Raw genomic sequence first — 57,671 nt, 5'->3', positions numbered from 1 at the left:
TCAGAGCAATATAAAGCAAATCCAGATGACAGAAGTGATAATGTAGAAAAATTGCAAGAGATGGTACAAAATACGATTGATAATTTTAATGAGGCAAAAGAAACTGCAGAAGTTTCAAATGAAAAAGACCGTGCTGCAATTGAAGCAAAAAACCAACGCCGTTTAGAAAGTATTGATTCATTGAAAAGTGAAATAAAAGATGAATCTGAAAATAATGGGTAAAAAGGCTGACAGTTGTCAGCCTTTCTTTATAATTGAGAAATTTTCAGTAAGTAAACGCCAGTTTTGCGGAAAAGGGAGTCCGATTTTCCAATAGCTAATTCCGCGAATGCCTTGTTCTTTTATTAAATTAAACTTGCTTTGAACAGACCTAGCATCTTCAAACCATACTTCGTGCTGCACGCCATTTTCATCAAAATAATTAAAGTGCGGTGCTTGTGCTGTGAAATCATAACGAATTGGAACATTATATTTACGAGCAAGTGCAACAGCTGCAACAGAACTAACAGCTTTTGCAGGAGGGTTTCCTGCCTTAAAGGGGAGCTTCCAGTCGAAACCATATAAATTCTGTCCCATCATAATTTTTCGCGGGGGCATTTGGGATTTTGCATATTGGATTACCTGTCTTACAGGGCCAATAGGAGAAACTGCCATAGGTGGTCCGCCTTGCCATCCCCAGTCATAAGTCATAATCACAACAAAGTCAACAATTTCCCCTTGTGCTTTATAATCATGTGCTTCAAAAAACTTTCCTTTTTGTTTTGAACTCGTTTTTGGTACAAGTGTCGTACTTAATGTATATCCCTCAGGTAATCTTGTTTTTACATTTCGTAAAAAGCGGTTGTATGCTTCGCGATCTTCTGGAGCGACATTTTCGAAGTCGAAATGAATATCACGCATACCGTATTTCTCAGCTGTTTGTAGAATGTTAGTAATAAACTTATTTTGAATGGTAGCGCTTCTTAAAAGAATAGATGCTAATGCGGTGCTAAAGTTTCCATTTTCGATATTAGTAATGACGAGCATTGGGATTGTTTGTCCTTGCTTAGCGAGCTCAGCAATTTTAGCGGTTTCAGTTGGTTCTTTTAAAGTACCATCTCTTTGTGCTTCAAAGCTGAAATAAGCTAAATATGTTAAAAAAGGATTAATAGCCCGTGTAGCACTTACTAAGCTTTCTTTAATAGGTATTGTGGAAGGTTGCAAATAGGCGATAGATTCTATCTCTCGTTTGGAGCCCTTTGGGACATATAATTGTTGACCAACATGGAGAATGGATTTTAATGATAGATTATTAACTTTTGCTAGGCTGGCGAGAGGAACGTTATATGTTTGAGAAATTCGATAAAGGCTGTCTCCAGGTTGTACGTAATAATTATTTCCTTTCGTATTTACAATTAGTGCCTGACCGACAACAAGTGTTTCAGCTGGATTAAGTCCGTTGTCTTTTACAATTTCTTCGGGCGTAGTACCAAATTTTGACGCTAAGCTATATACGCTATCACCGCTACGAACGGTTACAATTTGAATCATATACTCGCTCCTTTCAGTAAAAGATCCACCGTTTCTATTTTATTTTTGATTTCACTGTATTATGATTAAATGTATGCGAGGAAACAGAAGTGAGAAGGAGATTATGATATGTTTGTAGCAGAACACGAAATTGAAATCCGCTATGCGGAAACAGATCAAATGGGTGTGGTTTACCATTCAAACTATTTAGTATGGCTAGAATTAGGGCGTACAAAATTGATACAGGAATTAGGGTTTTCATATATTGAAATGGAGAAAGAAGGAGTTATTTCTCCAGTGTTAGATTTACAAATTTCATATCGGAAAGCAATGCGTTATGGAGAAAGAGCAATTGTGAAAACATGGATTGATTCAGTTAGTCCACTTCGTGTTACATATGGATATGAAATTTATAATGGTGATGGAGACCTTTGTATTACCGCTACAACAACAAATATTTGTGCGAAAAAAGATGGTTTTCGTCCCGTATCCTTTAAGAAATTATATCCTGAGTGGTATGCGAAGTATGAAGAGATTAAGAAAAAATAAAAAAGCGCGTGGATTTCGCCACGCGCTTTTTTATTTTTCATAATTAAATTGTGGAAAGTCATCCCCAGCATTAAAGGTAACGGCTAGGTCGTGTCCATCAAAGAACCATTCATCATCACCTTCAACAAAGAAAGTAATACCCTCTTCTTGAATTTGAACAGCAGGATGCGCAGGGTCATCTTTACGGATTCCTAAAGAAAGCCCTTTTTGAACAGTACTACAACCACCATATTGTACGAAAAAGCGAATTGTATCGCCAGATTGTAAGTTTAATTCATCTTTATACCAATTTACTGCTTCATTTGTTACAGAAAGGTTCATGTATAGTTCCTCCAAGTTATGTTGCTTTTTCTATAGTATAAAAAATAACGCAAAAAGACGCTATTAATATGCTTTGCGTTTTCTTTTTGCGTTATGTGGGTTGCAACCTTACTTTTGTTTCTTTGTTAAATTTGCTTTCGGTTCAGTTTTATTTATAATTCGTCCAATATTTGCACGGTGTCTATAAATAACCATACCAGCTAATAAACACATTGCAACAATAAAGATTTTATCCCCAGTAACAATTGATGCGATAACAGCAACAACAGCTGTTACCATAGAAGAAAGTGATACGTATCTCGTTGTAAATAGAAGGGTGAAAAAGATAACGGCTAATATCGCAAAGATGACTGGCGCATAACATAAGAGTACGCCAGCAGAAGTTGCAACTGCTTTTCCTCCGCGGAATTTTGCAAAGATTGGGTATACATGTCCAAGAACTGCAGCCAATCCAAACCAAAGGGGATGGATATCTAAGGCGAAAATTAACGGCAGAGCTGTCGCTAACGTTCCCTTTAAAATATCAGCAATTGTAACGATAAAGCCTGCTTTTTTCCCTAGTGTCCGAAATGTATTCGTTCCTCCTAAATTACCGCTACCATGCTCGCGAATGTCGATTCCGTAACCAATTTTTCCAACAACAAGTGCAAATGGAATCGAGCCAAGTAAATACGCAACGATAAATAAAAGATATGTAAGCATAAGTTCAGTCTCCTTTATTCAAATGTGTTGATAAAGGGTAAAAAGAGTTTTTCCCGTATATTGTACCATACATTTGTAAAGAGCACATTTCTTTTTTGTAAATGAAAAATTCAAAGTTTCTTAAAAAAACTTTCACAGGAATGTTACATTTCTCACAGATTGATCAAGACTATATGTTGTATCATTTTGTTAGTGAATGAACAAGATGTAGTTGGAGGTTTTAGAAATGATGAAACAAAGTGAGCGTGGAGAAGAATTAGTGAAGATGTTTGAAACAATTGTCCACGGGAATGAACAGGATTTAATGCAAGAAAATGCAAATGTTGATGGACGATCCCCTATGGGAATGATGGGAACATTTGCATCTGAGAGTGCAAAATATTATGCAGTGGAACATTTGCTTTCTGAACAAGTAAAAAAAGCAATCAATCAAAATATATTATATCCACATGATATGGATTTTTATGCGACAGGTACGACAACGTGTTCGCAAATTCCTTTAGCACAACTGCTTGAAAACGGATTTCATACAGGGCACGGACATATGAGGCAACCACAAGATATTAAAAGTGCGTTGGCACTTTCTTCGATTATTCTTCAAGCCAATCAAAACATGCAGCACGGTGGTCAATCCTTTGCCATGTTTGATATGGATTTAGCACCATATGTGAGAAAAACATTTGAAAGAAATAAGAAAAGATTAGGGGCGTATCCGTTAACAAAAGAGCAAGTAGAAGAGTTTGCATGGAAAGAAACAGAGAATGATACGTATCAAGCGTGTGAAGCTTTTATTCATAATTCAAATAGCATGCATAGCCGGGGCGGTGGGCAAGTTCCGTTTATTTCAATTAACTATGGAACAGATATATCAAAAGAAGGGCGGTTGTTAGTTAGACAATTATTACGGGCGACAAAAGCTGGCTTAGGAAAAGGTGAAACACCTATTTTCCCTATTCAAATTTTCAAACTAAAAAAAGGTGTCAATTTTGAAGAAAATGATCCGAACTATGATTTATTTGAATTGGCATTAGAAACGACAGCAGAACGCTTATTCCCGAACTTTTCATTTTTAGATGCACCATTTAATGCAGTGCATTATGATGGTCGTCCAGAAAGTGAAGTATGTTATATGGGGTGTCGAACTCGTGTTATGTCTAATATTCATGGAGAAGAGACTGCGATTGGTAGAGGGAATTTATCTTTTACATCTATTAATTTGGTGAAATTAGCATTAATTAGCGGTTCACAAGAAGCGTTTTTTGAAGCTTTAAATTATTATATAGATCTTGGTATTCATCAACTACTCGAACGGTTTGCTTATCAATGTACGAAGAAGGCAAGAGATTTTCACTTTTTATATTCACAAGGAATATGGAGAGGCGGAGAAAAGCTACACCCTGAAGATTCTGTTGCTGAAATTTTAAAACAAGGAACGTTAAGTATTGGTTTTATCGGTCTTGCAGAATGTTTAGTTGCTTTAACAGGAAAACATCATGGGGAAGATACAGAATCATGGAATCTTGGAAATGAAATTGTGGCATTAATGAGACAGAAGATGGATCAAGCCACGAAAGAACATCAGCTGAATTTCTCCTTAATTGCAACACCTGCAGAAGGGTTATCAGGAAAGTTTGTTAAAAAAGATCGAGAGGAATTTGGAACCATTAGTGGTGTGACAAATCATAATTATTATACAAATTCATTCCATATTCCGGTTTATTATAACATTCAAGCAATTGATAAAATACGTTTAGAAGGACCGTTTCACACACTTTGTAATGGTGGACATATCACGTATATTGAATTAGATGGAGCGGCGGTTCATAACCAAAAGGCATTGAAACAAATCGTACAGGCGATGGCAGAGTATGGGGTCGGATATGGATCCATAAATCACCCTGTGGATCGTTGTAAATGCTGTGGCTATCATGGTGTCATCAAAAATGAATGTCCAAGTTGTGGAACCGAGGATGAGAATGAAATAGAAAGAATTCGCCGTATAACAGGATATCTTGTAGGAGATATGTCCAAATGGAATAGTGCAAAGCGCAGTGAAGAAGCAGATCGGGTGAAACATAAATGAGAGTAATGAATATTATTCATGATAGTGTAGTAGATGGAGAAGGATTGCGGACAGTCATATTTTTTGCGGGCTGTCCGCATCGTTGTTTAGGATGTCATAATCCTAAGTCATGGAATATTTGTAATGGTACTGAAATGACCGTAGAAGAAATTGTAAAAGAGATTGCCAAAAATGTGCTTACTGATGTAACATTTTCAGGTGGAGATCCATTTTTTCAAGCTGCTGAAGTGAAGAAGGTAGCAAAAGCGGTGAAGGCTTTGAAAAAAAACTTATGGATTTACACAGGTTATACATTAGAAGAGATACAGAGTTCTCAAAATAATGATATGATAGAGTTGTTACATTATGGGGATGTTCTGGTCGATGGAAGGTTTGAAATTGAAAAAAGAGACTTGACACTTCCATTTCGCGGAAGCTCCAATCAACGTATTATTCGATTGAAAGAGTAAAAAGGCGGGATAGGTTAGATGAACAAAACGGTATTGCTTGTTGAAGATGAAAGAAGATTACGAGAAATTGTTAGTGATTATTTTCGCAATGAAGGTTTTGAAGTAATAGAAGCTGAAGACGGAAAACAAGCGTTAGAATTATTTGCGGAACATACAATTGATTTAATTATGCTAGATATCATGTTGCCAGAGATAGATGGCTGGTCTGTGTGTCGTCGTATTCGAAAAGAGTCGGCGGTACCAATTATTATGCTTACAGCACGTTCTGACGAAGATGACACATTGTTAGGTTTTGAACTTGGGGCTGATGAATATGTAACAAAGCCTTTTAGCCCCAAAGTACTAGTAGCTAGGGCGAAAACTTTATTAAAGCGTGCTGATGGGGCAGTAGGGATTGCCGAAGAGAATACACTCTCTATGGCTGGAATCGATGTGAATCGTCTTTCACGTACGGTATCGGTAAATGGAGAAGAAATTATATTAACGCATAAAGAATTCGAACTTCTTGTGTATTTAATGGAGAACAAAGGAATCGTATTATCACGCCAGCATTTATTAGATCAACTTTGGGGATATGATTATTATGGTGATGATCGTACTGTAGATACACATATAAAAAAATTACGTAATAAGTTAGGTGACAAAGCAAAACATATCGGGACTGTCATTCGAGTGGGATATAAGTTTGAGGAATAACTTTTAAATATTATGTAATTCAACTTAGAGATATTTATAAATACAAATGGAAAAACGGTAGAAAAGCATTCTTTTTGAGGGAAGTTTCCTTTTGGCTCTTCGTAATAGCAACTTATATGTTGAAAAAATATATAGGTTGGGAATATAGTACATTTACACCCTTTTTTGTAAGTGGAAATGTACAAATTATAGTTTTTTTGTCTACAATATTGAATAAGGGTATTATTTTAATTGGATTTCACGATGAGTTCACAAGAAGGACACAAAATGTGACTATACTGAAACTATGAATTCAGCAGAGAGGGGATATCAATTATGGGATATTATGACGGATCAAATATGAATGAAGAGCATAGTGAAACGAGAGAAAGCAAAAAATCAGGTAGTAAAAAAGGATACTTTTTTACAGGTCTAGTTGGAGCAGTTATCGGAGCTGTATCCATTAGTTTCGTAGCACCATATATGCCATGGACAAATGGGAACGGGACGGTTTTAACTTCTAATTCAAAAGTAGAGGGAACTGTGGTTCCTGTTGTAAATAAAGCAAAAAATGAAACAGATTTACCGGGTATGATTGAAGGAGCTAAAGAGGTTGTTGTAGGTGTAATTAACATGCAACAAAATATTGATCCATTTGCAATGCAGCCAGCAGAGCAAGAAGAAACGAAAGCTGGATCAGGATCGGGTGTAATTTACAAAAAAGCAGGGAATAAGGCTTTGATTGTAACGAATAATCACGTAGTAGAGGGAGCAAACAAGCTTGCAGTAAAACTAAGTAATGGTAAAACAGTGGAGGCAAAACTAGTTGGTAAAGATCCTTGGTTAGACTTAGCTGTTGTAGAGATTGATGGATCTAATGTTAATAAAGTGGCAACGCTTGGCGATTCAAGTAAAATTCGCGCTGGTGAATCGGCAATTGCAATTGGGAATCCACTAGGTTTTGATGGTAGTGTGACAGAAGGGATTATTAGTAGTAAAGAGCGTGAAATTCCAGTTGATATTAATGGTGACAAACGTGTGGATTGGGAAGCACAGGTTATTCAAACAGACGCAGCAATTAACCCTGGGAACAGCGGAGGCGCGCTATTTAATCAAAATGGTGAAGTCATCGGAATCAACTCTAGTAAGATTGCACAGCAAGAAGTAGAGGGAATTGGTTTTGCAATTCCAATCAATATAGCAAAACCAGTGATTGACTCTCTTGAAAAAGATGGTACAGTAAAACGTCCAGCAATGGGAGTTACAGTTGCATCCCTAGAAGAGATACAACCATATGCACTAGGTCAATTAAAGTTGCCAAAAGATGTAACAAGTGGTGTTCTCTTAAGTAAAGTTTATTCAGTTTCACCAGCTGAAAAAGCGGGACTTCAGCAATATGATATTGTTGTAGCACTAGATGGACAAAAGGTTGAAAATACGCTTCAATTCCGTAAGTATTTATATGAGAAGAAAAAAGTTGGCGATAAAGTTGAAGTTACATTCTACCGAAATGGTGAAAAAATGACGAAAACAGTTACTCTTGCGGATAACTCTGCTGCTACCAATTAATAAAGAAGTCTCTTTCGTATTGAAAGAGGCTTTCTTTATCGGCTATACTAAAAGAATAGGAGGGATTTAGTATGGTCATTGAAAACCCAACTCGTACGGAAATTGGTGAAATATTGAAAAATAGTAAAACAATTGCGGTTGTTGGATTATCCGATAAACCAGAACGTACATCATACATGGTTTCAAAAGCAATGCAGGATGCAGGGTATCGTATTATTCCAGTAAACCCGTCCGTAGATGAAGTACTAGGAGAAAAAGCTGTTCCGTCATTAAAAGATATTAAGGAACATGTTGATATTGTAAATGTATTCCGCCGTTCTGAATTTTTAATGGATGTTGCAAAAGAATTTGTCGAGATTGACGCGGATGTTTTTTGGGCACAATTAGGAGTACAAGATGAAGATACATATAGGTTTTTAAAGGAAAAGGGCTATACTGTTATTATGGATCGTTGCATTAAAGTAGAACATGCGATGACGAAGTAGTCTAGATATTGAAAATGAAAGGTCAATTCAGCTCAGAATAACATTTGAAAACTGGGCAGATGAACGAGGTGTTCATCATGAGATTTTTTAAAGGCTGTTTTTGGGGATTGCTACTGGTTATCCCATTTTGGATAATTGTCATTTGGTTAATTATCAAATGGTGGAGTATGTAATTTGGAATACATATCCATTTCTCGTTGACAAACGATTATTTTTCTGAAATAGTAGCCTAGAGGAATCCTTGTGAAAAAACAAGGATTTTTCTATTGAAAATGGTATATAAAAGACATAACATAACTTGCCAAAAGTATGGTTAAGGCGTTATTCTATAATAGAAACATATGTTCTGATTTGATTAGGAAAGGGGCAAGGAGTTTGGCGAAGCATCAATTTCAATATAACGAAGATGCCATTCAAGTGCTTGAAGGTCTTGAAGCCGTGCGAAAACGCCCGGGTATGTATATCGGGAGTACAGATAGCCGTGGATTGCATCATTTAGTATACGAAATAGTAGATAACTCCGTTGATGAAGCATTAGCGGGGTTTGGTGACGAAATTTCTGTCATAATACATAAAGATAATAGTATTAGTGTTATTGATAAAGGGCGTGGAATGCCTACGGGAATGCATAAGCTTGGAAAACCTACACCTGAAGTCATTTTAACTGTACTTCATGCAGGTGGTAAGTTTGGACAAGGCGGTTATAAAACGAGTGGTGGTTTACACGGTGTTGGTGCATCGGTTGTAAATGCTTTATCAGAATGGCTCGTTGTAACTATTAAACGTGATGGGAATATATACGAACAACGTTTTGAAAATGGTGGTGTTCCTGCAACAACACTAGAGAAAATCGGAAAAACGAAACAATCTGGAACAACGATGCATTTTAAACCAGATCCATCTATTTTCAGTACAACAAATTATAACTACGAAACGTTATGTGAGAGATTGCGTGAATCTGCATTTCTGTTAAAAGGCATGAAAATCACTTTAAAAGATGAACGAAATGATTTAGAAGATGTTTTTCATTATGAAACAGGAATTGAAGCTTTTGTTGCTTATTTAAACGAAGAAAAGGACTCAATCCATCCGGTTGTATACTTCGCTGGTGAACAAAATGGGATTGAAGCAGAACTTGCATTTCAATTTAATGATGGCTATTCAGAAAATATTCTTTCATTCGTAAACAATGTACGTACGAAAGATGGCGGGACACATGAAGCGGGATTTAAAACAGCGATGACACGTGTTTTTAATGAATACGCTCGTAAAGTCTCAATGTTAAAAGAGAAAGATAAAAATTTAGAAGGTACAGATATTCGCGAAGGGTTAGCAGCAATTGTTTCTGTACGTGTACCGGAGGATTTACTACAATTTGAAGGTCAAACAAAAGGGAAGCTTGGAACAAGTGAAGCCCGTTCATCTATAGATGCGATTGTGTCCGAACACTTAGCATACTTTTTAGAAGAAAATCCAGACGTAGCAACACTTCTTGTGAAAAAAGCAATTAAAGCAGCACAAGCCCGTGAAGCAGCACGAAAAGCAAGAGAAGAAGCAAGGACTGGTAAGAAGAAAAAGCGTTCAGAAGGAACATTGAGCGGGAAGTTAACACCTGCGCAATCACGAAATCCGCAGAAGAACGAACTATATTTAGTAGAGGGTGACTCTGCCGGTGGTTCTGCAAAGCAAGGACGTGATCGCCGTTTCCAAGCAGTTCTACCACTACGAGGTAAAGTAATTAACACGGAAAAAGCAAAGCTTGCTGATATTTTCAAGAATGAAGAGATTAATACCATCATTTATGCAATTGGCGGTGGTGTTGGAAACGAATTTTCTGTCGAGGATATTAACTATGATAAAGTTGTAATTATGACTGATGCCGATACAGACGGTGCCCATATTCAAGTGTTATTACTTACATTCTTCTACCGTTATATGAAGCCGTTAATTGAGGCAGGTAAAGTATTTATTGCTCTTCCACCTTTATATAAAGTAAGTAAAGGAAAAGGGAAAAGTGAAGTAATTGAATATGCATGGTCGGATGAAGAGTTAGATGGTGTGACGAAAAAAGTTGGTAAGGGATATATGTTGCAGCGCTATAAAGGTCTAGGTGAAATGAACGCGGATCAGTTATGGGAAACGACAATGAATCCAGAAACGCGGACATTAATTCGTGTGAAAATTGATGATGCGGCAAGAGCGGAACGACGCGTGACCACATTAATGGGTGATAAAGTAGAACCACGTCGTAAATGGATTGAACGCAATGTACAATTTGGTATGCAAGAAGAAGGAAATATTTTGGAAAATGAAATGATTATGGAGACGGAGGTGGAATAACATGCAAGCAGAGAAGTTTCATGACCTCCCGCTTGAAGACGTGTTAGGTGATCGTTTTGCACGTTACAGTAAATATATTATTCAAGACCGCGCGCTACCAGATGCGCGTGACGGTTTAAAGCCAGTACAACGTCGTATTTTATATTCCATGTATGTAGAAGGAAACGTACATGATAAGGCGTTTCGTAAATCGGCCAAAACAGTTGGTAATGTTATTGGTAATTACCATCCACATGGTGATTCCTCTGTATATGAGGCGATGGTCCGTCTAAGTCAAGATTGGAAAGTACGTAACGTCTTAGTTGAAATGCATGGGAATAATGGTAGTGTGGATGGTGACCCAGCGGCAGCGATGCGTTATACAGAAGCGCGGTTATCGCCGATTGCCTCTGAATTGCTTCGTGATATTGATAAAGAAACAGTAGAATTTGTAGCGAACTTTGATGATACAAGTGAAGAGCCAGTCGTACTGCCAGCGATGTTCCCAAACCTATTAGTAAATGGCTCAACAGGAATTTCTGCTGGTTACGCAACCGAGATTCCGCCGCATCATCTTGGTGAAGTAATCGATGCTACAATGATGCGTATTGACAAGCCAAATAGTTCCGTTGATGACTTATTAACAGTAATTAAAGGACCTGACTTTCCAACAGGTGGTATTATTCAAGGGATTGATGGAATTAAAAAAGCGTATGAAACAGGAAAAGGAAAAATCATCATTCGCGGAAAAGCAGAAGTTGAAACCATCCGTGGTGGTAAACAACAAATTGTTATTACAGAAATTCCATATGAAGTAAATAAGGCAAATCTAGTAAAGAAAATGGATGAATTACGTCTAGATAAAAAACTAGATGGAATTGCTGAAGTACGTGATGAGACGGATCGTACGGGTCTTCGTATTGTTGTAGAATTGAAAAAAGAAGCAAATGCAGAAGGTATTTTAAATTATTTATATAAAAATACGGATTTACAGGTGCCATATAACTTTAATATGGTAGCTATTAATAACCGTCGTCCGACGCTTATGACATTACCGAAAATTCTAGATGCGTATATTGGGCATCAAAAAGAGGTTGTTACACGTCGTTCAGAATATGAACTTAGAAAAGCAGAAACCCGCCAGCATATAGTGGCAGGCTTAATGAAAGCATTATCGATTTTAGATGAGGTAATTGAAACAATTCGAGCATCTAAAGATAAACGTAATGCAAAAGATAATTTAAGTGCAAAATTTGGATTTACAGAAGCACAAGCGGAAGCAATTGTATCACTGCAATTGTATCGTTTAACAAATACAGATATTACAGCACTAGAAAAAGAAGCGGAAGAACTAGAAAAGAAAATTACAGAATTACAAGCGATTTTACAAAGTGAGAAAAGGCTTCTTCAAGTAATAAAAACAGATTTGAAGAGAGTAAAGAAAACGTATAGTGATAATCGCCGTGCCGTTATTGAAGAGGAAATTGAAGAAATAAAAATCGATGTGGAAGTTATGATTCCACAAGAGGATGTCATCGTTACTGTAACGAAAGAAGGGTATGTGAAGCGAACGGGTTGGCGCTCACATAACGCATCGAACGGAAAAGACTTCGGTATGAAAGAGGGCGACATCTTACTTGAGCGTTTCGATACAAACACAACAGAAACGGTTCTTTTATTCACGAATAAAGGAAACTATATTTATCTTCCAGTGTACGAAATGCCAGATATTCGTTGGAAAGATTTAGGTCAGCACGTTGCAAATATTGTTTCGCTCGATAGGGATGAAACATTAATTTGGGCGACTGTTGTACCGAATTTCGAGGAAGAAAAGCGATTTATCGTATTCGTAACGCGAAATGGTATGATCAAAAAAACGGAACTAAATCAGTACAAGGTTCAGCGCTATTCAAGAGCGTTTGTTGCTGTGAACTTGAAAAAAGATGATGAAGTTGTAGATATATTCACAACAGATGGAACAAGTGATATTGTTCTTGCAACACATGGTGCATATGCACTTATTTTTGATGAAGAAGAAGTAAGTCCAGTTGGTGTAAGGGCGGCTGGTGTAAAAGCGATTAATTTAAAGGAAGATGACTATGTTGCTTCTGGTAAACCGTTAGATGGTGAAAAAGATCAACTTATTCTCATAACGCAGCGCGGTGCAGTGAAACGATTAAAAGCATCTGAAATTGAAAAATCAACAAGGGCAAAGCGAGGTCTTGTTATCTTTAAAGAGTTAAAACGTAATCCGTACCGTATTGTTGGTATTGAAATTGTTCGTGATGATGAACTTGTTTATATGAAAACAGAAAAACAGATTGTAGAAGAAATAGATCCAAAAGTATTTCGTAATAAAGACCGGTATAGCAACGGTAGTTTAGTGTTAGATGTTAGTGAGACCGGTGAAGTGGTTGAGACATGGACGAAGAAACGGATAGAATGAATAAACGATAGTAAATATTCCAATTAAATATACGCATTTTATTAATGAAAACCATGTTCTATATTATATAGAGCATGGTTTTTTTGAAATATTGGAAGCTTTAATTCTAATACATTTTAGGATTTATCCCGTATTAACGGACAGTATCACTCTTAAGTCAAATTTCAGTGAAAAGCAAAGAAGTGGGAGATGAATGCCCGATTGGTTCAACTCACCATAAGTAGGGGGAAGAAACCTGCCACTCATGGAAGTTTTACTTTATAAAATTCCTGTTGTACAAAATAAGTATCTTTACATAAATTTTCTCAATATAGAATTACATAAATTCTTGAATTGAATATTTAAAAATTCAAACTATTAATTTACAATAACTTAAGAACTATGGAACAGTAACAAATGTATGAACTATATTCTGTAATAAAGGAGTCCATAAATGAAAAAAGTATATTCCTTTTTAATGACTGTATCTACATGTATATTTATATCGGCTTGTTCCAATCAAACAAATTCTGAAAAAGAGGTAGAACCTGATACTAAAAAAGCGCCAATAGCTGAAACTAATGTGAAAACTAAGCCTTATACAGAGCCATTAACACACGTAGGACAAGAGGCAAAGCATCCACTTGGAACAGTGACTCTAAAGCAATTAAGTGAGCCTAATACAATGATAGAAGCAGGGCCTCTTCATATTCAAGTAGAAAGAATTAAGGTGATCCAGAGTACAGAAGTAAGTGAAATTGGGAAATACAACTTAAAAGAACGAGGACTAAGTACAGAGCAAATGAATGCAATACAATTTACAACCACTTTAGAAAATACTTCAGATCAAGTGGTTGATTTGGAACAAGGTCCTTTTAAAACACTTGTTTTAAGTAATGGTGAGGAAGTAGATGTATATAAAATGAATGCGGACCCAAAAAGTCGAAGTTTAAATGCGAAGGAGAAAATGAAGTTAACACTAATTTGTTTCTTACCTCAAGCTCCAAATGATGTTAAATCCGTAAAAGTAATTACTGATGTGATACGAGAGCAGCAAACAAAAAATGAGGTGAGTGGAGTAACCACTACTGATATTACTATGTAAAAAGAAAACAGCCTGATGAGGCTGTTTTCTTTTGTTTCCAATTAAAAAGCGCAGTATCCAACAACTGGTTTAGAAGAACCAGTTTTAATGAAATAGTCAGGAGCAAAGCCTTGATCTAACTCGCCACCATAGCCATTATCATCTACAAAATCCCAAACCTTACTTCCCATATAAGATTCGCCATTCACATAGCAAAACAACCAAAGATTAGTGCCATCTGGAATGTTTGATTCAGTCCTTGTACCATTTATTGTCGGAGTCGTACGAAGATCTAGCCCAGAACCTGTTTTTTGTACCGGATAAAAAGCAGCTTCCGTTACCGATTGACTTGCAAATAAAACTGAACCAGCTACTGCTACTGAAGCAATTGATAATGCAACTTTTTTAAACATACGTGTTACCTCCTAATAAATTATATTTTATTGCAGATGGGGAATCCCCCGCATACCTATCAAGTATCATCTTTTATTTAAGATTGATAAGCATGAGGGAGAGCCCCTTTCTCCCCATAAATGAATAGAATGTATGTTTAAAAATAAAGCTAATGTTTGTTTCTTTATCAATACTCTAGTTACTAGTTTGAAAAAATAGTGTTTTTGGTAAAACAAAAATTCTTATTTGTTGTTTTCAAACCATGTTTGAAACGTTTGTAAAGGTTGTTCTCCTAATATACGATTCATTTCCTTTCCATCTTTGTAAGAAATAATTGTAGGTGTTCCTTTTATCTGAAACATAGTCCAACCTTGTTTATACTCTTCTAGATTCAAAACTTGCATATCGATATTCATATTTTTTGCCATAGGAACTACAATTGGTGAAATCTTTTGGCAATGCGGACAGGTCGTTTTGTAAAAATAAACTACTTTTGTTTTGTGATTTGATAGATCTTGTTGCAATTGTTCGGGGGTAATTTGATTTTTATAATAATCTACCTTTTCAGTACTTGTGGTTTTTTTACTTTCTGTTCCTTTATTGGTTAGAATAAAAATAAGTGTAAATATTGATAAAATAGTAATCATGAAAAAAAGCATTTTTTTCATATACTGTTTCTCTCCTTGCTTACTTTAATAAGAATAAAGCCACAAATAATAATAATAAGAAAGGCTATTAGAGCGAGAAATGGGATTGTAATAAATCCGAACCAATTTAAATAATCACCTGTGCAAGGTATTCTCCCACATGATGTTCCGTTTTCAGATAAAAATGGGATTTTTTGAAGGGAATAGTGATAAGCAGCTATACATGCACCAATGATAGCGAGAACCAAACTGTAAATCCCAATCCTATAATCTTTCTGTATAATAGCCGTCCCTAGTAAAAGAACTAGTGGATACATGAGAATACGTTGGTACCAGCATAATGTACAGGGCTCATATTTCATTATTTCAGATAGATATAAACTCCCGATGGTTGCAATAAAAGAAATACACCAGCTACTAAACAATATGTATTCTAGTTTTTTTGTATTGCTCATAACTTCAACCTTCCTTGTTTAAGAGATGAAAATCATGTAATAAAGGCTTTTAGAAAATAGAACATGAGTAATTGCAAAATGATTAGCTCAAGAGTTATTATAAATTATGTTTTTGTTTTGTATATTGAGAAAATTTTGTGTTTATAAAATCTTATAGAAGAATAAAGTAAATAAGATGAGATAAATGTAAAGAGTTAGTGCTTAGGGCGGACAATAGTTTTCTTAGCTTGATGGCAATGAGGACAATTTTCCTTATCTTCTATATTTTTCTCCCGCTATGCGTGGGCAGTAAGATCACCACTTCAAAACTCAGTAAAAGCAAAGAAATTAGGTGAGACTCAACTGCTTATAAAATCCGGATCGGTAAGAGCTAATAATCAGCGGGTTATGAATAAAACCCTACTGAATAAAGTTTTCCTTCATTTGTATCAATCTAAGAATGAGCAAATGGTTATGTAAATAAAATAAAACTTGATATAATAACTATGAAATCGTTCTCAAATATGGAGGAATATATGAAAAAAATAGGAGTAGGGATTGTCGGATTTGGATTTTCTAGTACTACATTTCACATCCCTTTATTACAAACGATTGATGAATATGATATTCGTGCGATTGTATCTTCAAAAGAAGATATAGTGAAACAAGCGTTACCGAATGTGCAGGTTGTTAGTAATATTGATGAATTAGTGACAAGAGATGACATTGACCTTGTTGTTATTACGTCACCAAATACAACGCATTTTCCATTTGTAAAAGAAGCTATTGTGCATGGTAAACATGTCGTTGTAGAAAAACCGTTTGTTGTTTCAGTTGAAGAAGGAGAAGAGCTTATTAGATTGGCGAAAGAGCATGATGTAGTTGTTAGTGTGTATCATAATCGCCGCTTTGATAATGATTTCTTAACAATAAAGAAATTGATTGAGGAAAAACAAATTGGGAATGTGTATACATATGAAGCACATTTTGATCGTTTCCGTCCTCATGTACGTGATCGCTGGCGTGAAAAGAATTTACCAGGTTCAGGGATTTTATATGATTTAGGATCGCATTTAATTGACCAAGCATTACATTTGTTTGGAAAACCAGATGCCATTAGTGCAGATGTAGTAAAACAACGGCCTGGAGCAGAAACGGATGATTACTTCCATATTGCACTTCATTATGGAAACATGCGTGTCATTTTACACAGTAGTAGTTATGTGAAACATGCGGGACCTCATTTCAATGTTCATGGGGATAAAGGTTCGATTGTAAAATATGGTATGGATTCACAAGAAGACCAATTAAAAGCTGGTATGAAGCCAGGTGACAATGGATATGGAGAAGATAGTGAAAGTAATTTTACTGTTTTAGAAACAGAAGAGGAAGAAAAACGCATTCCAACAGAAGTGGGATGCTATGAAATGTATTATAAAGGAATTCGAGATAGTATAGTAAATGGTGTGCAACCTCCTGTAACAGCTGAAGACGGTTTACAAGTGATTCGATTAATCGAATATGCAATTGAAAGTAGTACAACAGGCAAGGTGATTTTACTATAAATAAAAAAAGACACGATTTCGTGTCTTTTTTATTTATAGTATGATGTGAACCGAGTCTTTGAATTGTATGCCTAATTTTTCTAAATATTATTTTCAGGATTAGAAAGCCCATAAAAAAACATCGTAACAATATCTTGAATATGTTTTTCGCGATCTCCTTCCAATAATTGAGGCCCATAGTCATCACCTAATTTACTGAACATTTGAATGTATAGTAACATCATTTCTTTTGAAAGGTTGGGATTAATTTCATTGTTACGTTGTGCATGTTCTAATATCTCTAAAAACCAAGGCAGGACGGTTTCATTTTGATAACGATATATAAATTCGCGAAGCTCTGAATCTCTTTGGATCACTTGCAACAACATGTCAGGATGAAATAATCCGCCGCTTTCCATTTTTCTAACAATCATTTTATGCAGTATTTCATGGAAAGGCCTGTTTTCGGATGCTAGCTCTTTATAGTATTGGAATTCAGTAGTCGCAAATTCTTGAATAAGTTCTCTAAAAAGAGCGTCTTTACTCCCAAAATGGTTATAAATCGTCACTTGGGATACTTTCGCTTTTTTTGCAATATCCTCTATTTTTACTTCGTTAAATCCACGTTCTGAAAATAATAACAATGCCGCGTCTTTAATGGCGCGTTTTTTCTTTTCTTTCACTTTTTCAAACCCGTTCAATACAATCACCTCACCTAAAATATACAAGAAAATAAAGATGAAGACAATAAATTTGAAATATAGGATTGTGAAAATTTCAAAAAGTTATTGCTAATATAATTGGAGAGGAGTACAATGATTTTGAAATATAAACAGTTAAATATTTCAAAAAATGAGGTGGGATAATGATTTCAGTCCAAAATATCACAAAGCAATTTTCAAATGGAAAAGGGTTATTTGATATTACTTTTCAAGTAAAAGAAGGTGAAGTTTTCGGTTACCTAGGACCGAATGGTGCAGGAAAATCAACGACGATTCGTAATTTAATGGGATTTATCAAACCAACAGCTGGTCATGCAGAAATTTTTGGATTAGATTGCTGGAATGAGGCTGCGAAAATCCAAAGAGAAGTTGGTTATTTGCCAGGAGAAATTTCTTTTACAGAAGGAATGAATGGATTAGAATTTTTAAAACTAATGCAAGGTATGCGAGGATTGAAAGAAACAAAACGACGTGATGAGCTTATTGAAAGATTACAATTTGATGTGAAAACACCGATTCGAAAAATGTCTAAAGGGATGAAACAAAAGGTAGGCATTGTTGCTGCATTTATGCATGATCCAGAGGTGTTAATTCTAGATGAACCAACATCGGGATTAGACCCACTTATGCAACAAACTTTTATTGATTTAATACTAGAAGAAAAACAAAAAGGAAAGACAATCCTTATGTCGTCACATATTTTCACAGAAATCGAGCGGACATGTGACCGAGTAGCGATTATTAAAGAAGGACGTCTTGTAACAGTGGAAAATATTCATGATTTACAGGGGATGAGAAGACAGGTAATGGATGTAACAGTGTCCTCTCAAGAGGAAATGCGGTCTTTACAAAAGAAAAATTTGCAATTTGAAGCAGTGAAGGGGAATACAGCATCTGTTATTGTGCAGGGGAATTATCAGGAAGTATTACAAATACTTGCACAGTATAATGTAAAAGCACTTCAAACGAGAGCTATGGATTTGGAACATTTATTTATGCATTATTATGATGCGAAAGAGGGTGCAAACCATGAATAAACAGCTGTTTTTAGCTAGCTTTAAAGAAAATTCAAAAAGTATATGGAGTTATTCGATTGGTGCGGCTCTTTATTTATGGTTGTTAATTTGGATATTCCCATCACTCGTATCAGCAAAAGGGTTAAATGAACTGATAGGTGCTATGCCAGAGAGTGTGAAGAAAATAGTTGGTATGGAAACTCCGATTCAAAATGTAAGTGAGTTCTTAGCGGGTGAATACTATGGCATGTTGTTTATTATCATTTTGACGGTTTTTAGTGTAACAGTTGCGACGCACTTAATAGCTCATTATGTAGATAAAGGAGCGATGGCGTATTTACTAGCAACACCTGTATCTAGAGTGAAGATTGCAATAACACAAGCAGTAGTTCTTATTCTTGGATTACTGATTATTACACTTGCTACGTACGGAGCTGGTGTATTAGGAGCAGAGTTGTTCTTAAAAGACAATAATCTAAATCAAGAATTATTTTTCAAGATGAATTTAGTAGGGGGACTTATATTTTTGGTAGTCAGTGCCTATTCATTTTTATTTTCTTGTCTATGTAATGATGAAAGAAAAGCTCTTAGCTATTCAGCAAGTCTAACCATTTTATTTTATGTATTAAATATGGTGGGGAAATTAAGTGATAAGCTAGAATGGATGAGAAATATATCATTATTCTCACTGTTCCGTCCAGAAGAAATTGTAGCAGGAACATATAACATATGGCCGGTGAGTATTGGGTTAACTTGCGGTGCTATTTGTATCTTTGCAGTAGCGATTGTGTTGTTCAAGAAGAGAGACTTGCCGCTGTAGATGAATATGGTTGAAAAGATAGTTAGTTCATAAAGGAATTAACTATCTTTTTTATTTCTGGAAAATTAAGAAAAAAATGAACCTTTTATCGCACTAAACCGTCTAATAAGTGTAAAGTTTTATTGAGAGAAATAAAACAGGAGGACAAACAGTGAAAGTACTACCGTTATATAAAACTATGGTGAAAGAAGAGACGGATGTTTCTTTAGCTAAAAAAGGTAATCATGAAGCATTTGTTTCCTTAATACATACACATAAAGTTAAGCTTTATCGTATTGCAAAAGCAATGCTACATGATGAAGTTGATATAGAAGATGCGATGCAAACAACAATTTTGAAAGCGTATGAAAATATAAAAAAACTTAAAAATGAGGAGTTTTTTCAAACATGGTTAATACGAATTTTAATTAATCATTGTAATGAAATAATCCGGTCATATAAAAAAGTAATCGCAATGGAAGAGAGTGATTATCAGATGATATCGTTTGACGATTACGAAGATCTAGACTTGCATAATGCAATTCAGTCCTTAAATGAAGAATTAAGAGCTGTAACAGTGTTGTATTATTACGAGGATATGAATCAAGAAAATATTGCAACACTATTAGAAATCCCAAAAGGTACAGTTAAATCAAGATTGTCGAGAGCAAGAGAACAACTACAGGAGCAATTAAAAATGGAATAGGGGGTGCTAATACGATGGATAGAGACAAACTGTTTGATGAAAATCTGAAAAAGCGAATAGAAAAAGAAAAGACATTGTTACCAGAGCATTTGAATCAGAAAATTAGTGATACGTTACATAATATTCCTGTTCAAAAGAAATCTTATAGAGTTCAAGTTATGGCTGTTAGTGCGGTAATAATGGTATTATCACTCGTTTCTATGCTTGAATTTTCTGTGCAAAGTTTTGCGCAAAAAGGTGGGGTATTTGAATATGTAACGAAAAAAGCATTTTCAGATTATGAAAATGAAGAAGAAACAAAATCTAACGTGAATTATCCTGAAAAAGAAAAGATTCATCAAAGAATGCTAGATTCAATTGATTATTTTAAAAATGTAACAGGCCAATTTGAAGAATATACGAGTTCATCTCATCTTATTACTACTTACAAGTATGCAATTGATACAGAGAATAAGAGGGGAATTTCTTCTAAAGAGGATAGGCAATCAAAGAAAATGACGATTTTATATAACAATGGAAAAAGACAGGAATTTAATGATAAAGATGCTACTTATAAAGAAGTGGATTGGAGGCCTGAACCAAAAAACAAAGAATTACTAAAATTAACTCCTACCGAAAGGGTCTTTAATAAAGTAGGAGAGAAGAAACGGTATGACGGTGAATATGTCGGATTCGCTACATACAGTATTCAATCTGAGTTTGCAGATTTGTTAATTAGATATAAAGATTGGAATTTCAAAGAAATAAAGTATCTTGGATTAGATTGTTACAAAATAGAGGGCGTTATAAATATAGAGATGCCTGTTAGTACATCAGAAGATTTACAAGGGGAATTTGAAATGATTGTTGAAAAAAATACGGGAATCATGCTAAATTTTCTTAGTTTCGATAAAGGGATGATTCAGTATTCTATTACTACAGAAAAGATACAAATAAATAAAAGAATAAATGAAAACGTATATCAAAAAGATGTATCTTCATATGAAAAATTGAAAAATGTATTGAGTAAATAAGGAATTTGTCATTTTGTCAGTTTTTAATTTGTATAGAATAATAAGAATCGGGGGAAATGATGTGGAGAAGAGTGTACTTTCACGTGAAAAAAAGAATAAGAAAAAATCTAAAAAAAGAAGAGTCATAGGCATATTTTTAGGGATCTTGTTAGCTAGTGGCGTTGGATACGGTGCGTACCTATACAATAAAGCTTCAAATGCGGTGCAAAAAGCATCTCTCAGCCTAGCGCGTGGTGAGAAATCTGACTTACGTGAGGAAGTTGTAAAGCCAATAACCAATAATGTTTCTCTCTTAATTATGGGTATTGATGAAAATAAGGAGCGTCAAAAAGAATACAATGGTTCGTTTCATACAGATGCATTATTATTAGCGACTTTTAATAAAGATGATAAAACAGTCAAATTAATTAGTATACCACGTGATACATATACATATGTTCCAATTGAAAAGAAAAAGGATAAAATAACTCATGCATATGGAAGAGGTTTTGTAAAGAATGGAAAGGATGGAGGGCCACAAGCTTCTGTTGAAGCAGTAGAAAAATTATTACATGTACCGGTTGATTATTTTGTGAAATTCAATTTCAATTCGTTTATAAAAATTGTTGATGATTTAGGTGGCATTGAAATAGATGTTCCGATTGAGTTTTCTGAACAAAATAGTAAAGATGAGCCTGATGCTATCCATTTGAAAAAAGGAATACAAACATTAACTGGTGAACAAGCACTCGCTCTTGCAAGAACGCGGCATATTGATAGTGATGCTATGAGAGGACTGCGTCAGCAACTCGTCATTGAAGCAATCTTAAAAAAATTAAAAAGCGTAGGGTCTGTTACAAAAATAGGGAAAATGATTGATACTGTAGACGGTGATTTTAAGACAAACTTAGCTTTGGCTGATATGCTGTCGTTTTACAAATATGGTTTAAATGCTTCAATTGAGAAAATACAATTAACCGGAGATGATCTATATTTACCAAATGGTCCGAATGGTGAACGAGTATATTATTATAATCCAGACATAAAGAGTTTAAGAGAACTTAGTAATAAACTTCAAAGCCATCTTGAATTAAGTGAACAGCAAATTAAAAAAGAAGATGAAGAGGGTTAAGAAGTATAGCACACACAATATAAAAATTTTTTAGTAAAGCAGATAATTATAAATGTCTGCTTTTATATTTTGTTAAGAAAGGATTTACTAGAATTATACATTATTTATTAACAATAATTCAGAAGAGTTTTCTTTACAATTGGAATAAATAGAAGAAAAATCAAATGCATGTAGGAATACAAAAAAATGCTATATCAACGTAGTGGCATGTTTATGAATATTAGTGCAATAAAATAATTTTTATAAAATTTTTAATAATAATACTTTACAAAAAACAAAAAATTAGTAGAATAATAGTTAATAGAAATCTTTTGATAAGAATATAAAGAAAAACAGAATTATCAGAAATTTCTTAATCTAGAAACGTACAAGAAATTAGGGAGGGTACAAAAGTGAAAAAGAAAAAGATGAAAAAACTAACAGCAGTCGTAGCACCAGTTTTAGCAATGAGTATGGCATTAACGGCATGTTCTACAGGTGGAGACAAAAAAACAAGTACGAATTCAAGCGGAAGTGATAGTAAATCTGATGCTAAATTAGCAGCAAAACAAGTACTGAATCGTACAGAAACAAACGAAATTCCAACGATGGATACTTCCAAAAGTACAGATACTCTTGGATCACAAATCTTAGGGAATACAATGGAAGGATTATATCGTCTTGATAAAGATAATAAGCCAATCCCAGCTGCAGCTGAATCCAGCACGAAAAGTGAAGATGGCAAAAAATATACATTTAAACTTCGTAAAGATGCAAAATGGTCAAACGGTGATCCAGTAACAGCGAAAGACTTCGTGTATGCGTGGCAACGTTTGTTAGATCCAAAGACAGCTGCAGAGTACGCATTTATTGCATATTACATTAAAAATGCAGAAGCGATTAATCAAGGAAAAGCAGAAGTATCTACACTAGGTGCAAAAGCGGTAGATGATTACACACTTGAAGTTGAACTAGAAAACGCAGTTCCGTATTTCTTAAACTTAACAGCATTCCCATCGTACTACCCATTAAATGAAAAGTTTGTAAAGGAAAAAGGAGAGAAATTCGGCTTAGAATCTGATACAGTGGTTTATAATGGACCGTTTGTTCTAACTGATTGGAAACATGAGCAAGGATGGAAACTGAAGAAAAATGATAGTTATTGGGATAAAAAGAATGTGAAGTTAGATGAGATTAACTACAGTGTTGTTAAAGACATGGCAACTCGTGTAAATCTATATGATAGTGGTGAGATTGACTTTACTTTATTAAGTGGAGAGTTTGTTGATAAATATAGAAATAACAAAGAAGAGTTTGGTGTATATTCTGAACCAAGTACATTCTTCTTACGTTTAAACCAAAAACGCGGTGGTCAAGATACACCATTAAAGAGCAAGAAATTACGTGAAGCGATTGCGTTGTCAATTAATAAAAAAGATTTAGCAAATGTAATCTTAAATGATGGTTCTAAGCCTGCTGACTACTTAGTACCAAAAGGGTTAGCAAAAAGTCCTGATGGGAAAGACTTCCAAGAGGAGTTTAAAAACGGCTTAAAGAATGATACGAAAAAAGCAGCGGCAGCATGGGAAGAAGCGAAAAAAGAACTTGGTAAAGATCAAGTGACACTAGAGTTCTTAAACTATGATACAAGTAATGCGAAAAAAGTTGGTGAATATGTAAAAGACCAAGTTGAGAAAAACTTAAAAGGTGTAACAGTAAATATTAAAATGCAGCCGTTCAAACAAAAGTTAAAGTTAGAATCTGAACAAGATTATGACTTCTCATATGCTGGTTGGAGCCCAGACTATGCGGATCCAATGACATATTTAGATATGTTCGAATCAACAAACTCTCAAAACCAAATGGGTTACTCAAATCCGAAATATGATGAAATCATCAAAAAAGGAAAAACAGAGTTAATGGCAGATGCGAAGAAACGTTGGGAAGAGTTAGGGAAGGCAGAAAAACTGTTGCTTGAAGAAGATGTAGCGCTTGTACCATTACATCAGAATGCTAGATCATATGTAATGAAACCAAACGTAAAAGGTGTTGTAAAACATAACATCAGTCCAGAATATAGCTTCAAGTGGGCTTACGTAACAGAAGAAAATAGTAAGTAATGAAGATAAAAGCATTTCTAAAGGTAGGGTGTCTACTTTTAGAGGTGCTTTTTTCTATGTAGTGAATCTTACTTATAGAGGCTTTCGTTACTAGAAGGTATATATATATAAAGAATAAGAAATATACTTTTCTCATATAGTGAATGGTAATTTCTTGCAAATTAGTGTAACGAAAGCACATCGTTATTATAGTAGAAAGTATTTTCTGGATTTTCAAAAAATAACTTTACAAAACATAAAAAAACAGTAGAATATTAATTAATAAGAATTTTCTGATAATATAAATATATCAGAAAAATAGAGAGGTATTATCGTACATAAAATTAGGGAGGGTATACAAATGAAAAAGAAAAAGATTAAGAAGCTAACGGCGGTTGTAGCGCCAGTTTTAGCAATGAGTATGGCATTATCAGCATGCTCGGGATCAGGTGGAGATAAGAAGACAAGTACAACGTCTAATAGTGGTGAAGAGAAGAAATCGGATATTAAATATGCGGCAAAACAAGTATTAAATCGTACAGAAAATCAGGAAATTCCAACAATGGATACTTCAAAATCAACAGATACACTTGGTTCGCAAATTTTAGGGAACACGATGGAAGGGCTATATCGCCTTGATAAAGATAATAAACCAATCCCAGCTGCAGCTGAATCCAGCACGAAAAGTGAAGATGGTAAAAAATATACGTTTAAGCTTCGTAAAGATGCAAAATGGTCAAACGGTGATCCAGTAACAGCGAAAGATTTCGTGTTTGCATGGCAGCGCTTACTTGATAAAAACACAGCTTCTGAATATGCGTTTATTGCTTACTATATTAAAAATGCAGAAGCGATTAATAAAGGAGAAGCAGAGCTATCTACATTAGGTGCTAAAGCAGTTGATGATTATACCCTTGAAGTGGAATTAGAAAAACCAGTTCCATACTTTTTAAATTTAACAGCATTTCCATCGTATTACCCGTTAAATGAAAAGTTTGTGAAAGAAAAAGGAGAGAAATTCGGTTTAGAGGCGGATACAGTTGTATATAATGGACCATTCGTAATGTCTGAGTGGAAGCATGAACAAGGTTGGAAATTGAAGAAAAATGATAAGTATTGGGATAAAAAGAGTGTGAAACTAGAAGAAATTAATTATAGTGTTGTAAAAGACGTAGCTACAAAAGTGAACTTATATGATACTAACGCAATTGACTTTACATTATTATCAGGTGAGTTTGTTGATAAATATAAACCAAAGAAAGATGAGTATGGTGAGTATGCAGAATCAAGCACTTTCTTCTTACGTTTAAATGAAAAACGTGGAGGTCAAGATACGCCGCTGAAAAGTAAAAAGTTACGTGAAGCAATTGCATTATCAATTGATAAAAAAGGTTTAGCAAATGTTATCTTAAACAACGGCTCCAAAGCAACAGATCAATTAGTACCAAAAGGACTAGCAAATGGTCCAGACGGTAAAGATTTCACAGAAACATTTAAAAATGGTTTAAAGCAAGACACGAAAAAAGCAGCCGCAGCATGGGAAGAAGCGAAAAAAGAGCTGGGGAAAGACCAAGTGGCAATAGAATTGTTAAGTTATGATGATGGAACAGCGAAAAAAGTTGCTGATTATGTAAAAGACCAAATTGAGAAAAACTTAAAAGGTGTAACAATTAATACGAAAATCCAGCCGTTTAAACAAAAGTTAAAACTAGAATCAGCGCAAGACTATGAAATCTCTTACGCAGGTTGGAGCCCAGACTATGCGGATCCGATGACATTTATCGATATGTTTGAAACGAAGAGCCCTTATAACCAAATGAGCTATTCAAACCCAAAATATGATGAAATGGTTAAAAAGGCAGGGAATGAATTAATGTCTGATGCGAAGAAACGTTGGGAGGAGTTAGGAAAAGCAGAAAAACTATTGCTTGAAGAAGATGTAGCGATGGTGCCGTTATATCAAAGAGGCAGTGCGTATGCAATGAAACCAAACGTAAAAGGAATTGTAAAACATAATATCAGTCCAGAATATAGCTTTAAGTGGGCTTATGTAACTGAGGAAGACAAAAAATAATGTTGAATTAGAAAAGCATTTCCAAAGGTAGATAAACTATTTTTGGAGGTGCTTTTTCATGGGGATAATCAGTGGGAGATGAAGAAAATCCACACTGATTAAAGTTGTACTTTATTAATTGTTTTATTACTAAAAAAAATCACGATGTATAAACTATGCAATAAAAGTACTATTTATAAATTTTTAAGATAAATATAATCTCAAATTGATTAAGAGTTGAAGGGAAGTATTAAATTTATATCGGTTATATAAGGGGAAAGAAGGTTAAATATAGAATTCGAAAAAAGAGAGACGAATAAGATGATCCCAGGGTTCATATAGTAGATGGGGAGAATCTTGTAATTGTACTATTAAAAAGGGAATCATTATTATAGAAAAAATATTTTCTGAATTTTTAAAAATAACTTTACAAACTTAGAAAAAATAGTAGAATATTAATTAATAAGAATTTTCTGATAACAAAATAGACATCAGGAAATCTCTCAAGAGTGGCATCGTACATATAATTTAGGGAGGGTACAAAAAGTGAAAAAGAAAAAGATGAAAAAATTCACAGCGGTTGTAGCACCAGTTTTAGCAATGAGTATGGCATTAACAGCATGCTCGGGATCAGGTGGGGATAAGAAAACTAATACGTCCTCTAGTAGTGGCGAAGATAAGAAATCTGATATTAAATATGCAGCAAAGCAAGTATTAAATCGTACAGAAACAAACGAAATTCCAACGATGGATACTTCTAAAAATACGGATACACTTGGTTCTCAAATCTTAGGGAATACAATGGAAGGATTATATCGCCTTGATAAAGATAATAAGCCAATCCCAGCTGCAGCTGAATCCAGCACAAAAAGTGAGGATGGCAAAAAATATACATTCAAACTTCGTAAAGATGCAAAATGGTCAAACGGTGATCCAGTAACAGCGAAAGACTTCGTGTATGCATGGCAAAGGTTAGTAGATCCAAAGACAGCTGCAGAGTATGCGTTTATTGCATATTACATTAAAAATGCAGAAGCGATTAATCAAGGAAAAGCAGAAGTATCTACACTAGGTGCAAAAGCAGTAGATGATTATACACTTGAAGTTGAGCTAGAAAGAGCAACTCCATATTTCTTGAACTTAACGGCATTTGTATCGTATTATCCACTAAATGAAAAGTTCGTAAAAGAAAAAGGAGATAAATACGGTTTAGAATCCGATACTACAGTTTATAATGGACCGTTTGTTCTAACTGATTGGAAACATGAGCAAGGATGGAAACTGAAGAAAAATGATAGTTATTGGGATAAAAAGACTGTGAAGTTAGATGAAGTTAACTACAGTGTTGTTAAAGATATGGCAACTCGTGTAAATCTATATGATAGTGGTGAGATTGACTTTACTTTATTAAGTGGAGAGTTTGTTGATAAATATAGAAATAACAAAGAAGAGTTTGGTGTATATTCTGAACCAGGCACATTCTTCTTACGTTTAAATCAAAAGCGCGGTGGTCAAGATACACCATTAAAGAGCAAAAAATTGCGTGAAGCCATTGCATTGTCAATTAATAAAAAGGATTTGGCAAATGTAATTTTAAATGATGGTTCTAAACCTGCAGATTACTTAGTAGCGAACGGATTAGCAAAAAGTCCTGATGGGAAAGACTTCCAAGAGGAGTTTAAAAACGGCTTAAAGAATGATACGAAAAAAGCGGCGGCAGCATGGGAAGAAGCGAAAAAAGAACTTGGTAAAGATCAAGTGACACTAGAGTTCTTAAACTATGATACAAGTAATGCGAAAAAAGTTGGAGAATATGTAAAAGACCAAATCGAGAAAAATTTAAAAGGTGTAACAGTAAATATTAAAATGCAACCGTTCAAACAAAAGTTAAAATTAGAATCTGATCAAGATTACGATTTCTCATATGCTGGATGGAGCCCAGATTACGCGGATCCAATGACATTCCTAGATATGTTCGAATCAACAAATTCTCAAAACCAAATGAGCTACTCGAATCCAAAATATGATGAAATCATCAAACAAGGTAAGACAGAGCTAATGGCAGATGCGAAGAAACGTTGGGGAGAGTTAGGGAAGGCAGAAAAACTGTTGCTTGAAGAGGATGTAGCACTTGTACCATTATTCCAAAGTGCTAGATCGTATGTAATGAGACCAAACGTAAAAGGTGTTGTAAAACATAACATTAGTCCAGAATACAGTTTCAAGTGGGCTTATGTAACAGAAGAAAATAGTAAGTAATGAGGATAAAAGCATTTCTAAGGAGAACTAAATCCACCTTAGAAATGCTTTTTTATTTTGCACCGTTTTTTATTTGTATGAATATAGGTAATATAGAAAAAATGAAGGAGAATCCTATGAAACGGAATATATACATTGATTTTTTAGCCTATTATGGAATTGGGAGTGCACACCCTGGTGGTTTTACGTTAACGAAACAGTTATTGGCACAGTTGCCATTACACCGTGAAGCAAATGTACTTGAAATAGGTTGCGGAACAGGACGGACAGCAGCTTATATGAAAAAACAATATGGTTATAACGTCACAGCAGTTGAAAATAATGAGATTATGGTTCAAAAAGCAAAAAATAGATGGTTACAAGAACAGTTACAAATTGAGCTAATTCAAGGAAGTGCTGAGAAATTACCGCTTTTCGACGAGCAATTTGATCTTGTACTGGGAGAATCTGTACTTGCTTTCACGAACAAAGAGCAGGTAATTCCTGAATGTTATCGTGTCTTGCGAAAGAACGGGAAACTTATTGTTATTGAAATGATAATTGAAAAGCATATAACAAAAGAAGAGGAGGATAAAATAATACAGTTATATGGAATAAAGGAATTACAAACAGAAACAGAATGGATTGACTTATTTCAAATGGAAAAATTCAAAAGGGTAACAATTGTAGGTGGAGCTACGATTGCGGAGACGATCGCAGGACAAATGGAAGAGCCAGAATGGAACATGTCACAATTTATTCCGACCGAATTATATGATGCATGGGTACAACACGAGCGAGTATTGCATATGTACCAACATATATTAGGGCACCGGATATTTATTTGTGAGAAATAAAACAGTATATTAAAGGAGTTGACTAAAAATGCAGTCAGCTCCCTTTGTACATTAGATGAAAAATAATGCAGCTAAAGTAATACCAAAAATAAACCCGAAAGCTAATTGAACGGCACCACCGCCACAAAAACCCCTATCGCAACATCTATCAAAACCAAATCCACAATGGTCACATTGACCTATGCCACCGCAACAATCACAACCACCATTTGCATATGCATCATAATATCCAAAACCTGTATCAAAAGATGGACGATGAATTGGCGTAATCCAAACAGAATCATCTGTTACATCAACAATTTTACCAAGATGAATATAACCATCACGATCTTCAATTCGTACAACTTTACCTAAATAACGTCGGCAAGTATTATAACATTTTTGTCTATGCATGTTCTTTCCTCCTTCCGTATTACAGTAATACAATATGTTATTGGGACAAGGGCGGCTTGTATGATTGACCTAAGTTTCATAATTGTTATAAGAAAGGGAAAAGATATGGGAAGAGTGTATGTGAAAAAGGAGTGGGACCTATGGAACCTAAAGATCAATTTCAAACGTATGAAGTGCCTTGGAATGAATTTACGAATGCCCTTCGCAGTGAAATGGAAAAGCAAATAGGAGCAGATGTTATTGACAGAATCGTTTGTGATTTGAAAGATGGATTTGAAGTGTATACATATATACAAGGAGATTTAGATTTTGAATATAGAGAAACACTTGAACGAAAACTTGGGAGTGATGGAAAAACTCCTAATTTGTTAACTATCATGTTATTAGCAAGTATTTATCGTACAAGTGAAGAGAAGATTCGTTTGCATGCGGATCGTAAAGATAATCCTATTGTTGAAGTATATGTAAAACAGTAAAAAACACGCTTTTATAGGCGTGTTTTTTATGTATATGATAGGGTGTAAGGGAATCAAACTTTTTTACAGTGATTTTCCATATAAAATGTAGTAAGAGCTTGTAGTTCTCATTTTTGTTCCATGCAGGCTTGTTTATGTGAAAAATAAATCCTATAAGATGCACAATTAATCAGAATTTATAAGGTAATGCTCAACAGAATGAGATTTTTTATTTTAGCAATATTGTTTACATAATTAAATTATGAGAGCCTGTTTGTCTAAAAATACAAGTCATATATCTTGTTTCTCTTCATAAATTTAAACATAGGAATTTGTCTACAAAGGTGGCGAAGCCTCATCATGAAGATTCGAATCTGTGCCACATTCATCTTTTTTCTATTATTATGTTTGAATCCTTTTTTTACTTTTGCAAAAGGAGAGGAGGCAAAAGAAAGGGTCGTTTCACTTGTATATGATGATTCTGGCAGCATGAGAAATAACGATCGCTGGAAATATGCCAATTATGCTTTGCAAAGTTTAGTTGCATTATTAGATGAAAAAGATAAATTTTCATATGTTCCAATGAGTCGTCCTACTGAAGCGTTAAATGTAACGCTGACCAATGAAAAAAGACAAACAGAAATTAATGAAATTGGAGTGTGGAAGAACTATTTAAATACGCCGTTTCGTGCTGTAGAAACAGCAATGCAATCTATTAAAAAGGAAGCAGACATAAATGGAAAACGTGAATTTTGGCTTATTGTATTAACTGACGGAGCATTTAATGAACTCGAAAAGGAAAAGACTGATGGTAAAGAACAAATCACACAGAAACTAGGACGATTTAAAAAAGAAATGGAATCAAAAAAAATATCATTGCATCCAGTTTTAATAACAATGGAAGAAAATTTAGGTCAGCAAGAGCAACAACAGATGAATACGTTCAAAGAAATTTGGAAGAAAGAAATAAATGGCATCATCATGCCAACAAGTGGGGAAGATGGGGTCATTGAGAGTGTAAACCAAGCTGCGGCCTTGGTTGCGAATCGAGATCCATTTTCTTCTGCTGAATCTGTTGTGAAAACGAATATATATGGAAATAAATTAGAGATTACGACACCGTTTCCATTAAAAAGAATGACACTGGTGCAACAATCTTCTAATGTATCACAATATCAAATAGAACAACTTTCTAAACCATTAGCAGTACAATCGTTCTTTTCGATTCATGCACCAGGAGAATCAAAATTATATGGTGGTATTACCCATATTAGTGCTACGAATGGCGAAGTGATGAAACCAGGGACATATACGCTAGAAATTGATAGAGATATTGTGAAAGAAGGGCTGAAAGTACTTGTTGAACCAGCACTTGATTATACCGTTTCTACTTACGATAAAGAGGATAAAGCGAAAAAAAACGTTGAGGAAATGTATGAGGGAACAAAAGCAGTAATCGAAGCGAAGCCGACGGATTTACCAATTCAATCTTCTTATTTTCAAGCAGAAGTAGAACTAGATGGAAAGATGTATCCAATGAAATGGGATAGTAAGGGAAAACGATTCTATTATGAAACACAAGTTGGAAAACAGGCAGTACGTGGGAAAATTCATATGAATATAAAAGGATTTTACAGGCAAACAAGAGAATTCCGAATTGAATCGGTACCTAAACCAAAACTATCTTTACAGGTCATTACGAAAAACTATGAAGAAAAGGTGACAAATTTAGAAAAGAGTAAACCATTTGTCTTGCAGCCCTTACTGAATGGTGAACCGATGACAGAAGTGGAAGTAAAGAAACTATTACAATCTACAGGTGTCACATCTCATCAATCGATCAACTACGAACTGCGGAAACATGGCAATCAAATTTATATTTATCCTCGTCCTTACTACTCCGATACATTCAATTTTACAGCTACCGGCACCATAGAAGCTACCATCACTATAAACGATTCAAAGTTACAAGAAGTAAAGAAAACGATTTCGTTTCATATTCAAAATGCACCATTTTGGGAACGTTATTCGCTAATCTTTCAATTCGTAATCCCAGTTGCATTACTATTTTTGCTTGTTGCGATTCTTATTTTAGGGTGGATTGTCCGGCCGAGGTTTCATCGGAAAGCAATGTTGTACTACGAATGGGATCAAGAAGTAGCGAAAGATTGGCTGTATCAATCTGAACCAGAATTACTAAGAAACAAGTGGTGGAAACATTATTTTGGTATTCCATTTCGAGCAGAGCGAAAGACTGTGCAATCGGTAACTTTTATAGCAAAAAAAGGATCGAAGTCTGTATTTGTCGCAAAGGAATCGCAAGTGATTGGTATGATTATTGACGGTATGTTTATCACAGAGGAAGAGGCCGGGAATGAGCATAAGACATTATATCCGAATGAGATTTTACTGATTGATCGAGGGTATGGGAAAGAAATTTATCGATACGAATGTGAATAATAGAAAGTTCGAAAAGCCCAGTACTCAAGTAGTACAGCTAAGCTTCGTAGCCTCCCGGCTGTTGAGCTTCGAACTGCTCGGCTCTCTTTATCCTTCTTTTTGAATACATACTAATAGGAAGGTGGTTCACATGACATTACAAGTTCCAACAATTTTAATTGGCTTAGGTGGAATCGGTAGTACTGTTACTCATCAAGTATATGAAAAGTTACCAGAAGAACGACGTAAAAAGGTAGCGATGCATGTGTTTGATACAGATGTGAATACATTAAGTAAATTTGAGCACATTCGTAAGTTTAAGACACAAACTAGTTCTAGTAAAACACCGCGAGAATATATTGCGGGGGATCCAACGATTCCGGAATGGTTTCCGATGGATCCTACTATTTTAGATAAGCCGTTAACAGAAGGAGCTGGCCAACTTCGTGTCATTTCACGTCTAGCTTTACGGGCAGCGATGAAAGAAGATAAATTAACTGCTTTTTGGCAAGAAATTGAAAAAATATTTCCTGTCACCAGTGATCAAACTGAGTATGGTGTTCGCGTGATTATTGTCACATCGTTAGCTGGCGGCACGGGCTCAGGTATGTTTTTACAAATTGCATTATATTTGCGTGAAATGCTTAGGAAAAAACTGCAGCACCATAACATCTTAATACGTGGCGCGTTTTTAATGCCGGATGTACTTGTCAAGACGCGTACGATTAGTGCGAAAGAGTTTGAAACTGTGCAAGCAAATGGTTATGCCTCTTTAAAAGAACTTCATGCGATTACCCTGGGCTCAACAGGTGAATTATCAAAAAGAGGTGGTGTAACGATTGAATTAGAGTATCGTCCGGATCAAGTAGATGAAGATGGCCGGACGAATCACACGATTAAACAACACCATTTGCCGTATAATTATTGTTTTTTATATGATTATGAAAATTTACATGGTCATCATTTACACAATTTATCAGATTATATGGAACAAATGACAAACACGATTTATTTGCAGTTATTTAGCCCGATGTCTACAAGTCATTTTGCACAGGAAGATAATCAAATTCAGCAGCTTGCAGAATCGAATGGAAAAGCACGCTACTGCGGAGCTGGAACTGCAAAGCTCATTTATCCGTATGAGCATGTGTTAAAATATTGTGCTTTGAAATGGGCCGTGCAAGGCTTAGATGAATCCTGGCTTCATTTAGATCAATTGTTTCAAGAGAAAAAGCAGCGCTATGAACAAGATGTTCGTCGTGGCATGCAACGTGAGAAGCCAGAGCGTGGGAAGAGCTATTTAGAAGATTTAGAGCATCTTGCCACTCGTCCAGAGCAAGCTCATATCTTTTATAGACAGATGTATAATGAAACACGTGAAGGGGCAGAAGGTGGGAAGGTTGGTATTGCAAAATCAAAGTTATTTTTAGAGGCAGTTGAAAGCTATGTACAACGTACTGTACAAAAAGATGAAGAGTTAAATAGATTGCAGCACGAGTGTAAAATATCGGCCGCAAAACTCAAAATTACGGAACAGATGAAGGGGGAAGTGGCGAGGGTTGATCATGCTGTTCGGTTGTATGCTTATGCAATACCAAGCCGTGTACATGAACATGTGACGACGCTTTTGTATGACATGATAGAATCGGATCGATATGCTCCAAGTGGTTCAGAAGGACAGTCATATCAACTAAACACGTGGTTTTTAAAGAAAACAGAAGCTGTTCATCCGGTGGCTGCTCGTTTCATGTTATATGAAATTCGGAAGCAGTTAATAGAGAAAATGAATCGATTGCATGAGAATAATGAGCAGAAGCGTAATTTAATTCAAAACTACGATAAGAAATTTAATGTAAGTAATATTGACGGTACAGTTACAGCAGTGCGACGTGTTGAGCTGGCTCAGCAACAAGGTTGGTTTGGGAAAATGTTCTATAATCAACAGCGTATGTTACGAAAAGAATTTGAAGATATAGTCACGCAATATGTGCATAAATTGAATGAGTATCGTAAAGAAATGTTACTCGAACTCGTTTATCAATCATTATATCAAGCGGTAAACAAAATGATTCAACATTGGGAAAGATTCTTTGATAATTTACAAGAGACACGTGAAAATTTACTGTTTGAAATTCAAAAACGTAGCAAAGAATTTGAAGGAAAAACAAACCCGACAAATGTATATGTGTTAGCAGATGAAAGGCTGCAAGAAAAAATATGGCAAGATATGCAACAACATTTAAATTTAGGTGTACTGCCAAAGGATATATCAGCGGAGATTTATATGAGCTTGTATGCAGAATATTGCCGTGATGCACAAGCTGAAGAAAGTCAATCTAAGAAGGTAGAGGATTTTTATCGAGAGCATATTTTAACGTATTGCTATGCTGAACTTCAAGTGCGATATCGAGACAAACTAGAGCTCAATATAATTGAAGCATTGCGAAAAGAAGCGGATTTTAAAAAACGTGATCGCAATGAATATGTGAGAGAAAAAATTGAAGACCTTTTCCATCTAGCAAGTCCATTTATCCCGAAAGTATCTCATCATAGAGAGTTACAATATTGGGGCATACATCCTTCGCTAAGACAAGAATTACAAGAAGAACTTCTACAAGAGATGTTTCAAGAAAAGGATACAGTGAATGAAGCATTTTCACCATTTGAAGTAATTTGTTACCGAGCACACTATGGATTATCATTACAGGATTTTCCTAAACTTTCTTCTGGGCATATTGCAAATGGTTTTATGAATGATAAAGGGGATTATTTTCAGTCTTATTATCGTCGTGTGAATAAGTTAAATATTAAAAAATCTAATTTAACTCCGCATTTAGATAAATATTGGCACTTACCAGCCTTTATGCCGGATTTGAATGCAACGCAAACGAAGTTAGATTATGATAAATGTAATCGTGCTCTTCTTTATGCATATATGTACCGGTGGATTAGTCTTGTTGCTGTCGATGGTCAATTTGTCTATCAATATAATGGGGTAGGGCGTAGCTTTTTAATTCAGTCAATGGGGAAAAATATTTCAAGTGAGAGCTATAAATTACACCGTGCATTGCTTCATAATCCGTTTATTTATGAAAATATTTTGTCGCGTTTTGAAGAAGAACAGGAGAAAGCGACACTCCAAGGCGGGCATTTATATACACATGCTTTTGTGTTAGGTGCACAAGATGTAAGATGGCTTAGAAAAGAACATGTCCATAATATTTTAGATATTATTTTAATGTATGATCGAGAGGCAAAGTATGACCCGACGCTCGAGGAAACATCAGATGAATTGTTACGGTTATTTCTTGATGAAATTTTAGTTTATTTCCAAGATTATTATGGAACTGGTGCTGAAATGGTGGCAAAGAAAGAAGCAGAGATGTTTGTAAAACAACTATGGGACCGTTCGTATGCGAAAGGCTATGTTGATCCAAATAGTGCGCCTTATAAAAAATGGCAACATGTACTGCATGTTCAAGATGAGGAACAAGATACAAAAACGAATGTGTAGGATGTAGGTAGGGAACCCTTAGTATAGACATATCATTTTTGAAAAGAGGGGTTCAAGTGCCGTTTTTAGGAAGCGTATATCAAATATTTGGATTATATCCGGAGATCTACCATGCGATGATTTCTATGGAAATGCAGGAAGAAGAATTACGTAATGAGCATGTGGAAAAGAACAATACGGAAATAGAAATGGAAGATTAGGAAAAACCATGCAGATTTTTATCTGCATGGTTTTTTAATGATTTGTTTTCGGAGTATTCGTAATGAATTTCATTCGGAATACATAAATGAAGTAACCAATACATCCTCCAACAAATGCAGGACAGATCCAACCTAAACCTGCATCGTATAAAGGAAGAAATTTAGAAAAAGTAACATTGATTGCTTGAATAGGGATATTTGCTGCATTTAGTCCATCAAACAAACTAACGACAAAAGTTAGGAGTAAGCTCCATTGATATACCTCAGTTCTACCTTTAAATATGGGGTGCAAAAATGTTAAAACAATTAGCATAATTGCAAGTGGATATATCGCTGTAAGTACCGGTACAGAAACCGCGATTAATTCTGTCAAACCAAGATTTGCAATCAATGCGCTAAAAACAGAAAGTATAACAGCAAATGTTTTATAAGATATTTTCGGGAATACTTTATGAAAGTATGAAGAGCATGATGTTACAAGTCCGACGCTTGTTGTTAAACATGCAACAGTAATCATTAAGCCTAACAATAAATTGCCTAAAGAACTAAAATAATAATTCGCTACTTTAGCTAATACTTCTCCTCCATTTGTTAGGTGCCCTAGTTTAGATACACTGGCGGCCCCCATATAAGAAAGTGAAGTATAAACAATTGTTAATACAATTGCTGCAATACCAGCAGCCTTTGCACAAACGCTCACTATTTCTTTTTTATCATAAGTACCTTTCTCTTTTATAGCATTGATAATAATAATGCCGAATACAAAAGATGCAAGTGTATCCATTGTTAAGTAGCCTTCTTGGAAACCTTTAAAAAAAGAATTGTTCACAAATTCTTTTGCAGGTGCCTGAATAGGGCCGATTGGTTGGACAAACGCCGCAACTACTAAAATCCCGATGAATGTAAGCTTGATAGGGGTTAAAAGCTTCCCCACAACATCTACAATTTTCGTTGGATTAAATGAGAACCAACATGTAATACTAAAGAAAATGATTGTGAAAATAAGTAATGCAAACGTCTCTGTTCCGTTAGATAAAAATGGTTTTACACCTATTTCAAAAGAAACACTTCCAGCTCTAGGGAGTGCAAATAACGGACCAATTGCTAAATAAAGAATAAATGTGTACACAGCGCTGAACCAAGGATGAACACGATTCGCTAATGTTTGTAAATCATCACTATTAGAAATACCAAATGCTAGAACGCCTAACAAAGGAAGACCTACTCCTGTAATTAAAAATCCAGCAGTAGCAGTCCACACATTATGCCCAGCTGCTTGGCCTAACATAGCTGGGAAAATTAAATTTCCAGCACCAAAAAATAGTGCAAATAACATAAGGCCAATTACAAGGACACGAGAAAAGGGTACTTTATTTGCCAAATTAAAACCTCCATTGAAATAATTCTTTACAATACCATATTGTTACAAAGAAAATTCTGAATTTTAAAATTGTTATATTCACAACGTTTTTTATTATACTAATACGAAATTTATATAGCAACCAAAAATTTATTTTCTGAATTAATAATAAAAAGTAAATGTATGATATGAAATTTAAATCATGCAAATAATAGAGTTAAGATACAATCAAGTAACTATAGTTTTTATTTCACAAAAACAATTTCGATTATGAAATAGTGGAGTGCATATGTATCTTGTAGGGTATAGTGAATGGAATATTAATATTAGAAAAATAAATCAGGGGATATACCTGGTGATGATTAGAATCGCATGATTTTAAATTATGAAATAATACTTTTTGTTACATAATTATCCATTATAAAAAGAGTGCTCTTATTATTGACAATTGAATTAATTATATGATAAATTCAATTCTGTTTCTTAGTGATGCATCATTTGCAAGAATATCACATTGTAATTTTAAATGTATATTTTGAATTTTTGCATTTTTAAAAAATTAGTTTGGAAATAAGTAAAATTTATAGTTATTTAAAAATAATAATTATAAAAACTCTAAAACAGAATAAAAGAGGTTGTACTTAGTAAGGGATTATATTGAAAACGAGGTTTCTACTGATGAGTCTACTAATTAAAAAGGAAATGAATGAAGAAAAGAAAAGGGTGTTGAATCAAACGTTAGGAGCATTTGATTTAACTCTTTTAGGAATCGGGGCAATTATTGGAACTGGTATTTTTGTATTAACGGGTATTGTGGCAGCGAAACATGCTGGCCCAGCAATTGTTCTATCTTTTGTATTGGCTGCACTTGTTTGTGCCTGTGTGGCATTTTGTTATGCTGAATTTGCTTCTACTGTTCCAGTATCCGGTAGTGTATATTCTTATACATATATTACATTAGGAGAAATTTTTGCTTTTATAGTTGGGTGGTGTGTCATGTTAGAGTATTTATTAGCGACCTCTGCAGTAGCAGCTGGGTGGTCCGCTTATTTTCAATCATTACTTCTAGGATTTCATATTAAAATCCCTACTCTTGTTGCCTCGGCACCGGGCATGGGGAAAGGTGGAATCATTGATTTACCTGCAGTTTGTATTATTTTAGTTGTTACATTTTTGTTAAGTCGTGGTGCGAAAGAAAGTGCACGCATTAACAATATAATGGTTATTATTAAGCTTGCAGTTATTGTAGGATTTATTATTGTAGGTGGACAGTATGTAAAACCAGAGAATTGGCAACCATTTCTTCCGTTTGGGTTTCATGGTGTTATTGGAGGAGCAGCTACTGTATTTTTTGCTTTTTTAGGATTTGATGCAGTTGCTACAGCAGCTGAAGAAGTGAAACGCCCACAGCGCAATGTTCCGATTGGTCTTCTTGTATCGTTATGTATTTGTACAATTCTTTATATTGGTGTTTCATTTATTTTAACAGGAATGGTACCATTTACTGAATTGAATGTAGCTGATCCAGTTGCCTATGCGTTGCGTGTTGTAGGACAGGATAAAATTGCAGGTTTGTTATCAGTAGGAGCCATTGCTGGTTTAACTACTGTTCTTTTGGTAGCTATGTTTGCTTTTGTACGGGTATCTTACTCAATGAGTCGTGATGGATTACTTCCAAAAAAGCTTTCAAGTGTACATAAACGTTTTCAAACACCATTTCTTAATACGTGGATTACAGGGGTTCTCGCAGCACTTTTAGCGGGGCTTGTAGATTTGAATTTATTGGCGAATTTAGTAAATGTGGGAACGATAACAGCTTTTATATTTGTATGTATTGCGGTAATTGTACTCCGTAAAACACACCCAAATATTGAAAGGCCATTTCGTGCACCATTGGTTCCTTTTTTACCGATAATGTCAATAATCAGTTGTATGTATTTAGCTTTAAATCTTTCTAAAGTAACTTTAATCAGTTTTATGGTTTGGATTATAATAGGTATTTTGGTTTATTTTGTGTATGCTAAAAAGCATAGTAATGTAAGGGGAAATGGGGCATAAAGTGTATGGGGTGTTAGCCCTCATCAATTTAGCTTTACTTCCTGCGAATAGTGGGATAAATAATTGAAATAGCAGCTGTAGGCTGAAAAGATAGCTTGTTTACAAGTAATTCTTTACTGTCTACAGCGATTTTTATTTGTATATAAATAAAAAATCTATTATTGTACAAAGAATTAAATTAAAAAAGATAGTGAAGTGAGAATTAATAATGTTCGTAAAATGTATGTATATATTGTGTATGAGTGTCATTGCTTTTTCGATGATGGGGCTTGATAAACGTAAGGCTGTGAAAAAACAATGGCGTACCTCTGAAAGTACATTGTTTTTAGTGTCTGCAGCAGGGGGAGCAATCGGAACGTGGATTGGAATGTATGTTTTTCACCATAAAACTCATAAAAATAAATTTAAAATTGGTATACCGCTTTTTGTTGCTATAACCTCATATGCTATATGGCTGATTTAGGTTGAGGTGATACCAATTAGGTTTTTAAAAGGAGTTTAGCTGTTTTTACTAGGTTCTAAAGCATGTATATATAAATGATAAGTAAGTTGTTTGAAAAGGGAATTATATTGTCGAAAAAGATAGGGAGAGAATATTTGTAAAGGTTTAAAGCTACACCTTATAATGAAGAGAAAAAAGAAGAGGAGAAAAGGGAAGATGGAGAGTCAAAAAGCACTGCAAAAGAAAGGGATTTTATATGCGACGGGTGCTTATATGATGTGGGGAGTTCTCCCCATTTACTGGAAATGGGTGGGGGAAGTTCCTGCAGAAGAAATATTAGCGCATCGCATTGTTTGGGCATTTGTTTTTATGTTATTAATTTTAGGAGTATCAAAGCGAATGGGGCAATTTCTGAGCGAGCTTGTGAGTCTTTTTAAACGACCTAAATTATTAACATCATTAACGATTGCTTCTATTTTAATTAGTGGGAATTGGTTTGTGTACATATGGGCTGTGAATCAAAATCATATCATTGAAGCAAGTCTTGGTTATTATATTAATCCTCTTGTAAGTATTTTACTTGGTACAGTTGTTTTGAAAGAAAAACTTAACTTTTGGCAATATGTTGCAGTTGGTTTGGCGGGAATAGGTGTTATTATTTTAGCGTTCCGATACGGTTCAATTCCATGGATTGCCCTTTCACTTGCGTTTACATTTGGATTATATGGATTAACAAAGAAGTTACTGAATTATGATGCAATGATAGGACTTACGATGGAAACAATGATTGTGACGCCTCTTGCAGTCATTTATTTAGTTATGATTGGTGACCATGGTTTTGGTTCGTTTGGTTCTATTTCGTCTACTTCAACGTTACTTTTAATGGGAGCAGGGGTTGTTACTGCATTACCTCTTTTTTATTTTGCCAAAGGAGCACAACTTATTCCACTATATATGATTGGGTTTTTACAATATATTGCACCAACCATTAATCTTATTTTAGGGGTTTTTGTGTTCCATGAGCATTTTACATCGGCACATATGACGGCATTTTTCTTTATTTGGATTGCACTTTTCATATTTTCGGTCGCTAAAACAAAGTTTTTATTGGAAAAGCAACCGAAGTTTCTTAAAAATAAATCAGCAAAAGTATCATAAAGCGTAGTATTTTCTACGCTTTTTTCTTTATACTTATAAGTATAGAATTTCCATTACTGCAAGTAGGGAGCTGGAAAAATGGAAACAATTTTACATAACGATCCGCTGATGGCAGCTGTACTCGCTTGGTTTTTGGCGCAACTAGCGAAAGTCATTTTTAAATTAATCAAGGCGGGAGAATTTGATTTCGCACAATTCTTTGCTTCTGGAGGAATGCCAAGCTCTCATTCTTCAACAGTTACTGCATTAGCGACAGGTGTTGGGATGGTGGAAGGTGTAACGAGTGCGGTATTTGCAGTGGCCGCTATTTTTGCAATTATTGTAATGTATGATGCATCTGGGGTAAGACTTGCGGTAAGTAAACAGGCGAAGATTTTAAATGATTTTTTTCACGGTAGACAAACAGAATATAAGAAATTAAATGAGCTTGTCGGACATACACCATATCAAGTTGTGGTGGGAGCTATATTAGGTATTGTAGTTGCAATTGGATATTGTTTATGAGCAGAACATGTATTTTTATATGTTCTGCTTTTATTTATTTATACATAATTTTTTGTAAAGTGGAATATCGTATACGGATTTAGAAAGGGTGGGTGAAAAGAGTGTTATTATATGAAAAAGTGCGAGAGGAAGTCAATCGAAAAATTACTGCACTGCAAACGATGCAGCATCAAGACGGAACATGGCGATTTTGTTTTGAAGGTTCTCCATTAACAGATTGCCATATGATTTTTTTGCTTAAATTATTAGGTCAAGATCAAGAAATAGAGCCGTTTGTTGCAAGACTGGCATCTCTTCAAACAAATGAAGGAACTTGGAAGTTATACGAAGACGAATCTGTCGGTAACTTATCCGCTACAATTCAGGCATATGCGGCTTTACTCGCTTCTAGAAGATACACGAAAGAAGATATAAATATGAAACGTGCAGAAGTATTTATTCGTGAACGAGGTGGGATTACACACGCTCACTTTATGACAAAATTTTTATTAGCGCTTCATGGTGGATATGAATATCCTTCGTTGTTTCACTTTCCAACACCGATTTTATTTTTACCCGAAGATTCCCCACTCAGTATATTTGAGCTAAGTAGTTCGGCTCGTATTCACTTAATTCCAGCGATGATTTGCATGAATAAGCGATTTACTGTGTCAAGCACAATACTTCCTAATTTAGATCATATTTCAGGAGTGAGTAAGACGCAGTGGTTCCGAGAAGAACGTTCACCGCTGTTTCAAACGCTAATTAGAGATGTGAAGAAGTTTTTATCATACCCCTTATCTTTGCATCATAAAGGGGACAGGGAAGCAGAGCGTTTTATGATTGAGCGGATTGATGAAAATGGAACATTATACAGTTATGCGAGTGCTACATTTTACATGATTTATGCGCTACTTGCACTTGGGCATTCAATTCAGTCGCCGCTTATTTCAAAGGCAGTATTAGGAGTGAAATCTTATATATGGAATATGGATAAGGGATTACATCTTCAAAATTCACCATCTACAGTGTGGGATACGGCTTTATTAAGCTATTCGTTGCAAGAAGCGGGTGTAACGCATGACAACAAAATGATTCAAACAGCAACAGGTTATTTACTGCAAAAACAACATAAAGAGAAAAAAGATTGGAGTGTACATGCTCCATCACTTGAAGCTGGGGGATGGGGATTTTCAGATATAAATACGACAATTCCGGATAATGATGATACAACAGCTGTACTTAGAGCGTTAGCACGAAGTAGGAGAGGGAATCCAAAAGTAGAAGGAGCGTGGAAGAAAGGAATCCAATGGGTGAGAGGATTGCAAAATATTGATGGGGGCTGGGCGGCTTTTGAAAAGGGTGTAACCAATCATTTACTGACGCATTTTCCTCTTGAAAATGCAAACGATATGCTTACAGATCCATCTACATCAGATATTACAGGGCGGGTATTGGAGTTTTTTGGAAGGTATGCGTCACATGAATTACAAGGTGAACGAAGAAATCGAGCAATAAGATGGCTAATCAATGCACAGGAGAAAAATGGATCGTGGTATGGAAAATGGGGAGTGTGTTACATATATGGTACTTGGGCAGCTCTGACAGGTTTACGTGCTATAGGAGTCTCGCCTAATCACACAGCTTTGCAAAAAGCAGTCGCGTGGTTAGAGAATATTCAACATAGAGATGGAGGTTGGGGCGAGTCTTGCAGAAGTAGTATAGAAAGGCAATTTATTTCGTTACCTTTTAGTACACCATCACAAACAGCATGGGCACTCGATGCGCTTATTGCTTATTACGATATAGAAACACCAACCATTCGAAAAGGGATTTCTTATTTACTTACACAATCAATGGAGAATCAAGATTATCCTACAGGCTTAGGGCTATCAGGTGGATTTTACATTCACTATCATAGCTATCATTATATATTTCCCCTTCTTACTTTTGCTCACTATATAAAAAAATATAGAAAATAAACCGAGAATTTGTCTCGGTTTATTTTTGTTGGTAGTAGGTTCCAATTGAAAAGAACAAGGTAATGAATCACACCTTATTTTTTTGTTGATTGGTGTTTTTGACGTGCATCGGCGGCATCTGCACGAGCGTTTGCTTCTAAGTCATCTTGGTCAGCGAGCTCACGTGAGAACTCGACATCAATGCCATCAGAGGCTATTTTTCGCTTTAAATCCTTTTTGTTCATTCGACACAATCTCCTTGTGTTTATGCTATGTTGCAAGTTTAGTTTGACACAAATAGACTTTTTTATACAAAAAGGATTTGGAAAAGGGAAAGCCGAAATATACAGTATAAGCGATAGAAATGGGGGAGAATAATGGACTTTTTAAATGGGAGAACAGCGGTTATAACAGGGGCAGCACAAGGGATAGGTAAGGAGATTGCTCGTACGTTTGCAAAGCTTGGAGCAAAGGTATTAATTAGCGATGTAAACGAAGAGAAATTAAAGGAAACAATAAATGAATTTTTGGAACAAGGGTATGAAGTGAGTTTATATCCTTGTGATGTAAGTAATCAAAATGAGGCGAAATCATTAATTGAATATGCGGTTCAAACATTCGGCGGGTTACATATTTTAGTGAATAACGCTGGAATTACAAGAGATGCGATGTTACATAAAATGGAGAAATCAGCTTGGGAGCAAGTGTTGCAGGTGAATTTAACGGGTGTATTTTATTGTATGCAACCAGCACTTCTTTATATGAGGCAGCAACAATTTGGACGTATCATCAATATCTCTTCAATTAGTAGAGAAGGGAATATTGGGCAGGCAAATTATGCCGCAACGAAAGCAGGTGTCATTGGATTAACAAAAACGGCAGCGAAAGAAGTGGGTGGATTTGGTATTACTTGTAATGCCATTTGTCCCGGTTTTATGGATACAAGTATGACAAAAACCATACCAGATAAAGTGAAAGAGAAGATGGTTGGTGCAATTCCAGTTGGAAGAATTGGAACGCCACAAGATATCGCAAATACAGCGGCTTTTTTAGCTTCAGAGTATGCGTCTTATATTACAGGCGAGGTATTAAATGTGAGTGGTGGATTACAAGTTTAATGGGAAAAGAGCCTGACTGCATGAGTCAGGCTCTTTTCGTTAGTTCAGATTCACCCAAACACTCTTCACTTCTGTATAGTTATTTAATGCATAGGATCCCATTTCACGGCCAAGACCAGATTGCTTAAATCCACCAAATGGAGAAGCTGCATCAAATACGTTATAACAGTTTACCCATACAGTACCAGCGCGGACTTTGCTTGCGATATAGTGTGCATGTTTTACATTTTCTGTCCATACACCAGCAGCTAGACCAAATGATGATTTATTTGCACGTTCAATTACTTCATCAATATCATCAAACGGCAATGCGGAGATGACAGGGCCGAAAATTTCTTCTTTTGCAATTGTCATTTCATCATTCACGTCTGCAAATACAGTTGGAGCGACGAAATAGCCTTGTTCGTATGGTTTGTTTCCACCACAAAGTACTTCTGCACCTTCTTCAATACCTTTTTCAATGTATCCCATAACGCGTTTTTGTTGTTCTTCTGAAACAAGAGGCCCAATGGTTGTTTGAGGATCTAGACCTGCACCTTGTGTTAATTTTTTCGAATACAGAACAAGGTCAGCCATAACATTGTCATACATTTTCTTTGGAATAAATAAACGTGATCCAGCGCAGCACACTTGTCCTTGGTTAAACATAACGCCAGAAAGTGCACCTGGGATTGCACGAGATAAATCAGCATCTGGCAAAATAATATTTGGTGATTTACCACCAAGTTCTAATGTAACTCGTTTTAGTGTTTCAGAAGCTTGTCTCATGATTTGTTTACCAACAGGAGTCGAACCTGTAAATGCGATTTTATCAACGAGAGGGTGATTCACAAGCGCTTGTCCAGCTGTTTCGCCAAATCCTGGTACGATGTTGACAACACCTTTTGGGAAACCAGCTTCTTCAAATAATTCAGCTAAGTATAGAGCAGAAAGAGGTGTTTGCTCTGCTGGCTTTAGTACAATTGTACAACCAGTCGCAAGGGCAGCACCCATTTTCCACATTGCCATTAGGAGAGGGAAGTTCCATGGGATAATTTGTCCAACAACACCAACTGCTTCATGGCGCGTGTAGTTAAAATATTCACCGGAAACTGGAATAGTTTGACCGACAATTTTTGTAGCCCAGCCAGCGTAATAACGCATATGTTCAATCGCAAGAGGAATATCTGCTGCCAACGTCTCACGGATTGGTTTTCCGTTATCTAATGTTTCAAGTTGTGCCAGTTCCTCTGCATGTTCTTCCATTAAATCTGCAAGTTTGTACATAAGACGGCTGCGCTCGGCGCTACTCATCCGGGACCAAGGTCCTTCATCAAATGCAATCCTAGCAGCGATTACTGCTTTATGAATATCTTCTCGACCAGCTTCCGAAACGATTGCAAGTGTTTCGCCAGTTGCTGGGTTAGGAGTTTTAAATGTTTTACCGGAAGCGCTTTCGACGAATGCTCCATTCACATATAATTTTTTTGTTCCTTGAAGAAACTGCTCTACTTTTTCATGAAGATTTACAGCTAATTGACTCATTGTATAACCCCCTTGGAAATATAGTGTAAACGCAGTGCGAGACGGCGTTTATTCCTGCAATAGGGTTGTGAAAAACTAGTTGAAAGACCTCTAATTTAAATCATAAATAAAGAAGATTGAAAATTCAAATTTCATTTTCGTTACAATTGTAAAAAGTATGTAATACCGGACTTGCTACTGTATCTTAAAAAAATCCCTCTAATTTTTCTTTTCTATTAGGAAAAACTAGAAGAACAATGTTACAATAATACATCGTGAGAGGAGGGAGAAAATGAAGGATTATCATGATGATCCACGCTTTCGAATTGCCCATAAAGAAGCGTTAATGGGTCTTGGACTTGCTTTTATTAATTTTATAATATGGTATGGGTTTGCTTATGGGCTTGGTAGTAAGGATCCAAGTGAATATACATATGTATTAGGTTTTCCAGCATGGTTTTTTTATAGTTGTATAGTCGGTTTTGTTGTAGTAGTTATACTTCTTATTTTAATCGTGCGTTTTGCATTTCAAGATATTTCGCTCGATGAGGAAGAAAAAAGTGAGGAATGATGAATGAATTGGTACGTAATAATTCCAATGATAATTTCTTTTATCGTTGTATTTTTAATTGGTGTATATGCATCAAGGCGTGTGCAAGCAACGGCTCATAATAAATTTTTACAAGAATACTTTCTTGGAGGACGTGAGCTAGGCGGCTTATTATTAGCTATGACAATGATTGCTACGTACGGTAGTGCGAGTAGTTTTATTGGGGGACCTGGAATTGCATATAATATGGGACTTGGATGGGTATTATTGTCGGCAATCCAGGTTGTAACGGGTTACATCGTCTTGACGGTAATTGGTAAAAAATTTGCAATCATTGCAAGAAAGATGGAGGCAATTACACTTATTGACTACTTAAAAGGAAGATATAATCATAAAGCAGTGGTCATTCTTTCAGCACTATGTATTATTATCTTTTTATTTTCAGCAACAGTTGCTCAGTGGGTTGGAGGCGGAAGGTTAATTGAATCGTTAACAGGTCTTTCGTATACAGCGTCTTTATTTCTTTTTACATTTTCCGTACTTATATACGTTTTAATTGGTGGATTCCGTGCAGTCGCTTTATCTGACACATTGCTTGGCATTATTATGTTGGCGGGAACGACAATTATTTTAATTGCAACGGTGATTGCTGGTGGCGGAATTGAAAAGATTATGCAGGAACTCGTTCAAATTAATCCGAATTTAATTACGCCGTTTGGAGCGGATGGTAGTTTAACGAAAACGTATGTGACATCATTTTGGATATTAATCGGTGTTGGTGTGGTTGGATTACCACAAATTAGCGTGCGCGCGATGTCTTATAAAAATTCAAAAGCAATGCATCAAGCTTTAATTATCGGAACAATTGTTGTCGGTACAATTATGATTGGTATGCATTTAACGGGTGTGTTTGCACGCGTGGTGCTTCCAGGTGTAACGGTACCAGATAAAGTGATGCCGCTTCTTGCAATGGAAGTATTGCCACCTTGGCTTGCTGGAGTCTTTTTGGCAGCCCCAATGGCTGCCATTATGTCAACTGTAAATTCACTTTTATTACTTGTAAGTTCATCAATTATTAAAGATATATATGTGAACTACATCAATGAAAAGGCTACTGATACGGCTATCAAAAAAGGAAGCTTGTGGATTACTGGAATCGTTGGTTTACTTGTGTACGTAGCAGCTATTAAACCACCAGATTTCTTAATTTGGTTAAATTTATTTTCTTTTGGTGGCTTAGAAGCAGCATTTATTTGGCCAATTGTTTTAGGATTATATTGGAAAAGAGGGAATGCATGTGGTGCGCTTGCATCCATAATAGTTGGAGTAGGATCTTATGTAGTCATCCATCTTTGGTTCCCAAATCCGTTCCATATACATACAGTAGTCTTTCCGATTTGTTTTGCTTTTATTGCTTATATAATTGGTAGTGTATTGACTGTGAAAAAAGAATAGAAATAGTAAAACAAAACCACAGTGCTTTCAAAGGTGAAAAGCACTGTGGTTTTTTATTCGGCTATTCGTGAGCCGTAAGACTTCACCTCAAAATTCAGTACAAGATAAGAATTTAGGCTAGGGACCAGAATGCATGTAAAAGCCTGATTAGTAGGAGATGATTTAAGTTTTACGTTATGATGAAAATGAAGTTTTTTATTCTGCATCCTTTTGGTTATTCATAAAGTAGTAACAATTGATGGGATGGAGTTGAAGCCTATGAAAAAGGTACTTTTTTTAGGGGATCCTGGGATTGATGATTCTTTAGCCATTATGTATGGGCTGTTACATCCTGAGATTGAAATTGTTGGGATTGTAACTGGATATGGAAATGTAACACAAGAACAAGCAACGAGTAATGCAGCGTATTTAATGCAATTAGCAGGTAGAGAAGATATACCTATTATAAATGGAGCAAAAATGCCATTGTCGGGTGAATTTACAACATATTATCCGGAAATTCATGGAGCGGAAGGATTAGGACCAATTCGCCCTCCGAAAACGATTCAACCAAATATCAAATCGTTTTGTGCGATCTTTGACATAATTCAGCGTTATAAAAAAGAAATTATTATTGTGGATACAGGGAGATCAACAAGTTTAGCAACGGCGTTTATATTAGGGAAAGATATAATGCAAAATGTAAAAGAATATTACTGTATGGGCGGTGCTTTCCTTATTCCAGGGAATGTTACCCCTGTAGCGGAGGCGAATTTTCATGGTGATGCACTTGCTGCAAATTTAGTCATGCAGTATGCAAAAAACGTAACATTAATCCCTCTAAATGTTACAAGTGAATCAATCGTTACACCTGAAACTGTGCAATATATAAAAAAACATTCACAAACTGCATTTAACAAATTAATTGAACCTATATTTCAATATTATTATAAAGCATATAAGAAAATAAATCCGAAAATTACAGGAAGTCCCATTCATGATGTGCTTACGATAATGGCAGTTGTAAATCCTTCAATGATTGAATATGTATATCGGAAAGTAGAAGTTGATTTAGAAGGTAGTGCAAAAGGTGAAAGTATTGCTGACTTCAGGCCACAACCTGATGCAAAAGCACTTAAAAATTGGGTAAGAATTGGGTGGAAATTAAATTATAAGAAATTTGTTGAAAATTTTGTTCGAATTATGACATAGACATAATATAAGATTACAAGTTAAAATAATAGAGACGATTATTTAGATAATCGTCTCTATTATTTTGTGTATAACTATATATAACAGATAAAAGATAAAAGATAAAAGATATGAATTGGGAGAGGGAATTCACTTGAGAAAAGTTATAATATGTGCGGGAATCATTGGTGTATTCATAGTGCTTATATCCGGTAACTTTTTAGTGAAAAAAGTTTGGAGTTCTAATAATGATGATGCTCAATTTATTGCTTCATTTGTTGAAGAACATAAAGATGAAAAAAATAGTGCCTTACTTATAAAACGAAATGATAAAGTTGTTTATTCTGTTAATCCAAATGTTGTGTTACCGGTTGCGAGCACGATGAAGCTAATTGTCGCAATTGAATTTACGAAACAAGTTGTAGATGGGAGAATTGATCCAAATAGTTATGTGTCGATTGATGATGTAAATCGTTACTATATTCCAAATACAGATGGTGGTGCACAGGATCGTTGGCAAAAGTATTTAATAAGAACTGGTAAAATGGATGGAAATGCAGTTTCTTTAGAGGAAGTTGCAAAAGGCATGATAAAGTTTAGTTCTAATGCCAATACAGAGTATTTAATGGATCAACTTGGATTAGATCATATTAATCAAAATTTACAAAACTTATCACTTCCTTCGCATCAACCGTTATTTCCTATTGTTTCTTCTTTATATATTCCAGGATATTTGCATAAGGAATTGCATATTCCAAAATCTAAATTAGAGAAAAAGTTAAAAGAAATGCCCCCAGAAGAATACCGTCGTTATGCTGTGTTAATACATGAACGCTTAAAAGAGAAAGGGCCGTTATTACAAAAAGAAATTCCGCTATATTTAGAAGAGAAATATGAAAAAATATGGTCAGACAAGTTGCCAGCTGCATCCGCAAATGATTATATGGTGCTTTTGGAAAAAGCGAATCATAAAAAAGGTTTTACAGATGCTGAAGAAAAAGAGTGGGCGAATCTTGTTGAAACGGACATGAAAGCAAAAAAGTACCGTAAGTCATTTAGACATGCTGGGCAAAAAAATGGGTATACGCCGTGGACATTAGCAAAAGCGGTTTATGCCACTGATAAACTTGGGAATTGTACAGAAATAGTGTTTTTAGCAAACCAATTGAATGAAGATGATAGTGTAGAGCTTCGTAAGCACTTGCGAAATCTACATTTCCAAGTGTTACAAAATGAAAAATATGATGCAACTGTTATTAAATAACCCCGATGCGTGAAGCACCGGGGTTATTTTTGTTCAGTTAATGAAAGTTTCACTTCATACAAGCACCTTTTCAGAAGCTCTGGGTATGATGATTAGTAAATAACTGGGCGAAAGGGGAAAAAGTGATGAAACAGGGTAACGAAGAATTTATAAAGAGTGAAGGCGCTAATTTCCCTGGAAAAACCTATGCAAACTGTGTGTTACAGCATGTGTTTCAATTTCAGCGAGATTATTTATTGCAAGAGATGTTTATGATTCATCGGGCTCATATTATCATGCTTGTGGAACAAAAATTAATGAGGCGAGAAGATGCAAAAGTTATTTTAACAGCGTTAGAGAAAGTGGCGCAAATCCCAAAGAGTCAATTATTGTATGAGCAGGAACATGAAGATCTCTTTTTTTTAGTAGAACATTTAATTGAGCAAGAAGCGAATCATAATTTTGTAAGTAATATGCATATCGGCAGGAGTCGAAATGATATGGGAGTCGCGATGTATCGAATGAGTTTGCGCCGCTATTTATTACGGTATATAGAGCATTTTCTTCTTTTACAAGAAAGTATGTTAGAAGTGGCAAACGAACATATAGAAACAATCATGCCGGCTTATACGCACACACAACCCGCGCAACCAACAACATTTGGTCACTATATGTTAGCGATATATGATACGATGCAGCGGGACTTAGAGAGAGTTTGGAACCTATATCATCTTGTCAATCAATCTCCTTTAGGAGCAGCTGCTCTATCTACTACAAGCTTTCCTATAAATAGACAGCAAGTTGCAAAGTTGCTCGGTTTTTCAAGTGTTATTGAAAATTCATATGACGCTATTGCGAGCGCAGATTATTTATTAGAGACAAGTGCGACAATTATGGTGGCAATGACAAATAGCAGTCGATGGCTCCATGACTTCTTACTACTAGCAACAAAAGAATACAATGGGATTACTGTTGCAAGTCCGTATGTACAAATTAGCAGTATAATGCCACAAAAACGGAACCCTGTTTCTATTGAACATGCTCGTGCTCTTGTTAGCGGTGTACTTGGAGAAACCTTCACTGTATTTCAAATGATTCATAATACACCATTTGGAGACATTGTAGATACAGAGGATGATTTGCAACCTTATTTATATGAAGGAATTGAAAAAGCAATTCGTGTATTTTGTATAATGAATGCAGTGATTCAAACAATGAAGGTGGAAGATGAAGTTTTAAGAAATCGATCGTTTAAACATGCGATTACGATAACAGATCTGGCAGAAACATTAACCAAAAATTATAAGATTCCTTTTCGGCGCGCTCATCATGCTGCAAGTTATATTGCCAAAATGTCTATACAGCAACAAAAAGAGTTGTATGAACTAAATTTTTCTGAAATCAATATGTACCTACAAGACAACTTTCATGTAACGCTTTCAGAAAAAGAATGGGATGACATTATATCACCTGAAGCATTTGTTAAAAAACGAACTGTATACGGTGGGCCGAGTAAAACGGAAATGATACGCATGATTCGAAAGAGGAAAGAGGATTTTAAGAAAGAAGAAATTAAATTTGACAAAGAAAAACAACGGATGCTACAAGCTGAAAAAGAAGTGATGGAGAAAGTCTTGAATATTATTGAATCATAAAAGCAGGATTTAGTGAATTAGTCGCTAATATTCTATTTAAATATAAATAGAAGGAAGAGATTGTCAATGATTCAATTACAGATATATAAGGAAGTTTCTTGTTTTAAGGAGGAAGTTACTCCTATTTTAGAAAGGAATGAACAAGAGAATAATTTATTATTAGGTGTGTTACAGTTCACGGAGAATCCGTTGTTTATGGCAGTGGCAAAGCAAAATGAAAAAATTGCTCTCATATTTTTTCAAACCGAGGAGCAGAAAATGATTGTTGCTAAATCCGAAGTTTCGGGGGAGACTATACAGGAAATAGCGAAACGATTAACAAAGGTGTATCCAGATATACCTGGATTGATTGGTGAAAAAAGAGTGGTGAAACAATTAGCGGAAGAGATTGCACAACTAGAACAAAAGAAGCTTTCTATTCGTATGAATCAAGGTGTGTATGAATTAAAAAAAGTAAAGAAAAAATGGGATGCGCATGGTGTTTTCTGCCAAATAAATAGCAGTGAATTACCATCTATTGAAAAGTGGGTGTACCAATTTTGTGAAGACGTTCAATTACCTACTACGGAAGAAAAAGCCAAACAAACTGCAAATACATTAGTAAGTACAAATCGATTGTTTGGGTGGGAAGTGGATGGAAGATTGGTTTCGGTAGCTGCAATTACAAGACCAACTAAGAGTAATATTACAGTAAATTTTGTATATACACCGAAAGACGAACGTAAAAAAGGGTATGCTTCTAATTGTGTAGCTGCTCTTAGTCAACATATGTTAGAAAGAGGCTATAAAACAACTACTTTATATACGGACTTAGCGAATCCGACTTCAAATAAGATTTATCAAGAGATAGGATATGAACTGATAATGGAATCTGTATTAATATTTTTAGAACCGATGTAATGAAGGGCTCGCATACAAGCGAGCCTTTTGCTATGAAACTAATTTTCATCAATCCGAATTATTCCACCTTGCTTAAAATCTTGAGTTTCTAGAAGATGAACAACAGCTTTTGCAACATATTCAGGAGAAAGTAATTTTCCTTCTTCTTTTAAAGCGATAAATCGATCTAAGTTAGTAAAATCTTCTTTTTCTGTTTGGCGAATTTGCTGTTGCATATTTGTATCCACAACACCTGGTGCAAAGGCAATGGTTTTAACAGGATATTCTTTTTCAGCTTCCTCTGTAGCGATGCATTGTGTAAACATGTTCAAACCAGCTTTCGTTGTACAATAAGCACCCCATCCAAAGTAAGGTTTTTGTCCAGCACCTGAGGAGATATTGATAACACGTTTGTCGACTTTCCAATTTTTCGTATGTTTCATAAATGATGAAGTAAGAATCATCGGTGCGATTAAATTAATGTGTACATTTGTGATCAAAAGTTCACTCTCAGATCTTTCAATCGGCTTTATTGGTGTAAGTGTACCGGCGTTATTAATCAAATGGATAGAAGAGACGCTTTTTTCTTCGATAGATGAAAAGATTGTTTCGAAATGAGTTTCTAAATGATGTACATCTTGGAGATCGATTGCGTGAAATGTGAAAGAAATACCTTTTTGTTTTGCTTTTTCAAGAAGTTTTTCATTTTGTCCTCTAGAAATACAAATAAGTTGTGTATTTTCCTCTAGTAGTTGTGTAGCGATAGCCTCGCCTAATCCTTGTGAAGTACCTGTTACAATAACATATCTCATAGTATATTGAACTCCTCTCATATGTATAGGGATTTTTTAATTATGTGGTGTACATAATCTATTTATAAAGTATAGAGGATTTTTTTTATAAATGAAGTAATTAGTAGCAGATTATAGTTGGAGTTAAAGAAAAAATAAGCAGCGGAAAATAATCCTCGCTGCTTATTGGCTTTAGCGGATAGCAAGTAATCGCTTGAATAAAATGTTGTTTTCAAGATGTACGTGTTGGAATAAATCGGATTCAAAATCCTCTAGACGATTATAGACCATGCGATATGTGCGACATGCATGCTCTGGAGGAGTAAAGTCATTTGTAATAATTCGTAATTCTTTTATAAGATCGCCAGCTCCATCATGCTCTTGTTCTAATTCTTCAAGCTTTTCGATTGCCAAAACTAAATTTTCTTGAGTTGGGTTTTGTTCGTATTTTTTGATAAGTGGAAATACAAGAGTTTCTTCTTTGATTATATGTTGTTCCAGTTCTAATTTTAACTCATGGAAAAGTCGGTGAACGGCACTTAAGTGAGACCCTGTTTGACCATGTACGCGAAATACTTTTGTTACATATGGACTTAGTTGCGGTAATTCTTCTTGAATATAGCGATGATGTTTTTGGATAATGTGGTCAATTAGTGTTGAAAAATTAACTTCACTCCAGTTTATAGATTCATTATTTTTTGACTGATATAAAGTGTATTGTTCATTCAATATTTTTAAAAGTTCATCAGGGGAAATTTCTTTTGTTTGTGTCGCTACTTCGATTGTTTTGTCCCCGCCACAACAAAAATCAATGCGATGTTTTTTAAATAAATCACTTGCTTGTGGAAAAGTAGTAACTATTTCACCAACAATAGATGTTTTTGTAAAAGGTATAGTCATATCAAACACTCCTCTGTTCATTTGGATGTTTTTAGCATAATGGTTTAGGAAGGAGGTCGGAGTGATTAGAATCACAAATATATTGGAGAGTTTATGAATGTTTTGTATATGGTGTGATATTTCCTTCACCACAATAGAAAGGGGAGGAGTGTAATGACGGAAAAATCAAAAAAACGAAGAAGGGTTACATGATATAATGAAGCAGGGTGATGAAGAGTGCAACATAAAATGGGGCTATATGATGAGCCGTTTCAATCTATTCAATCTGGAAAAAAGGTATTTGAAGTACGTTTATATGACAAAAAACGTCAGAATATACAAAAAGATGATGAAATCGAATTTATAAATTTAACAACAAAAGAAACAATTCGTGTAAAGGTAACGGAATTGAAATGTTATAAAACATTTCAAGAAATGTATAAGGATATTGATAAAGAGTTGATGGACTGTGCAAATTGGAGTTTAGAAGAGATGCTAACAAGTACATATGAAATATATACAAAAGAACAAGAGCAAAAATGGGGGACAGTTGCGATTGGGGTTGAGGTGATAGCGTGATCCGAAATCGAGGTGCAGCTCTCATTATACAGAAGGAACAAATTGTTCTAATAAAACGTATTCGAAACAATGAAGTGTATTTTGTATTTCCAGGTGGGGGAATTGAAGAAAATGAAACACCTAAAGAAGCGACAATACGTGAGGTTTATGAAGAGCTGGGCGTGCACGTTGAAATTCAAAAGCTTGTTACGAAGTATGAGTATAAAGGTACGCAGTATTTTTATGAAGCCCGTATCATTGGAGGTCTTTTTGGTTCAGGAAAAGGTGAAGAATTTACAAGGATTGATAGAGGCCAATATATTCCGGTTTGGATCCCTATAAAAGAGCTATTACATCTAAATATCAAGCCGTATGAAGTAGCGGAAATGATCGTGCATCGCTACAAAAGTATGAAGTCTGACGACATACAATAAAAACCATTGACATGGCCTTCTGAATTCAGTATTGTATTCAAGTATGTGTTCAAAATCAGGAGGTTTTTTATGAGTAATCAAACTACACATCATGTAAAAATGACAACAGCGGATCCATCTGGAATTGGTCTATTTGGATTAGCAATGGTAACACTTGTAGCATCATCACAAAAATTAGGATTAACGGATGGTGTTGCATTTGTATTGCCATGGGCAATCTTTTTAGGAGGATTTGCACAACTTTTTGCTTGCGTTCACGATGCAAAGCATAATAATACGTTCGGTACAACTGCATTTGGTGCATATGGTCTGTTTTGGCTAGGCGTTGGAACGTCTTGGTTAATTCAATTAGGTGTATTCGGTGAAAAATTAGCACAAGCTGTAGATCCAAAACAACTTGGAGTAGCCTTCATTGGATATTTAATCTTTACGATTTTTATGACAATTGGAGCAATGGAAACACATAAAGTATTATTTATGATTTTTGTACTTATTGATTTCTTATTTATTGGTCTTTCATTTAGTACTTTAGGTGTTATGCCACATGCTATGCATAGCTTAGCAGCGTATTCTGAACTATGTATTTCATTACTATCTTTCTATGGTTCAGCAGCAGCTGTATTAAATACACATTTCGGAAAAGTTGTATTACCAGTAGGAAAGCCATTTGGCATTTTTAAAAAATAAGAAAAAAGCACGAGTGACAAGAATAGTCAGTCGTGCTTTTTTTATACAAATAGAGAGAGGGGTTAATTATGGTGTGTGGATCAATCAAAGGACATAGCCAGCGAATTGTTAATGAAAGGGAAAATTATGTTGTAGCAGGGGCTGGAAAATCGAAAGTGATGCACTGGGAGAAAAGCATTGTGTAAGATCTACAAAAAAAATAAGGAATTCAGCTTTACTTTTATTATATTGATATGATATAGTAATTATAAACCATTTTACTTTTAATAATATAGAGATTTAAATGAGCTGTAACTTCAGAGGAGGATAGCAATGTTAAATCTCCTCTGAGGTTGCAGTTTTTTAATGTCCTTATTATTTTGTAAAGTGGTCGAAAATGAATATGTACATATAGGTACATTGTAGGAGGATTTTTTCATGCAAAACGGTAAAGTAAAATGGTTTAACTCAGAAAAAGGTTTCGGATTCATCGAAGTTGAAGGCGGAGAAGACGTATTCGTTCATT

Annotated in this window: 53 protein-coding genes (2 of these 53 running past the window's edge); 40 read left to right on the top strand and 13 right to left on the bottom strand. The window is 35.2% G+C overall.

Translation table 11 applies throughout. The features are described 5' to 3' along the window. Positions 1–222 carry the 3' portion of a small acid-soluble spore protein Tlp gene (tlp, locus tag M014_RS0110180; protein ID WP_026591635.1) on the top strand. 3 nt of this gene lie to the left of the window's left edge, so only the last 222 of its 225 coding nucleotides appear in the window; the start codon falls outside the window, past its left edge; the stop codon is at positions 220–222. 15 nt (positions 223–237) lie between these two features. On the opposite strand, the gene M014_RS0110175 is transcribed toward tlp, so the two are convergent. After that, positions 238–1,530, bottom strand: a complete 1,293-nt coding sequence (locus tag M014_RS0110175; RefSeq protein WP_026591634.1) for a glycosyl hydrolase family 18 protein — start codon at positions 1,528–1,530, stop codon at positions 238–240. A gap of 108 nt (positions 1,531–1,638) precedes the next feature. Between M014_RS0110175 and M014_RS0110170 the strand changes: the two genes are divergently transcribed. Beyond that, positions 1,639–2,058, top strand: a complete 420-nt coding sequence (locus tag M014_RS0110170) for an acyl-CoA thioesterase (RefSeq protein ID WP_026591633.1) — start codon at positions 1,639–1,641, stop codon at positions 2,056–2,058. A gap of 30 nt (positions 2,059–2,088) precedes the next feature. On the opposite strand, the gene M014_RS0110165 is transcribed toward M014_RS0110170, so the two are convergent. Together M014_RS0110165 and plsY are read right to left on the bottom strand one after the other, a co-directional pair. After that, the gene (locus M014_RS0110165; protein ID WP_026591632.1) at positions 2,089–2,379 is read right to left on the bottom strand and encodes a HesB/YadR/YfhF family protein; all 291 of its coding nucleotides are present in this window, start codon (positions 2,377–2,379) and stop codon (positions 2,089–2,091) included. Positions 2,380–2,487: 108 nt separating this feature from the next. After that, positions 2,488–3,081, bottom strand: coding sequence for a glycerol-3-phosphate 1-O-acyltransferase PlsY (gene plsY, locus M014_RS0110160; protein ID WP_026591631.1), 594 nt, complete (start codon positions 3,079–3,081; stop codon positions 2,488–2,490). A 226-nt stretch (positions 3,082–3,307) separates the two neighbouring features. Here plsY and M014_RS0110155 point away from each other — a divergent pair, with 226 nt between their 5' ends. The 8 genes from M014_RS0110155 to M014_RS0110120 all read left to right on the top strand — a co-directional run bounded on the left by M014_RS0110155 (position 3,308) and on the right by M014_RS0110120 (position 14,191). Next, entirely contained in the window at positions 3,308–5,164 is a 1,857-nt protein-coding gene (locus tag M014_RS0110155; protein WP_026591630.1) for an anaerobic ribonucleoside triphosphate reductase, read from the top strand. Beyond that, a complete protein-coding gene (gene nrdG / locus M014_RS0110150) occupies positions 5,161–5,613 on the top strand; it encodes an anaerobic ribonucleoside-triphosphate reductase activating protein (RefSeq protein WP_026591629.1) in 453 nt (150 codons plus the stop codon). Before M014_RS0110155 ends, nrdG begins: the two co-directional genes overlap by 4 nt. Positions 5,614–5,631: 18 nt before the next feature. Further along, positions 5,632–6,309, top strand: coding sequence for a response regulator transcription factor (locus tag M014_RS0110145; RefSeq protein ID WP_026591628.1), 678 nt, complete (start codon positions 5,632–5,634; stop codon positions 6,307–6,309). Positions 6,310–6,624: 315 nt separating this feature from the next. After that, positions 6,625–7,857 carry a S1C family serine protease gene (locus M014_RS0110140; protein WP_026591627.1) on the top strand — a complete coding sequence of 411 codons (1,233 nt, stop codon included), beginning with the start codon at positions 6,625–6,627 and terminating at the stop codon, positions 7,855–7,857. A gap of 71 nt (positions 7,858–7,928) precedes the next feature. Next, a complete protein-coding gene (locus tag M014_RS0110135) occupies positions 7,929–8,342 on the top strand; it encodes a CoA-binding protein (protein ID WP_026591626.1) in 414 nt (137 codons plus the stop codon). 375 nt (positions 8,343–8,717) lie between these two features. Beyond that, positions 8,718–10,682: a DNA topoisomerase IV subunit B gene (parE, locus tag M014_RS0110130; RefSeq protein ID WP_026591625.1), complete on the top strand. Its 1,965-nt coding sequence runs from the start codon at positions 8,718–8,720 to the stop codon at positions 10,680–10,682. Between the two features lies 1 nt (position 10,683). Continuing rightward, positions 10,684–13,107 (top strand): DNA topoisomerase IV subunit A, encoded by a 2,424-nt coding sequence (gene parC, locus M014_RS0110125; protein ID WP_026591624.1) that lies wholly within the window; start codon positions 10,684–10,686, stop codon positions 13,105–13,107. 433 nt (positions 13,108–13,540) lie between these two features. After that, complete coding sequence (locus M014_RS0110120) at positions 13,541–14,191, top strand: hypothetical protein (RefSeq protein ID WP_026591623.1); 651 nt, start codon at positions 13,541–13,543, stop codon at positions 14,189–14,191. Positions 14,192–14,232: 41 nt separating this feature from the next. On the opposite strand, the gene M014_RS0110115 is transcribed toward M014_RS0110120, so the two are convergent. From M014_RS0110115 to M014_RS0110105, 3 genes are all read right to left on the bottom strand, one after another. Beyond that, positions 14,233–14,583 (bottom strand): hypothetical protein, encoded by a 351-nt coding sequence (locus M014_RS0110115; protein WP_026591622.1) that lies wholly within the window; start codon positions 14,581–14,583, stop codon positions 14,233–14,235. Positions 14,584–14,805: 222 nt separating this feature from the next. After that, positions 14,806–15,231: a thioredoxin family protein gene (locus M014_RS0110110; protein ID WP_026591621.1), complete on the bottom strand. Its 426-nt coding sequence runs from the start codon at positions 15,229–15,231 to the stop codon at positions 14,806–14,808. Then, positions 15,228–15,665: a disulfide oxidoreductase gene (locus M014_RS0110105; protein WP_026591620.1), complete on the bottom strand. Its 438-nt coding sequence runs from the start codon at positions 15,663–15,665 to the stop codon at positions 15,228–15,230. The genes M014_RS0110110 and M014_RS0110105 overlap by 4 nt, the downstream gene beginning before the upstream one ends. A 515-nt stretch (positions 15,666–16,180) precedes the next feature. On the opposite strand from M014_RS0110105, the gene M014_RS0110100 reads away from it, so the two are divergent. Further along, complete coding sequence (locus tag M014_RS0110100; RefSeq protein ID WP_026591619.1) at positions 16,181–17,209, top strand: oxidoreductase; 1,029 nt, start codon at positions 16,181–16,183, stop codon at positions 17,207–17,209. An 80-nt stretch (positions 17,210–17,289) separates the two neighbouring features. Here the strand turns inward: M014_RS0110100 and M014_RS0110095 are convergent, their stop codons facing one another. After that, the gene (locus tag M014_RS0110095; RefSeq protein WP_081811004.1) at positions 17,290–17,916 is read right to left on the bottom strand and encodes a TetR/AcrR family transcriptional regulator; all 627 of its coding nucleotides are present in this window, start codon (positions 17,914–17,916) and stop codon (positions 17,290–17,292) included. Positions 17,917–18,053: 137 nt separating this feature from the next. Between M014_RS0110095 and M014_RS0110090 the strand changes: the two genes are divergently transcribed. From M014_RS0110090 to M014_RS0110050, 9 genes are all read left to right on the top strand, one after another. Further along, positions 18,054–18,947 carry an ABC transporter ATP-binding protein gene (locus tag M014_RS0110090; RefSeq protein WP_026591617.1) on the top strand — a complete coding sequence of 298 codons (894 nt, stop codon included), beginning with the start codon at positions 18,054–18,056 and terminating at the stop codon, positions 18,945–18,947. Then, entirely contained in the window at positions 18,940–19,746 is an 807-nt protein-coding gene (locus M014_RS0110085; RefSeq protein ID WP_026591616.1) for an ABC transporter permease subunit, read from the top strand. Before M014_RS0110090 ends, M014_RS0110085 begins: the two co-directional genes overlap by 8 nt. A 151-nt stretch (positions 19,747–19,897) precedes the next feature. Beyond that, on the top strand, positions 19,898–20,431 hold the full coding sequence (locus M014_RS0110080; protein ID WP_026591615.1) for a sigma-70 family RNA polymerase sigma factor: 534 nt from the start codon (positions 19,898–19,900) through the stop codon (positions 20,429–20,431). A gap of 14 nt (positions 20,432–20,445) precedes the next feature. Beyond that, positions 20,446–21,444: a hypothetical protein gene (locus M014_RS0110075; protein ID WP_026591614.1), complete on the top strand. Its 999-nt coding sequence runs from the start codon at positions 20,446–20,448 to the stop codon at positions 21,442–21,444. Between the two features lie 61 nt (positions 21,445–21,505). After that, positions 21,506–22,555, top strand: a complete 1,050-nt coding sequence (locus M014_RS0110070) for an LCP family protein (RefSeq protein ID WP_026591613.1) — start codon at positions 21,506–21,508, stop codon at positions 22,553–22,555. 392 nt (positions 22,556–22,947) lie between these two features. After that, entirely contained in the window at positions 22,948–24,654 is a 1,707-nt protein-coding gene (locus tag M014_RS0110065; protein ID WP_026591612.1) for a peptide ABC transporter substrate-binding protein, read from the top strand. Between the two features lie 340 nt (positions 24,655–24,994). Further along, entirely contained in the window at positions 24,995–26,707 is a 1,713-nt protein-coding gene (locus tag M014_RS0110060) for a peptide ABC transporter substrate-binding protein (protein WP_026591611.1), read from the top strand. Between the two features lie 540 nt (positions 26,708–27,247). Next, positions 27,248–28,945, top strand: coding sequence for a peptide ABC transporter substrate-binding protein (locus M014_RS0110055; RefSeq protein ID WP_197030398.1), 1,698 nt, complete (start codon positions 27,248–27,250; stop codon positions 28,943–28,945). A 116-nt stretch (positions 28,946–29,061) separates the two neighbouring features. Beyond that, a complete protein-coding gene (locus tag M014_RS0110050; RefSeq protein ID WP_026591609.1) occupies positions 29,062–29,781 on the top strand; it encodes a class I SAM-dependent methyltransferase in 720 nt (239 codons plus the stop codon). Positions 29,782–29,832: 51 nt separating this feature from the next. On the opposite strand, the gene M014_RS0110045 is transcribed toward M014_RS0110050, so the two are convergent. Beyond that, positions 29,833–30,174, bottom strand: coding sequence for a hypothetical protein (locus M014_RS0110045; RefSeq protein WP_026591608.1), 342 nt, complete (start codon positions 30,172–30,174; stop codon positions 29,833–29,835). A gap of 140 nt (positions 30,175–30,314) precedes the next feature. Here M014_RS0110045 and M014_RS0110040 point away from each other — a divergent pair, with 140 nt between their 5' ends. The 4 genes from M014_RS0110040 (at position 30,315) to M014_RS0110025 (ending at position 36,782) form a co-directional block, all read left to right on the top strand. Next, complete coding sequence (locus M014_RS0110040; RefSeq protein WP_026591607.1) at positions 30,315–30,650, top strand: hypothetical protein; 336 nt, start codon at positions 30,315–30,317, stop codon at positions 30,648–30,650. 339 nt (positions 30,651–30,989) lie between these two features. Next, entirely contained in the window at positions 30,990–33,089 is a 2,100-nt protein-coding gene (locus tag M014_RS0110035) for a vWA domain-containing protein (protein WP_026591606.1), read from the top strand. A 130-nt stretch (positions 33,090–33,219) separates the two neighbouring features. Continuing rightward, positions 33,220–36,582, top strand: a complete 3,363-nt coding sequence (locus M014_RS0110030; protein ID WP_026591605.1) for a tubulin-like doman-containing protein — start codon at positions 33,220–33,222, stop codon at positions 36,580–36,582. Positions 36,583–36,638: 56 nt separating this feature from the next. After that, positions 36,639–36,782 (top strand): hypothetical protein, encoded by a 144-nt coding sequence (locus tag M014_RS0110025; protein ID WP_026591604.1) that lies wholly within the window; start codon positions 36,639–36,641, stop codon positions 36,780–36,782. A 34-nt stretch (positions 36,783–36,816) separates the two neighbouring features. Here M014_RS0110025 and brnQ read toward each other — a convergent pair whose 3' ends face one another. Continuing rightward, complete coding sequence (gene brnQ / locus M014_RS0110020; protein ID WP_026591603.1) at positions 36,817–38,163, bottom strand: branched-chain amino acid transport system II carrier protein; 1,347 nt, start codon at positions 38,161–38,163, stop codon at positions 36,817–36,819. Positions 38,164–38,820: 657 nt separating this feature from the next. Here brnQ and M014_RS0110015 point away from each other — a divergent pair. The 5 genes from M014_RS0110015 (at position 38,821) to M014_RS0109995 (ending at position 44,265) form a co-directional block, all read left to right on the top strand. Beyond that, positions 38,821–40,200, top strand: coding sequence for an APC family permease (locus tag M014_RS0110015; RefSeq protein WP_026591602.1), 1,380 nt, complete (start codon positions 38,821–38,823; stop codon positions 40,198–40,200). Positions 40,201–40,408: 208 nt separating this feature from the next. Further along, positions 40,409–40,663, top strand: coding sequence for a DUF1294 domain-containing protein (locus M014_RS0110010; RefSeq protein WP_026591601.1), 255 nt, complete (start codon positions 40,409–40,411; stop codon positions 40,661–40,663). A gap of 195 nt (positions 40,664–40,858) precedes the next feature. Then, a complete protein-coding gene (gene rarD, locus M014_RS0110005; RefSeq protein WP_026591600.1) occupies positions 40,859–41,800 on the top strand; it encodes an EamA family transporter RarD in 942 nt (313 codons plus the stop codon). A 78-nt stretch (positions 41,801–41,878) separates the two neighbouring features. Further along, positions 41,879–42,304, top strand: a complete 426-nt coding sequence (locus M014_RS0110000; protein ID WP_026591599.1) for a divergent PAP2 family protein — start codon at positions 41,879–41,881, stop codon at positions 42,302–42,304. A 101-nt stretch (positions 42,305–42,405) separates the two neighbouring features. Further along, entirely contained in the window at positions 42,406–44,265 is a 1,860-nt protein-coding gene (locus M014_RS0109995; protein ID WP_026591598.1) for a terpene cyclase/mutase family protein, read from the top strand. Positions 44,266–44,339: 74 nt separating this feature from the next. Here M014_RS0109995 and M014_RS0109990 read toward each other — a convergent pair whose 3' ends face one another. After that, positions 44,340–44,489 (bottom strand): YfhD family protein, encoded by a 150-nt coding sequence (locus tag M014_RS0109990; RefSeq protein WP_026591597.1) that lies wholly within the window; start codon positions 44,487–44,489, stop codon positions 44,340–44,342. A 132-nt stretch (positions 44,490–44,621) separates the two neighbouring features. Here M014_RS0109990 and fabG point away from each other — a divergent pair, with 132 nt between their 5' ends. Next, positions 44,622–45,362: a 3-oxoacyl-ACP reductase FabG gene (gene fabG, locus M014_RS0109985; RefSeq protein ID WP_026591596.1), complete on the top strand. Its 741-nt coding sequence runs from the start codon at positions 44,622–44,624 to the stop codon at positions 45,360–45,362. Between the two features lie 39 nt (positions 45,363–45,401). Here fabG and M014_RS0109980 read toward each other — a convergent pair whose 3' ends face one another. Beyond that, positions 45,402–46,886 (bottom strand): aldehyde dehydrogenase family protein, encoded by a 1,485-nt coding sequence (locus M014_RS0109980; protein ID WP_026591595.1) that lies wholly within the window; start codon positions 46,884–46,886, stop codon positions 45,402–45,404. 271 nt (positions 46,887–47,157) lie between these two features. Here M014_RS0109980 and M014_RS0109975 point away from each other — a divergent pair, with 271 nt between their 5' ends. The 6 genes from M014_RS0109975 to M014_RS0109950 all read left to right on the top strand — a co-directional run bounded on the left by M014_RS0109975 (position 47,158) and on the right by M014_RS0109950 (position 53,838). Next, a complete protein-coding gene (locus M014_RS0109975) occupies positions 47,158–47,436 on the top strand; it encodes a YhdT family protein (RefSeq protein WP_026591594.1) in 279 nt (92 codons plus the stop codon). A 3-nt stretch (positions 47,437–47,439) separates the two neighbouring features. After that, entirely contained in the window at positions 47,440–48,870 is a 1,431-nt protein-coding gene (panF, locus tag M014_RS0109970; RefSeq protein ID WP_026591593.1) for a sodium/pantothenate symporter, read from the top strand. Between the two features lie 258 nt (positions 48,871–49,128). Then, positions 49,129–50,061 (top strand): nucleoside hydrolase, encoded by a 933-nt coding sequence (locus tag M014_RS0109965; protein WP_035414817.1) that lies wholly within the window; start codon positions 49,129–49,131, stop codon positions 50,059–50,061. 133 nt (positions 50,062–50,194) lie between these two features. After that, the gene (locus M014_RS0109960; RefSeq protein ID WP_026591591.1) at positions 50,195–51,304 is read left to right on the top strand and encodes a serine hydrolase; all 1,110 of its coding nucleotides are present in this window, start codon (positions 50,195–50,197) and stop codon (positions 51,302–51,304) included. 125 nt (positions 51,305–51,429) lie between these two features. Then, positions 51,430–52,938, top strand: coding sequence for an argininosuccinate lyase (gene argH / locus M014_RS0109955; protein WP_026591590.1), 1,509 nt, complete (start codon positions 51,430–51,432; stop codon positions 52,936–52,938). A gap of 66 nt (positions 52,939–53,004) precedes the next feature. Beyond that, positions 53,005–53,838 carry a GNAT family N-acetyltransferase gene (locus tag M014_RS0109950; RefSeq protein WP_026591589.1) on the top strand — a complete coding sequence of 278 codons (834 nt, stop codon included), beginning with the start codon at positions 53,005–53,007 and terminating at the stop codon, positions 53,836–53,838. Positions 53,839–53,876: 38 nt separating this feature from the next. On the opposite strand, the gene M014_RS0109945 is transcribed toward M014_RS0109950, so the two are convergent. Together M014_RS0109945 and ric are read right to left on the bottom strand one after the other, a co-directional pair. Beyond that, complete coding sequence (locus M014_RS0109945; RefSeq protein WP_026591588.1) at positions 53,877–54,629, bottom strand: (S)-benzoin forming benzil reductase; 753 nt, start codon at positions 54,627–54,629, stop codon at positions 53,877–53,879. A gap of 171 nt (positions 54,630–54,800) precedes the next feature. Further along, positions 54,801–55,508, bottom strand: coding sequence for an iron-sulfur cluster repair di-iron protein (gene ric / locus M014_RS0109940; protein WP_026591587.1), 708 nt, complete (start codon positions 55,506–55,508; stop codon positions 54,801–54,803). Between the two features lie 216 nt (positions 55,509–55,724). Between ric and M014_RS0109935 the strand changes: the two genes are divergently transcribed. From M014_RS0109935 to cspB, 4 genes are all read left to right on the top strand, one after another. After that, entirely contained in the window at positions 55,725–56,066 is a 342-nt protein-coding gene (locus M014_RS0109935; protein WP_026591586.1) for an ASCH domain-containing protein, read from the top strand. After that, the gene (locus M014_RS0109930; protein ID WP_026591585.1) at positions 56,063–56,479 is read left to right on the top strand and encodes an NUDIX hydrolase; all 417 of its coding nucleotides are present in this window, start codon (positions 56,063–56,065) and stop codon (positions 56,477–56,479) included. The genes M014_RS0109935 and M014_RS0109930 overlap by 4 nt, the downstream gene beginning before the upstream one ends. A gap of 69 nt (positions 56,480–56,548) precedes the next feature. Next, positions 56,549–57,166 (top strand): acetate uptake transporter, encoded by a 618-nt coding sequence (locus tag M014_RS0109925; protein WP_026591584.1) that lies wholly within the window; start codon positions 56,549–56,551, stop codon positions 57,164–57,166. A gap of 417 nt (positions 57,167–57,583) precedes the next feature. Then, a protein-coding gene (gene cspB / locus M014_RS0109915; RefSeq protein ID WP_003198964.1) for a cold shock-like protein CspB crosses the window boundary here: on the top strand, positions 57,584–57,671 show its beginning. Its footprint extends 113 nt past the window's final position; only the first 88 of its 201 coding nucleotides appear in the window; it begins with the start codon at positions 57,584–57,586; its stop codon lies off the right edge, out of view.

Source organism: Bacillus sp. UNC437CL72CviS29, assembly GCF_000482345.1.
In the GTDB taxonomy this organism is placed as follows: domain Bacteria; phylum Bacillota; class Bacilli; order Bacillales; family Bacillaceae_G; genus Bacillus_A; species Bacillus_A arachidis.
This window is presented reverse-complemented; position numbering and strand designations above follow the sequence as displayed.

Bases quoted from the DNA above. Each gene is read 5' to 3' on its own strand.
- M014_RS0110175 (WP_026591634.1), bottom strand. From the start codon at position 1,530: ATGATTCAAATTGTAACCGTTCGTAGCGGTGATAGCGTATATAGCTTA.
- M014_RS0110170 (WP_026591633.1), top strand. From the start codon at position 1,639: ATGTTTGTAGCAGAACACGAAATTGAAATCCGCTATGCGGAAACAGAT.
- M014_RS0110165 (WP_026591632.1), bottom strand. From the start codon at position 2,379: ATGAACCTTTCTGTAACAAATGAAGCAGTAAATTGGTATAAAGATGAA.
- plsY (WP_026591631.1), bottom strand. From the start codon at position 3,081: ATGCTTACATATCTTTTATTTATCGTTGCGTATTTACTTGGCTCGATT.
- M014_RS0110155 (WP_026591630.1), top strand. From the start codon at position 3,308: ATGATGAAACAAAGTGAGCGTGGAGAAGAATTAGTGAAGATGTTTGAA.
- nrdG (WP_026591629.1), top strand. From the start codon at position 5,161: ATGAGAGTAATGAATATTATTCATGATAGTGTAGTAGATGGAGAAGGA.
- M014_RS0110145 (WP_026591628.1), top strand. From the start codon at position 5,632: ATGAACAAAACGGTATTGCTTGTTGAAGATGAAAGAAGATTACGAGAA.
- M014_RS0110140 (WP_026591627.1), top strand. From the start codon at position 6,625: ATGGGATATTATGACGGATCAAATATGAATGAAGAGCATAGTGAAACG.
- M014_RS0110135 (WP_026591626.1), top strand. From the start codon at position 7,929: ATGGTCATTGAAAACCCAACTCGTACGGAAATTGGTGAAATATTGAAA.
- parC (WP_026591624.1), top strand. From the start codon at position 10,684: ATGCAAGCAGAGAAGTTTCATGACCTCCCGCTTGAAGACGTGTTAGGT.
- M014_RS0110120 (WP_026591623.1), top strand. From the start codon at position 13,541: ATGAAAAAAGTATATTCCTTTTTAATGACTGTATCTACATGTATATTT.
- M014_RS0110115 (WP_026591622.1), bottom strand. From the start codon at position 14,583: ATGTTTAAAAAAGTTGCATTATCAATTGCTTCAGTAGCAGTAGCTGGT.
- M014_RS0110110 (WP_026591621.1), bottom strand. From the start codon at position 15,231: ATGAAAAAAATGCTTTTTTTCATGATTACTATTTTATCAATATTTACA.
- M014_RS0110105 (WP_026591620.1), bottom strand. From the start codon at position 15,665: ATGAGCAATACAAAAAAACTAGAATACATATTGTTTAGTAGCTGGTGT.
- M014_RS0110100 (WP_026591619.1), top strand. From the start codon at position 16,181: ATGAAAAAAATAGGAGTAGGGATTGTCGGATTTGGATTTTCTAGTACT.
- M014_RS0110090 (WP_026591617.1), top strand. From the start codon at position 18,054: ATGATTTCAGTCCAAAATATCACAAAGCAATTTTCAAATGGAAAAGGG.
- M014_RS0110085 (WP_026591616.1), top strand. From the start codon at position 18,940: ATGAATAAACAGCTGTTTTTAGCTAGCTTTAAAGAAAATTCAAAAAGT.
- M014_RS0110075 (WP_026591614.1), top strand. From the start codon at position 20,446: ATGGATAGAGACAAACTGTTTGATGAAAATCTGAAAAAGCGAATAGAA.
- M014_RS0110060 (WP_026591611.1), top strand. From the start codon at position 24,995: ATGAAAAAGAAAAAGATTAAGAAGCTAACGGCGGTTGTAGCGCCAGTT.
- M014_RS0110055 (WP_197030398.1), top strand. From the start codon at position 27,248: ATGAAAAAATTCACAGCGGTTGTAGCACCAGTTTTAGCAATGAGTATG.
- M014_RS0110050 (WP_026591609.1), top strand. From the start codon at position 29,062: ATGAAACGGAATATATACATTGATTTTTTAGCCTATTATGGAATTGGG.
- M014_RS0110045 (WP_026591608.1), bottom strand. From the start codon at position 30,174: ATGCATAGACAAAAATGTTATAATACTTGCCGACGTTATTTAGGTAAA.
- M014_RS0110040 (WP_026591607.1), top strand. From the start codon at position 30,315: ATGGAACCTAAAGATCAATTTCAAACGTATGAAGTGCCTTGGAATGAA.
- M014_RS0110035 (WP_026591606.1), top strand. From the start codon at position 30,990: ATGAAGATTCGAATCTGTGCCACATTCATCTTTTTTCTATTATTATGT.
- M014_RS0110030 (WP_026591605.1), top strand. From the start codon at position 33,220: ATGACATTACAAGTTCCAACAATTTTAATTGGCTTAGGTGGAATCGGT.
- M014_RS0110015 (WP_026591602.1), top strand. From the start codon at position 38,821: ATGAGTCTACTAATTAAAAAGGAAATGAATGAAGAAAAGAAAAGGGTG.
- M014_RS0110010 (WP_026591601.1), top strand. From the start codon at position 40,409: ATGTTCGTAAAATGTATGTATATATTGTGTATGAGTGTCATTGCTTTT.
- rarD (WP_026591600.1), top strand. From the start codon at position 40,859: ATGGAGAGTCAAAAAGCACTGCAAAAGAAAGGGATTTTATATGCGACG.
- M014_RS0110000 (WP_026591599.1), top strand. From the start codon at position 41,879: ATGGAAACAATTTTACATAACGATCCGCTGATGGCAGCTGTACTCGCT.
- M014_RS0109990 (WP_026591597.1), bottom strand. From the start codon at position 44,489: ATGAACAAAAAGGATTTAAAGCGAAAAATAGCCTCTGATGGCATTGAT.
- fabG (WP_026591596.1), top strand. From the start codon at position 44,622: ATGGACTTTTTAAATGGGAGAACAGCGGTTATAACAGGGGCAGCACAA.
- M014_RS0109980 (WP_026591595.1), bottom strand. From the start codon at position 46,886: ATGAGTCAATTAGCTGTAAATCTTCATGAAAAAGTAGAGCAGTTTCTT.
- M014_RS0109975 (WP_026591594.1), top strand. From the start codon at position 47,158: ATGAAGGATTATCATGATGATCCACGCTTTCGAATTGCCCATAAAGAA.
- panF (WP_026591593.1), top strand. From the start codon at position 47,440: ATGAATTGGTACGTAATAATTCCAATGATAATTTCTTTTATCGTTGTA.
- M014_RS0109965 (WP_035414817.1), top strand. From the start codon at position 49,129: ATGAAAAAGGTACTTTTTTTAGGGGATCCTGGGATTGATGATTCTTTA.
- argH (WP_026591590.1), top strand. From the start codon at position 51,430: ATGAAACAGGGTAACGAAGAATTTATAAAGAGTGAAGGCGCTAATTTC.
- M014_RS0109950 (WP_026591589.1), top strand. From the start codon at position 53,005: ATGATTCAATTACAGATATATAAGGAAGTTTCTTGTTTTAAGGAGGAA.
- M014_RS0109945 (WP_026591588.1), bottom strand. From the start codon at position 54,629: ATGAGATATGTTATTGTAACAGGTACTTCACAAGGATTAGGCGAGGCT.
- ric (WP_026591587.1), bottom strand. From the start codon at position 55,508: ATGACTATACCTTTTACAAAAACATCTATTGTTGGTGAAATAGTTACT.
- M014_RS0109925 (WP_026591584.1), top strand. From the start codon at position 56,549: ATGAGTAATCAAACTACACATCATGTAAAAATGACAACAGCGGATCCA.